Source organism: Ferroacidibacillus organovorans, assembly GCF_001642725.1.
Taxonomy (GTDB): domain Bacteria; phylum Bacillota; class Bacilli; order Alicyclobacillales; family SLC66; genus Ferroacidibacillus; species Ferroacidibacillus organovorans.
Genome location: NZ_LSUQ01000011.1, coordinates 1 through 57,203 on the forward strand (window position 1 = coordinate 1; position 57,203 = coordinate 57,203).

The following is a 57,203-nucleotide window of genomic DNA, read 5'->3' on the forward strand; positions in this document are numbered from 1 at the left end:
ATCTGCGCGAGTGCCCATGCACTCATCGCGCGCAGTTCCGGTCGCGCGTGCGCGAGATAGGTGACGAGCACAGGAATCGCCTCGACACTTCGCGCATTTCCGAGCGCCACGATTGCGTTTCTGCGCCAGATCGCAGGACCTCGCCACGCAGCCGCCGTATGTCCGATGCGCTTCATCAGCGCGCGGTTTGAGAGTGTGAGGATTTCAAGCAGATCGGGATAGGCAAGCGGTGTAACGGGTGGACCAAACGTCGACGGCGCAGCACGATCTTCGTTTCGTGGACATACGGTCTGACACGTGTCACACCCCCAGACTCGACGGCCGAGGGACGCACGAAACTCCGGCGGGACAATCCCGTGTTCCTGTGTGATGTAAGAGAGGCAGCGCTTCGCGTCAAGTGTGTATGGCGCAATCAAGGCGCCTGTGGGGCACGCTGTCAGACAGAGATCACATGTGCCACACACCTCTGTCCCCCACGGAAGGGCTCCATGCAGCGCATCCGCTCCCTCAACGCGCAGATCGGTCAACAGCACACCCAAAAACACATACGTTCCATACGTTTTCGTAATCAGCATTCCGCTTTTTCCAATGGCGCCAAGCCCTGCGGCGGTCGCGTACGCGCGATCGACCAGCGGCGATGTGTCGACACAGGGAAGAAATTGTGCAGGCCTCGCTGCGCACGTTTCCAATAGCGCAGAAAACCGCGACAATACATCCTTGAGCACGCGATGGTAGTCTGTGCGTTGCGCATAGACCGAAACGGCGCCGTGACGACGTCCGGTCGGATGCCGTAAAGACTCGGATGCGGTGTGATACGGAAGCGCGATTGCAATCGCCGTTTGCACGGCCGGCATCAGTGCGCGCGGATCGAGGCGCAGTTCCGAGAAAGGGTGCTCAAACCCCGAATCCCGCTGTTCATCATAGTATCGCCTTAAAACAGGTTCGAGTTCGTCGAGGCGGCGCGCTGACACAACACCGACAAGGTCTAGTCCGAGTGCAGCAGCCGCTAGATCGAGTTGTTCTTTCGTCACATCATAGTGATCCATCGCTCGCTCACCTAATTGCACGCCGTCACTCCGCGCGCTTTTTTCCGCCTACCGCCGCGCGCGCAAGTGCGTCACACCGCTCGTTGTATGCGTGGCCACTGTGCCCTTTGACTTTGACGAACGTAACGTGGTGTACATCAAGCAAAGGCAGCAACTGTTCCCACAAGTCACGGTTTTTGACGGCCTCCTTCTTGCTGTTCACCCAACCATTTTTTCGCCACTTTACATACCACTTCTCGTTGATGCAGTTGATAAGATAAGCTGAATCGCTGTGCAGCGCAACCTCGCACGGTTTTTTAAGCGCCTTTAGCCCTTCCACGGCGGCGAGAATCTCCATGCGCTGATTCGTCGTCTCAGCCTCCCCGCCAGATAACTCTCTCTCTTTTGCGCCGTTTACCAAAATCGCTGACCAGCCACCTGGCCCGGGATTTCCGCTGCACGCCCCATCCGTATAAAGTTCAACGTGAACTTGTGACATCTCCATCATCCTTTTCATCCCAGTACGAAAGATCGAGCCCCAAGTGACGCATACTATCTTTGCTTTTAGCGTTTTAAACAAAGGAGCATTTCCCATGCGGCGATTCGACCAATACCCTATGTTTCTCTATTGTACCACCGCGCACTGTGGCGGTCGTCTATGAATCCACTCGCGTCCCTCATAATCGCACTGTTACTCCCGTGCCTCTCTCAAATGGACACGTTAAAACCTGATATCTGGGGCGGTGGTGTCTCACGCATTCCCGCTTCCGGTCAACAACTCTGGGAAGAGCGGGCTCCCCATCAAGTCTTTTTTCACGTGAAGACCACGAAGCGCATTGTAGCCCTCACCTTTGATGACGGCCCTCACCCATCCTATACGCCAGCCATTCTCGCAGTCCTTCACGCTCATCACGCCCACGGGACCTTTTTCGTTGTCGGAAATGAGGTTAAACACTATCCGCACATCTTGCGCGAAATCATACGTGACGGAAATGAACTCGGCAATCACACATCCAATCACCCAAAACTCAGCCAGCTCACGGAAAAGGAAATTCGTTCATGTGACGAGTTGATTGAAGATGTGACAGGCTTTCGTCCTGTCTTATTGCGCCCCCCCGGCGGACACATCAGTGATCGTCTGCTCACACTCAGTCGAAAAACAGGCCATGTTTTGATCATGTGGACATGGGATGTCGACGCCAAAGACTGGATGAAGCCAGGCATTCGGACAATCGTGCAAAAAATCGTGGATCACGTCGATCCAGGGGATATCATCATTCTGCACGACGGCGGAGGTAAGCGCTCGCAGACGGTTGAGGCGTTGCCAATCATCCTGTCTGATTTGGCGCGCCGCGGCTACGCGTGCGTTTCTGTCAGTGAGTTGTTTCGCCAGACGCACATTCAACGCGAAGGTCCCCAAAAATAAAGAAACCACCCCCTTTGCCAAGGTGGAAGTCCCGTGCGTTACAACAAAACGCGCATCGTAAAGTAGCCGATGGAAAAACCCGCGCCAAGGAGCGCCAAAAGCCCACTCCCGACCGCGGCGAGTCGGTTTCGTCTCTTCCAATACCAAATCGTCACATTCACGGTATAGATCGCAATAAGAATAGGAACCGCGATGGATAAAACAAATTCAAACACACTCATCGCAAGACCCCCTTTCGAAAGCCAGAGCGTGCACGCGCTGTCCCAGATTCACGGCTCTCCTCATCACCTTTTCCACTTCCACGCTTTTTTTTCCGATGTCGGCGGGATTTGATCCACTGAATGAACCGCGCGATCAAGGCTAAGCCAACCGGAAGCGCGAGTGTCACGATCCAACTGTACTTCTCAAAATAATTTGCATAGAGCATCTGAACCGTGGGCAAGTCGGGCGGTAAAAACGCGAGAACATAAATCAAGACGATGAACATCGGAAGCAGCGGGCGGTAAAGCGGCATGCGAAACGCATGCGCATAGAGATACCCTGTAAGCCATAACCCGAATCCCAATTTGATGACCGCGGCAGAGATCCATAAAAACACAAAAACAGACTCCAAACGTTGAACGTAGCGCCCCACGTAGATGACACGCGCGAGTTGGTACATGGGAAAGGGGACCGTTCCAGTCACTGCCGACGCAAACGTGCCGATAAAAACCAGGAGAACGACTGACATGATCACGGCCGAAAAGGAGATACTCATGATGCCCACGCGCAACGTGTGCTTGTGATTGCGCAGCGTCGCCGCGAGAATCATTATAAGTAAAAGCTGCGGAAATTCCCCAGTGTTGCGAAAGCCGCTTTTCGCGAGTGCGAGCGGGCCGTTGCCAAGGATGGGAAAAAGCAGTTCGCGCCGAAACCACGTCATCGGCAAGAGCGTCAACACAATAAGCCCCACCAGCATGACACCGCCGAGCAAGATAGAGACGCGTGTAAGCCCTTCATAGCCCGCCATCGCATAGTAGAATACGGTCAGTAGCAACAAGAGAATAATGATCGAAGTCGGCGTCGCCGGAAGCACGGTCGTAATGATTGTCTCTGAGAACTCGCGCGCATTCAGCGCCGTCTGTAGCAAGAAATAGCAGGATAGCGCCAGTGCGAGTGGCATCGTAAGATAAGGGGTCAGTGTTTCATCCAGCGATTCAAGCCAGTTCCGTTTTGCGACAGAACGCTGCAATAGAAACACGACGAAAAGCGCCGCAAGCATGAGAACTGCGCTTAAAAGTGGGGTAAAAAATGCGCCTTGTGCACTGTGTTCAGCCAACCGGGATGGAAAACTGAGGAAGATATCGGTTGATCCATACACAGTGAGCAGCGCGGCCAGTTCGACAGTACCCACCCGCCCCGTTCGCAACACGACCCCTTTTCCGTCGGTTGATTGATCGCTCATTTCTTGACCCGCCCCCTCCGTCCCCACCCGCGGCGCGCACGCTTCGCTTCTTCTGAGTCGGCGACGCGCGGATCAAACCCGCGCGTAACCTCCGCCTCTTTTCTCGTGCGCAGTGGCCAGTACGCGTTCGGTCGCTGCTCCATCTTGAAGATTTTCCCGCGCAGCAGGCTGTCAGGAGATGAGGTGCGCCGCGGGGCAATCGGGCTCATGATGGGCACCCCCAGACTGCGAACCGTCACCATATGCATGAGCAGAATCATAAGCCCAAGCGCGATCCCATAGAATCCAAACGCGGCTCCGGCCACGATGAATCCAAATCTCAGGAGTCGCACGCTAAAGGAGAGGTTGTAATTTGGCATGGTGAATGATGCGAGCGCGGTAACCGCCACCACGATGATCAGAAGTGGACTGATGATCCCCGCCGCGACGGCCGCTTGTCCGAGAATCAAGGCGCCGACAATGCCGATGGTTGGACCGATAATCGTGGGGATGCGAATCCCCGCCTCGCGAATCAGCTCGATCGAAAATTCCATAAGAACCACTTCTAGCACGACGGGAAATGGGACGCGTTCACGCGATGCGGCGATGGCCAGCATGAGGTCGGTCGGAATCATCTCTGGGTGAAAGTTTGTCACTGCGATGTAAAAGGATGGCAAGAGGAGCGCTATCGTGAGCGAAATCAGTCGGATGACCCGAATAAAGGAGCCGAATGGCCAGCGCAAATACGCGTCTTCCGATGTTTGCAAAAGCGTCCAAAAGAGTACAGGCGCGAGCAGCGCAAATGTGCTGTGTCCGACAAAGATCGCCACCTGACCCTCCGACAGGCCGTACGCAACGCGATCAGGTCGCTCTGTCGATAAAAACTTCGGAAAAAAACTGATCGGCCCATCTTCCAGGAACTGCTCCAACATCCCGCTGTCTGGAAGATAGTCGATCTCAATCCCCATGATCCGTTTTTTGATCTCGGTCACGAGTTTGGGATTCGTTACGCCATCCATATACATGATCGCGACATCCGTGCTCGCAAGCGTCCCGATCTGCAACATCTCTGTGACGAGTCTTGGTGAGCGCAGTTTTGCGCGCACGAGTCCTGTATTCGCGCGAAAGCTCTCCGTAAACGCATCGTGCGGACCGCGCACCACTGCTTCTGATTGGGAGAGTCCAACGGTGCGATGCTCCCAGCCTTTGGTTTCTACCGAAAGCACCGCGCTGATTCCGTCAAAAAAGAGGACCGTACTGCCTGCGAGAATGTTTTCGGATGCTTCTTTCCATGTCTTAAACGCGACCGCTTGATTTCCCGGCACGAGCGCCTGTTTGATATGGTCGAGCCACTGCCCTCTTGGCGTCTGGTGATCGAGATTGGTCAAATACATGAGCGGTTCGAGAATATGGGTATTGATGATCGTTTTATCTGCCAATCCATCGACAAAAACGGCGATCGCTCGAAACGGATGATCCCCGCCGATGGAAAAATCGCGAATGACAATATCCGCATTTCGCGGCAAGCGAAACAGTCGCGTGAGGATTCGTCGATTGGTCGCCAAATCGTATTGAATCGCTTTTGGAATTGGACCCTGAAACGAGAGTGTTTCTCCGGTCGTCCGACGAATTGCGCGCGTCGCCAACTCTTCAAACGAGATGGGGCGAACCGCTGTCTGAAACGTTCGCTCGCTCGTGTACACATCGCGCGAAGTGAGCGCGCGATCTTCCCGTTTGTCTGAGATCTCTACGTCGCTTTCATAGTTTGCAGACTGTTGCGATTCGCGAATGTTCACCTTTGCGCGGAGCAACCGCAGCCTTGAATACGGTACGTCGCGGCGGTGGTTGCGGCGCTTTCCTGAAGTTTTTCGTTGATCTTCAGGTGTAAGTACAAACGCCTCGTCCATCACTGAGTCATCGACCGTGAGAAGTCGTGTAAAGCGGCTCCAATCCATGCGCGACCCCCCACCAGAAATCCTCGTGATCCTTCTCAACCGAGTATTTCCAAGTGGAGGTATCGTATGCGCCTGCTAGAAGAGGAGTTGCCCGAGCAGCGCCGCCGACAGCCCGATCAAGGCAAGCGCAATCGTCCACGAGATGGTCTTGCCAAACGTCCCGTTTCGATACGCCCCCATCACCGCCTCATTGCTCGTCAGACGAATGAGGAAGATGAGCGTCGGCGCAATCAAGACGCCCCCTGCGACTTGCGCGAGCACCGCCGTGAAATTGAGTGGAAGATGCGGGATCAAAATGGCGCCTGCCGCCAGCGCCAGGCTGCCGATGTACACAGCGTAAAACCGCGGGGCAGCCGCAAGTTTGTCGTTGAGACTGCGCGCCCAGCCAAGCGTCTCCGCGATCGTCCAGGAGGAGGACAGGGAGATCGTGATGGATGCGAGAAAGCCCGCATTAAAGAGGCCGAAGCCAAAGAGAATGGCGGAAAAGCGACCTGCGACGTGGGCGAGCGCTAGTATGAGAAGCGCGGGCGACGCGCTTGCGATCGATGTGACGTGCTGATAGAGCACTGCGCCGCAGATCATGATGGCCGCCGCGATGATGACCTGGATGATACTTCCAAGCGCTGTGTCGATGCGCGCCAGTTTCAGGTGACGGATCTCCACGCCTTTATCGATGACTGCGCTGCCCTGAAAAAAGATCATCCAGGGCGCGAGCGCGTTGCCAACCGTCGCGATGACAAACCACAGCACACTTGCGTGGGGCACAGGCATTGACCAGTGAAAGAGCGCATTGGCGAGCGTGGCGCCATTTGGATGGGTGAGGATGGCCACGATCAAAAACACGATGTTGAGCGCGCCAACGAGCAGAGCGAGTCGCTCTTTGGTGAAATAGCCGGTAAAGATAGCGATGGCTACGACGAGCAAAAAACTCACCCCATCCGCAAGCGTGAGTGGCCAGCCAAGCAGCGTGAGTCCCGCTGTCATTCCGATGAACTCGGTCATGAGCGTCAAGAGATTCAAAATGAGCAGTGTCACCATCTGAAACCGCCCGAACCCTTTTCCGAAGTGGATGTATACGAGTTTCGCGAATCCCTGTTTTGTCACGGCGCCAAGCCGCACGGTCATCTCCTGAATGGTATACGTGACAATCGAGAGGCATAATACGAGTGGAATAAAAAAGCTCAGTCCAAACGTGGCTCCCGTTACGGCGTAGGATACGACACCGCCCGCGTCATTGTCGCCAATCATGGCGAGAAGCCCCGGGCCCATCAAAAGCCAAAAGGCCATCGACCATGCGCGCAACCTCCGCGTCCACGTCTTGCTCTCACAAAGTGTCACTGGGTCATTTGCGATTTCTTGTTCGACGGAGGCGGAACGTGTGCGATTGTTCAAGCCGTGTTCCCCCTTCTCCATACGCAACTCAGCATATGAACAGGGGCGAGGCTTTGTGCACAGCGAACATGTGGTGACGCAGAAGGATTTTCAGGAGAACACTTGGGCAATCCTCAATGCTCGAAATGGTGTGTCGCGCACTGCAAGCTGTGATTCTGTGGTGTTCTACGTGATTGCTCCACGTTCAGTTACAGGTGAGCGTATGGACGAGATGTCAAAGACAACTTCCTCACCTGTCGGATCACCGTCTGGGCTGTTCAACTTCTTAAACACAAAACGCTGCGAAGCTAGATCGTCTGGGAGTGCAGGGGAAACCGCAAATGCGAAACTGTAGTGGTGTGCAGATCCACCGCCACCCGAATTCACGGCGGCATACGGTGCACCCACTTCCAATTCGAAGAAAGGATGGGGCAGGCGTTTATGAATTTCTACATTTGGCATCGATTCGTAGTCAAGGAGGAGTTGTACCACGCTGGCATTTTGATATTGACGGATGAATGAGAGCGTATACATCACCCCGTCGCGCTCAAGCGAGCGGAGAATGGGGATATACTTGCGGAAGTTTTCCGGCTGGATTCGCGGACGGAAACTCGACGGACGGCGCGCAACTGCAAAAATAGAGTGCAAGTAATCCTCATACAGATCGTATTTCTCGGACCACGCGGTAATCTTTTCCGGTGACGGCAACAACGCCGGTTCACCTGACAGCTCTTTTCTCTGCTTGAGCAGCGCACAGATCTGCTCGTCAATTGACGCCATGCGCTCATCATCGTAGCTTGGCCAGCGCTCGCTCGGCATGCGGTTCATCCTAAATCATCCCCCAATCCTTTGCGACTGTCACGCACCGTGCTCTGCTCACGCGCGCGTTTGCGCTTCTGTCGCTTTGCACTCTCACGAAAGGTCCTGCACGATACTGCGAGTTCGCAGCGACTGCACTGCGGTTGCCGGGCGTTGCACACGCGCCTGCCGTGGAAAATCAGCCAGTGGTGCGCTTGCGTCCACTGCGCCTTCGGAATCCGCCGCATCAGTTGCTGCTCTGTCTCATGCACATCGTCGCTGTCTGCGAGCCCCAATCGATTCGAGACGCGCTGTACGTGCGTATCAACCGCGATCGCCGGGACCCCGAAGGCGTTTGACAGCACAACATTCGCTGTTTTGCGCCCAACGCCCGGAAGTGCGACCAGCGTCTCCATCGTGTTGGGAACCTCGCCTCCGTGCTCGTCGCTGATACGCCTGCTCGTCTCGACGATGTTTTTCGCCTTCATCTTGTAGAGTCCACACTGCGCGATCAAGCGCTCCACATCTTCGAGCGACGCTTTTGCCATCGCCCCAGGTGTCGGATAGTGTTCGAACAACTCCGGCGTGATCATGTTTACGCGCTTATCCGTGCACTGCGCAGAGAGAATCGTCGCAATCAAGAGCTCGTAAGGATTGCGGTGATCGAGTTCACAATGCGCATCCGGGTAAAGATCCTCGAGTGTACGCAAGATCGTCCCCACCGGCACGCGCGGCAGCGTATTCGCCATTACACGTCCTCCTTTCCTGTCGCGCAATCAACATACACGCGGGGTACGCGCGCGGCTTCAACCGCGCTTTCTTGCGCGAATGCCCGTTCGAGGAGTTCCCGCATCATTGGACGCGTATAAACGTATCGCGCAGGATTCAGGTGCGTATAGACAGGAGAGAGCGCCAAGTACTCACAGATCGCCGCCGTTATGGTTTCATCCATTTGCAGTGCGCGGCCGTCTTTTCTTATTTCGAGAATGCGCACCCGACCACCTTCGACCGACCCATCGGATTCCGCCAAAACCTCCACACCTGACACGTGGATTCTCCCAATGTAGTAACCGCGAAACCCGAATCCGAATCCGCGTTTCGAGATCGTTTCCATTGCTAATCCCGCTTCAATGAAGGTGCACAATGTAGCGACATCCATCTCTAAAAGCACCGCGCGCATCGGCGTCCCGCAAATCGCCAGGAGATCGCGGCGCGCAATCTCGCCATCGCGCAGACTGGCCGAGATCACTCCGCCATTTAACAACGCCACATCTGTCACAAACTCGCGACGCATTTGATCACACAGCAAATTGACGATGTGGGACTCACCGAACTGGGCGTGGCATAGCGGCTCTCGCAGATACCCGACGACTTTGTCCAACTCGCGACGCGCCTCTTTTGCAAATAAAGCAGTCTCGCGAACGATTCGCGGATCTTGCAGCGTCCGACGATCCGTATAGATAAGCTGTGAGGTGACATTCACCACACGTTTGCCTTCTAGACAAACTACCGTGTGCCCATACGCGATCCCCTGTTTCCCCGCCTGGACAATCCACGTATCGCCACGCTTGACGCTCGCCTGAAGAAAATGGTGCGTGTGCCCCCCCACGATCAAATCAACGGGTAATCCTTTGTCGGCCAGAGACTGATCAACCGCCAGGCCCAAATGGGAAAGCATAATGACCACGTCAGCGCCGCGTTGACGCAATGAGGCACTGACGCGCCAGGCCGTTTCGTATGCGTCAAACGCATCCACACCAAGCGCTTCCATGATCGCGCGATAAAAAACGGTAACCCCAAAAACGCCAAATTTCATCCCATTCACGTCATACAATCGACCTTGGGGAAACGAAACGATACGGTCCGGGAATGTCATGTTTGAACAAAAAACGGGCGTCTTCGCCGCGCGCAAATACGCGTGAAGATGCTCCTTCTCAAGTGTCAGCGTCTCATTGTTCCCAAGCACCATGCCGTCATACTGAACAGCGCGCAAGATCGCCGCATTCACGCGCCCGCGTGTCGCGTCACTCAGCGGGTGGATGCGGTCGAGATGATCCCCTATCTCAAACGTGAGAACGGCGTCTCCCTGGGCGCGCAGCGCCCGGCGAAGTGACGTGAGCGATGCAGTCAAACGCGCGTACATTGCGAGATCGCTGTGCACATCGTTCGTATGAAGCACATGCAGATTCATCGCGCCTCACACCGAAACGCCACGCAGCTCCAATTCATCTGCGGCTGCTTGCAACGCGTGAATGACAAACTCGATGTGCTCATCAAGCGATCGACCAAGTTCCTCCGCCCCCTGGTACACATCCTCACGCGATACACCTTTAGCAAACGCCTTATCTTTCAGCTTCTTCTTCACACTCGCCACATCGACATCCATTACGCTCTTCGTCGGTCGAACAAGCGCGACGGCTGTCACAAATCCGGAAATCTCGTCACACGCAAAAAGCGCGTGATCAAGACGCGTCTTTCTTCGCTCGCCCGTACGATCCGCGTGACCAGCGATCGCTTCGATCACATGCTCGGGATACAAAAGCTCGCGAAGAATGGCGCCACCGACTACCGTGTGTTCCTCCAGGCTAGGATACCGCTCATAGTCAAAATCATGGAGCAGACCGACGACGCCCCACTCCTCTTCGTCTTCACCGTAGAATTTTGCGTATGCACGCATCGATGCTTCCACCGCCAACGCGTGTTTGATAAGCCCTTTATTTTCTGTATACTCACGCAACAAAGCGTATGCTTTTTCTCGATTCCGATAATCCAACACTGTGACTCCCTTTCCGTCATTTATACGCTGCCTGTGGCCGCAACAGAAGATCCCGCACGCCTTAAACTGAGATCTGCCAGTGGGTACAATCGGCAGAGTTTCTGCAGCGTCTCGTCAAACTCATCGAGAAGCGCGCTTGCCGAGAGCGATTGGACATACGCTTTCGACCATTCCCGACCGAACAGGAGATCCCCGCGTTTCACCGAAGCCGAACGCGCCACCAACTGCTCATACGCATCGTCTGTCAGCGTCTCAAGAGCAACTCCCGACGGAGTCATGTGGTCCTTATACACAAGGAAATCGGGAGGAAGAAGTGTGCGCGTCATTTCCAAGTTTTCGAGGACAAGGTTCGCAAATGCCGCCTTATATGGTGACTCATAGATAAAGCCGAATTGCAGGAAAACGTGAGATGACCACATCCCGAGCATGAAGGTCGGCCATTTTTTGTATCCGCGTCGATCTTGCGAGAAGGCAACCCACGAGTCTTTGGGTGGGTTGGTCTTTCGGCGCGCGTGCTTGGCGACATGCACAAACACGGAACGCTCAAGTTGTGTGGCTAAACGATTGGAAAAGTGTTCACCGAGTTGTTCCAGTTTCGGACGCAACTGCGTGCGCAGCGCATCCATGCGCGGTTCGAGACCCGGAATCGTAAAGACTGCAAAATCAGCCTCTTCAAACCCAAGGAACCCTACATTTTGAATATGGACGTCCTTGAATTGCGTCGCCATTACGCGTTGACCCACTCCTGCAAAATGGATTCCGTGTCCATCTTGAATTTTGAATTCGGAAACACCGCGTCACATCCGGCCGTCTTCGCGCGCGCCAGCAAATCTTTTTGAACGTGCGGTCCAAACGCCACAACATGTGCGCCGCTTCTTTTGGCGAGACTCACCATGTGTTCAAGCTCTCCCCCAACCGACGAAAGATCAAGTACGACCAACGCTGGCGCCACTTGCGTCAATTTCTGCTCATAATCTTCTTGTTGCTTCACAACTGTTACCACATCATCGTCGCGGCCTGCCGCTTCACGCAACTGCACGGAGAACATCAAGTCAGGAACAAACGCCAAAATCGCTTTTCCCGCCATCAGCCGTCCCTCCTCATCTCTACCTGTCTTCGACGAGAGATAGGGGCACGCGTTCATGCGCCCCCTATCCACCTACCATTTTCAGTAGTGTATCACACTCCTCTTTAAAGTGCGCACTCCTCAATCTCAAAACCCAAATCCTCAATCATCTTCCAATCGGCGACAGGCTCTTGGCCTCCCGTCGTCAGATAATCCCCCACAAAGATCGAGTTTGCCGCATACAAGGAAAGCGGCTGTAGGCTGCGCAGGTTGATTTCGCGACCACCCGACACGCGAATTTCTTTAGTGGGATTGACAAAGCGAAACATCGCCAGCACCTTCAGACAGTAGCGCGGATCGAGAACGCGCATTCCTTCAAGCGGTGTTCCGTCAATCGGGTTGAGGAAATTGACCGGAATGGAATCGACATCGAGATCCTGCAGTTCAAAAGCGACATCAACCACATCCTCCTCCGTTTCCCCCATGCCGACAATGATGCCAGAACACGGCGACATGCCAGCCGTCTTCACGTGTTCGATCGTATCGACACGATCCTCATACGCATGGGTCGAACAAATGCGATCGTAGTGACCTTCGCTCGTGTTCAGATTGTGGTTGAAGCGGTGCACACCCGCGTCTGCCAGCGTGTCTGCGTCTTCTTGAGTGATCAGACCCATGCAGCAGCAAATCTTCAGTTGCGTATGCGACGTAATCTCGCGAACGGCATCTGCGACTTCATTTACTTCGCGCTTTGACGGGCGGCGTCCGGACATGACAATGCAGTAGGTCCCTGCTTTGCGTCTCGCCGCTTCCTTTGCACCGTTTAGAATTTGTTCGCGATCGAGCAGCGAATACTTTTCGACAGGCGCAGAAGACACGATTGACTGCGAACAATAGCCACAGTCTTCCGGGCACATCCCGCTCTTGGCGTTGATGATCATGTTCAACTTGACTTTGTTTCCAAAGTGGTGGCGGCGAATCTCATAGGCAGCCGAGAGCAGTTCGAGCAATTGCGCGTCAGGCGTTTGCAAAAGCGTGAGCGCCTCTTCCTTGCCAATCGCCTTCCCTGCGACGACCTGCTTTGCCAAACTATGGAAATTGCGGGTCATTTCTTGAATCGACATCCTTATTACCTCCTAAAAATCGATTGGGATGGCCTAGCACGGCTGCGTGTCACACTTCTTGATTTCAAAATGAAGAGCGGTTCACGTCACGCAAAGGCGATTGCCGGATTCCACTGGCGCCGAACCATGTCGGTCGCACGCGCGAGATCCAACGGTTCAAGGCGGGGAAGCACCGCGACGACCGGGCATTTTGCATACTGTTCAATCATGGGGAGGTTTGCCCAGGCGAGATCCGCTTCATCTTCTGGCATGCCAGAAACGATAACGCCTACCACATCAATCCCCCGCGCGCGCGCGTGCGCGACCGTTAGCGCCGTGTGATTGACCGTTCCTAGCCCCGCGCGCGCCACCACCAGCGCACGCGCGTGAAGTTCGCACGCCAGATCGCAAACGGTAAACCCGTCAAGAAGCGGAGCCAAGAGTCCGCCCGCCCCTTCCACGATTGTATTCGCGTGCGTCGCAAGATAGGTTCTCGCGTGCGCCAAAAGTTCCGCTCGACTCAACTCTATACCCGCCCTTGCAAGAGCCAGTCCAGGCGCCAGAGGTTCTTCAATGGCGCGACAGCACATCACTTCAGGCAAATCGAAAACACCCGCAACCGTGCGCAGACGCATGACATCGCCTTCCGGATGCATGAGCGCGTGACCGCTTTGCAGCGGTTTGTAGAGACCAATGTCCATACCCTCTTCGCGCAGGATCCGCCCGAGGATGCCTGTTACTACCGTCTTTCCGACTTCGGTATCGGTCGCCGTCACGAGAAGAACACTCACCGCAAATGCCCTCCCATGCGCTCGCGCGTTTCCTCTTTAATCGAGCGGTACAGGATGTCGAGCATCGCGCCCGCCTGTTCCTTTGTGACAATGAGCGGTGGAATGAACAGACACACCGATCCGAGCGGTCGCATGATCATGCCATTTTCACGACAGCGATTACCCACGTGCCAGCCAATCCGCTCTTCAAACGCAAACGGCTCGCGCGTTGCGCGATCGCGAACGAGCTCGATCCCTACAAACAGACCCTTTTGGCGAATGTCTCCGACAGCTGGCAGATCCCAAAACTGCTGTAAACGCCCTGCGACATACGAGGCGACATCCTGAACGTGCTCAATCACCCGCTCTTCTTTAAACAAGCGCAAGTTTTCGAGTGCAACCGCGCATCCAAGCTGATTACCCGTAAACGTGTGCCCGTGATAGAACGTCTTGTTCGAGTCATACGTACCGAGAAACGCTTCATAGATTTCATCTGTCGCTAAAGCAGCCGCTACCGGAAGATACCCACCTGTCAGTCCTTTTCCAATCGTCATCAGATCCGGTTCCACACCATCGTGGTCGCTCGCAAACATCTCGCCTGTGCGGCCAAACCCTGTCGCGACCTCATCAACGATCAAGAGAACGTCGTTTTTCTTACACAGCGCCTCAATCTCGCGCAGATAGTCGTCAGGCATTGGAATGATCCCGCTGCTACCCTGCACTGGCTCAAGAATGACGCCTGCAATCCTATCCGCCTTTTCGGCGAGCAACGTCTTCAGTTCTTCCATGCACGCGTGTGCACAGGTCAATGGCGAGAGGCCGAGCGGACAGCGATAACAGTACGGGTACGGCACTTCGAACGTTTCAAAAAGCATGTCACGGTACGTCTCGTGAAAGCGTTCCATCGCGCCTACACTGACCGCACCGATCGTATCGCCGTGATACGCCTCGACAAACTTGACGAATCGTTTTTTCTCCGGACGTCCTTTTAATTGCCAGTACTGGTAGGCCATCTTGAGTGCGATCTCAACAGCCTCAGCGCCACTGTCGCAAAAAAAGACGTGAGAAAGCCCATCCGGTGCGATGTCAACAATTTGTTCCGCCAAAAGAATCGACGGCACATTCGCATGCCCGAGCAGAGTTGAATGCGAGACCAGCTGAGCCTGTTTGATGATCGCGTCGGTGAGCGCGGGATGCGCGTGTCCGAGCGTGTTCGTCCAGATCGACGCGACACTATCGTAATACGCACGGCCATCGACGTCGTACAGCATAACGCCCTCTCCACGCTCAACGATCAAAGGCTCGTGTTCCTGATAGTCCTGCATCTGTGTAAATGGGTGCCAAACATAGCGAAAATCTTTGTCCATTAAGGTTTGATATCGTTCTGAACGCAACGTGCAAGATCCCCCGTTTCTCCCAGTCTCACCCTATCATAGCATGCTTTGGTCTATAATTAGGACATGTTCTGCAAAGAAAGGAGCATTACGATGATCGAGCACATTGTTCTTCTCGCGTGGAAAGAAGGTACACCGCACGCTGAACAGGAGCGACTCTTACGCGAATTGTTAGCTTTGAAAGAGCAGATTCCAGGGATTGTATCTGTATCCGGCGGTGAAAATTTTTCCGCGCGCAGCCAAGGGTACCACCACGGATTTCTCGTCACATTCAAAGATCGCGCTAGCCTTGACGCATATGGCCCACACAAGGCGCATCAACGCGTCGTCGCGCAACTACAACCTGTACTTCAAAGCATCCTCGTCCTCGATTTTGAGCGTGCAACCGAGTAATTTGCCTCACACGCATCCTCTCACTCAAAAGCGACTCTCTTTTGCCTGCCAAAAAGAGAGTCGCTTTGACGTCTAGCAACATACCATATCCCATCTGATTCACACTCCATGTATCTTTCTTCCAGAATCAGGACATAAAGAGAATATCAAGCTTTGGAGGGATTCTGAATGGAATTGATGGAGAGATGGGCGTCGCGCTCCGACGCGTGGACTCCAGAGGATGATGTGACACTGGCTGAATTGGTGTTGAAGCATATCCGCGAGGGAAGTACACAACTCGTAGCGTTTGATGAAGCTGCATCACTGCTCGGTCGCACATCGGCCGCCTGTGGCTATCGCTGGAACGGCGTCGTGCGAAGACACTATGAAGACGCCATACGCGAGGCGAAACACATTCGTCGTCGCGCGCTTGAAGAGCGGCGCACGCGGAGGCCGAATCGAACGCAGATCACGCTTGGCGATGAGCACGAGTTCACGCTCGATCTTTTGATTCGCGGGTTGCGCGATTTTGAGCGACGCTACCATGAATTGCACGATGAGATCGAAAAACTCACGCGCGAAAAACAAATGCTCGAAGATCGTTTTTTAATGCAGCAACCTGTGCGCGCCGTAGAGCTTGATCGCGCGCGCGCCACACCGGAGCAAATCGAAGAAGACAGCCGCGCATTGCTTGCCATCATGGAGCGAGCGCGCCGCATACTCGACGCAGAGAGCGATGAAGCAAAACCGCGCTTTCGACTCGATTCGTTTGGCAATGTAGAGCGCATCGAAATGCAAGATTCGTTGCGCGAGGAGCATCCTTAACCACCACAACGCTTCGATGGTTCCGAGTCAGGTCAAAAGTGAAAATACGCCGCGTCGCTGCTTGACGTCCTTAATGGTTCGTTTGAGGTCGGTCTCTACTTGACGACACAATTCTAAAGGATACGAGTAGCGACGCGCATGTAGTGCAAACTCCCCACGGTCAAGTAGCTCGATGTTTCCTTCCCTATCGACAAACACGTCGAGATCCATGTCCACAAAGCTTACGATCCTAAGATCTGGGTTAATCTGCAAGTTCGTATACGCATTGCAATAGAATTGCGGTCCCTCTGGTTGCAGCAGCACCATACTTTGCACGAGTGAGCGCGTCTCAAAACAGGCGAGTACAGGGTATGGCCGCTTCCAGCTCTCTCCGTTACTCTCCACAACGCGTGTCTGCGCGGGAATAAGGAAAGTATGATCCGGCGCATCACGCACTGCACCATGCCACGGCCAGTGTGACACGCGCGACCATATCCGATGTACTGCGCCGTCATACTTTTTGCTGACAAGTTGCCACGACCCACTACGTATGTCATCAGTTTCATCAGATCCTTCGCGCGACCATACGCATGTCTCATAGAGCTCTGCATACGCTCTGCCTACAGACACGTCCATCGTCCTCCCCTCGCAGCGATACGCTACGTCCGCTCCTTTTCGGCCTCTTCTCTTGGTAGAATGCTCGCCGGGAAGAAGTCGTCAAAAATTCGTTCGCGCAAGAGTGAGCGAATCGCAATCATCAAAAGCGGACCGAGCAAGAGTCCGAGGATGCCGAGGCTCGTCAGGCCGACATACATGCCAAACATCGTTGCAAACGTGCCAATTCCCATGTTAGACGCCAACAGTTTGGGTTCAATCGTATGCCGAACCACGGAGGCAACCGCTTGCAGCAGCAAGATTTTGATCGCCAAAATCACTTTCCCCGTCACAAGCGCCCCGACTACCCAAGGAATCGTAATGATGCCTGAACCAACGATTGGAACCCACCCTGTAAGCCCGATCCCGACACCGAGCAGAAGAGCGTATTGAACCCCCATGACAGCAAGACCAATGACACAAATCACGCTGGTTACGCCGATCAGCACCAATTGCGCGCGAAACAGTCCGATGACTGCGCGCCACACATCACCTGCAATCTCTTCTACTTTCGGCCCCCACCCAGGCGGAAGCCATCTTCTCATCCCCTGCAACAGCATCTCGCGCTGCGCCAGGAAAAAATAGGCGGCGACGACGGAAATGACGATGATGACAATCAAATCGGGCAGAAGAGCCACCTCACCGACAAACCCGCTGAGAAGGGTTAACGCGAACTGGCGCGCCTGATCGACCATCGTGTTGACGGTCGTCTGTACAGCTTCCACCATCTTTAGGGGAAGGTGCGCGTATACGGCCATGCCCTGCTCAATCGCGTATTGAGAAACTTGCTTCCACATTCCGAAATAGCGGGGAATTGCAATGGCGAGACTGGTCGCTTCGCCTGCGCCCTGCACGAGCAGAAAAACGATCACGGCGAGCAAGCCGCCGAGCGAAACGACGAGCGCCCCGCTGATCGCGATAGCGCGCGGGAGGAAGGATTCAAAAAATGCCGCAACCGGAAGCAAGACGGCCGCGATGAGAAAGCCAATGACAAACGGCATGATGTAGTTGAGCACATGCGCAAAGACGGAAAGCGCAATGACGAGAAAGAGGAGGGACACGCCTACCTCTGTCAGCTTCATGACATACCTGCGCATCGGTTCTTTCATTTCTTGCACAGCACACCCACTCGCTCTCTGTACAAATCCTATGCTTGTATACCGCATGAAGTCCACGCGATCTATGGAAGCTCAATGGTAAATTTTGCGCCGCCCATACTGCCATTTTCAGCTGTGATCTTCCCGCGATGTTTTTCAACGATGGCGCGAACAATCGAGAGGCCAAGCCCCGTCTCGCCTTTATCTCCGTGAAAGAACCGCTCAAACACCCGTTCGACATCTTTAGTGACAAACCCTTCTCCGTCATCCTCAACAACGATCTTCGCAAACTCTTCTTTGCGCAGTGTGACGATCACGCGCGAGTGCGCATGGCGAATCGCATTTCCGATCAGATTGAGCAGCGCCTGAACAATCTTGTCCGAATCGATGTACGCAAGCACGATGCCTTCTGGCAAGTCTGGAACAATCTGAATCTGTCGCTCGCGAGCGAGTGGATAGGCGCGCTCAATCGTTTTGGTAATGATTTTGGTGAGATTATCATGTGTGAACGTGTATACATCATCCAGTGTTTCCAATTTTGAGAGATAGATAAGCTCATCCACCAACCGCTTCAAGCGCACGCTCTCTGCCGCAATGATATCGAGAATGTGCATCGATTCACTCGGTTCAAAGACGCCATCGCGCAACCCTTCTGCGTAGCCGCGAATCCCTATGAGCGGCGTCTTCAATTCGTGTGACGCATTCTGGAGAAAACGCTTTTGCCCCTCATCAAACGCTTTAAGCGCGTCCACCATGTTATTAAACGCATAGGCAAAGTCCTCCCACTCGTCCCCTGTGTGCACCACTGGGACATGCGTAAAGTCACGCTCCTGAACGCGCATGATCGCTTGTTTCAAGAGGCCCGCTGGCTGCATCAGCGATCTCGCGAGCACGATGCCAACAATTGCCGTGATCAGTGTCGCAATCATCAACCCTTGGGCCACTGCCACCCAAATCTCATAGGTGATCCGCTTCATATCACTGAGCTTCGTAAAAAGCACAAGCACTTTTGTGTTTCGATGTTCAATCGTAAGGTTTGGCATCATGATGCTTGGCGGGAAACCTGGGTGAAGCGACGTGACGGGGACGAGATACGCATAGGAAAATGGTATTGCCACAAACTCAAAGATTGGATTTTGTTGAGGATAAACGCCTGACGCCGTGTGACGGCCCTTTAGCGCCATCGCGACGAGCGTGCTCACGTGTTGAAGCAGTGGGAGATCCGCTGCCGTGAACGTATTCCATACAATGTTCCCATTAGGATCGACGATGATATACTCGCGCTGAACACTTTGAGCAGCGATCGTCACGAGCGCGCGGCTTGTAGGGGGGGTCGCGTGACGATCCTCAAGCGTTTGCCCATATGCGCGAAACTGCTTGATGATCACCTGTCCATCACCGATCAGGTTATTGCGCGTCGAATCGATCACATACTGGGAGATCGAACGATTCGTCAGATAACCTGCGAGCGCAAGAGAGATCATCACAATCACCAGATAGACGACCACCACTTTAATTGCAATCGGCATGCGCATTCGAAGGGAAAACCCGATGCTGCGTCGCCCGCTTAGCTTACCCTTCAAGTTTGTAGCCGTACCCCCAGACCGTGACGATCTCAGCGATCGATTGCGCCTGCGTCAGTTTTCGCCGAAGACGTTTGACCAAATCGTCGATGGCGCGCTCATCACCGATAAAATCGTAGCCCCAAACCTGTGTGAGCAACTGTTCGCGCGTAAATGCGCGGCTTTTATTTTTAATAAAGTAGGCGAGCAGTTCAAATTCTTTGGTAGTAAGGACGAGGTCGCTTCCCGCCGCGATAATACGACGTTCATCATCCCGCAGTTCGAGATCCGCACAAGCGGGATACGTCGCCGTCGCACCGTCTTGCACAGATGCGGCGCGCGCTCCATTCAATCTGCGCAAGACGGTGCGGACGCGCGCGACGAGTTCTCGCGGCGAGAACGGTTTAGAAAGATAATCGTCGGAGCCAAGCTCAAGGCCAAGGACGCGATCCACCTCTTCATCCCGCGCGGAAACCATGATGATCGGAACTTCTGTGCGTGCGCGCAGCCACCGGCAGAGATCGTATCCGCTGGTGCCTGGAAGCATGATGTCAAGGATCACCATATCAGGGAGATTCTCAACAAGAGCTGGCATCGCCGAATCAGCGTTTGCAAAGCAGGTGACCGAAAACCCTTCGCGCAAAAGGTAGCGCTCCATCACGGTTCGCACACTCTCGTCATCGTCTATGACAAAAATTCGCTGTGCGGTCTCCATCGACGCTCACCTCCATAAATCGATCTGTTGCACCAACGGAATCTCTGCGCTTCGTCTTTTACAACAAGCCGCGCTTGCGAAACGCCGCTTTAAGTACAAACCCCATTGCCGCAACGGCAAGTCCAATTCCTAAAAGGACCATGGCCAGCGTAAAATGAGCGTCAATTTGAACAGAGCCCACAGCGAGCAACGTCATCGCACACAGCGAGATGAAAAAAAAGAGAAGTTTTTTCGATTTTGTCAAAATACAGATCACCCTTTCATTTCGCGTTGCGCATCGCATCCATGGCGCGCCTGCGATAAAGTTGAATATGACGTTTTGCCGACTCACCGTCTTGCACGGCGATCGAGTCATAGAGCGCGCGATGAAGCGTAATCATCTCATCGCGAAAGTCTTCATCCATCAACAAGAGGTTCATCACGCCTGTGAGCGGTTGGTAAAGGATGCGCAAAAGGTTCACCGCAACCTCATTTCCCGCACACTCCGAGAGCGTAACGTGAAACTGCCGCTCGCACTCCATCATTCTTCCTGCGTCTTCACGACTCGCCTCCATCATAAAAAGCGTCTCCGAAAGAAATTCGCAGTCTTGACGCCGTCTGCGCTGTGTCGCTTGTTCAACGATGCCGCCTTCAAGCCACATCCCTACTTCAAGCAGCGCGCGTGCGTCAGACGCAGCCAATAGAATTGCGGCGTGAATCGGTCGCAAAAAGGAATCCAGAGAAAACGATTTAACGTAGATTCCATCACCGTGCCGGACCTCGATCAACCCCGCGCCGACGAGGACACTGCACGCTTCGCGAACCACCGCACGCGACACCGCAAACATCGTCGCGAGTTCTTCGAGCGTCGGCAACCGCTGCCCCGGCTGCCACTCACCTCTCATGATCATCGACTCGATCTGGTCTGCTACGCGTACATAGCGCGTTTTAGATAAATTTTGCACATTTGCCATATGCGTATTGTATCGCGTTTGTAGACAAACGGGTATGGTGAACTTTGCTTTGAATGCGCACGTTTAGCACAGATCTCCCTCATAACCGGTAAAGGCGACACGAAATGAATCCTCCACATCATCGTAATACACCGTAATCGGTTCGCGAAGGAGTGCCGCAGTAAATGGATCAAACACAAATGGAATTCCTTTGACCTGAATCTCTTTGTCTCGTTTCATACGCTCATCCAGAGCGATGCGAAGCCGCATCCCACCTCAGCCAGGCGACGCAGAAATGCGTACACACAAACCCTCTTCCTGCTCCTCTGCAAGCACGGATTGCAAACGCAAAGCACCCTGTTCAGATAGCTCAATCGAAAGTAAGCTCAAAACTGTTCTCCTCCAGATCGTGCAGCATACGTACAAAAAGGCGCGCAAAAGGGAGCGGCGCTCGATCTTCACTCGACATCATTCTACACGAAGTAACGCATTCATCCGATGAAATGTGAACCTCAATCAAGCGCGCGCGCCACTTTTGATGTGAAAAAACATGCTCGTATACGCCGCGATCGCGCAGTTCAAGCGGTTTTTTTACGCCCCGCGCGGACAGTGCGTCCTGAATCCACGCATCCTGCACAGCCACTTGTTCATAGGCATGCTCAACTAGTGGGAGTTGCCACAGGTTGGCAAGCAATCCAATGGCTGGTCGTTTCTCGATGGCCAGGCGGCCACCTTGCCGAATGGCCAGCGCCACAAACTCCCTTGTCGGGATCGCCCCTTTGGGACGTTTAATCGGCAATTTGAGGTGGATGCCCTCTCGCAGCCCTGCGCATTCAACCGCGATCGGACACGCGTCACACTGTGGATTTTTCGGCAAGCAAAGGGTTGCGCCAAGCTCCATCAGCGCTTGATTGAACTCTCCTGGGTCTGCCAGATGGACAAGCGTTTGGGCACGCTCTTTCATATAATTTCTAGCTTGCGCCGTCGCGAGATCCTCCTGAAACCCATCAACCCGCGACAAGACACGCATCACGTTTCCATCAACCGCCGGAAGCGCCTGGCCATATGCAATAGACATCACTGCGCCTAGTGTGTACTCACCCACACCCGGGAGACTGGCAAACGTTTTTGCGTCGCGCGGAACGTGGTTTCCATAGTGTTCCTGAAGCTCGCGCGTTGCTGAGACGAGATGGCGTAGTCTGCGATAGTAACCAAGCCCCTCCCAATACTTGAGCGCTTCCTCATCTGGCGCTTGCGCAAGCGCCTCAACCGTCGGAAACCGCTCAATAAATCGATTGTAATAGGGAATGACCGTCTCCACGCGTGTTTGCTGTAACATTACTTCAGAAACCCAAATGAGATACGGGTCCTTTGTCTTGCGCCACGGAAGATCGCGCGCCACACTCCGAAACCAGACTGAGAGGGCGTCCGCGATACGCTGATCGCGCATTGCATCTTCGTCGATTTGTTTCCCTTCCATCGTCTATGCCATCCTTCACAAAATCCATTCATGTCATGTACGTATGAACTCGTCTTTCCAACTTCATACTAGAAATACGAATGCAAGCAAGATGTCGATCATGGAACGCATCACCCGACAGAAAGCAGGTTATCGATGAGCGAATTTAAAGCAGCTCCACTTGAATCAAGTGATCTCTTTGCACTTCATCAAATGGAACAGGCATTAAGCGAAAAACTTGGAACCCCGATTGTGCTCGTCGCCTATTCCTCCAGCGAGGCAAAAGGAGACCGTTTCCATCTCCAAGCAGACTACGTCAAGCAAAGCGCGTATGCGCAGCATGATTTGTAGACCATCTTATCGCTCAAGTTTACCATAGCTGCCCACACGCCGCGCAGTGTCTTCAAGGCAAACGGAGTGGCAAAAGATACCTCATTAACGCATGCCGGTTTTGGGAAACCTACGACCGACAGGAGGTGTTCGCCATGTGGGGGATCGTAGATCGCGTTTACAATCCACGGCGTAACGTTCACAAGGGACTTGGCATGATGCCCACCCTTTTGTTGGGGGCAGGCGTCGGTATCGCTGCATGGGAGTTCGCCAAACGGCGTGCCACGCCCGAGATGACCACGACCAAAAGCATGATGAGCGCATCAAATGTCGACGAAGATCTGTTTTGATGTGTTTACTTTGCAAAGGGGCCTTGCTGAGCAAGGCCCCTTTACTCGAAAACAAAATTGGACTTCGCAGATTACCATTCAGCAGAAAAATGTGTATACTATCCTCATACATTATAATGTTACTACAAATTCAATCGGATGCGAGGCGATCACGATGCCATCCATGCGATCCGTCCACCCTCTCTACGTCCAACTGAAGGCGTCGCTGCTGGAGCGAATCGAGTCAGGCGAATGGCCGTCTGGCCAAATGATTCCAACAGAGCAGGAGTTAACAACTCTTCACAATGTGTCGCGCACGACCGTGCGCCAAGCCATTCGCGATCTCGTTGATGCAGGTTATTTGATTCGCCAACAAGGCAGAGGCACCTTCGTTCAGCGAAAAGTGCACACGCAATCCACGCACTTATATGGTTTCATGGAAGAGTTGGAGCAGGCGAATCAGCCCATTTCCATACGCGAGTTTCAGGCCACCGTGATTCCGGTGAGCGAGCGCATCGCCTCTTTGCTGCGAATCACGCCACGGCAGAATGTGCTTTTCGTATCGCGGGTCATCTGTACGGATGGCGAGCCCCTCTTTTATGACGAGAGCTACCTCCCAGAAGACCTTCTGGCGCGAATCCGCACACAAGGCGCCACGCGCTCTCTCTACAAACTGCTTGAGGCTGAAGGAATCTCCATCGCATCCGGTGAACAAACTGTAACCGCCGCCTTGGCAGGCCCCTTGCGCGCGACGCGGCTCGCGTGCCGGGCCGATGATCCTGTCCTGCACGTGGAGCGCATCACCGAAGATGGCGCGGGTCGCCCAGTCGAATACTCCTCCGTTTCTTATCGGGCCGACCGCTATGCGTTTGCGGTCAAGTTAACTCGCCAAGAGACGATTTAAGTGAGCGTCAAAGAAAGAATGAGTAAAATTCGCACACCTATCCGATTCCAGCGTCACGCCGAAAGGAGACAGGGCATGTCCCGCTCACGATGAAAGTTCGAGAAAACATCACTGCCAATCTCCCCCTCGCTGGAATCTGCGCGAAAACCAATTACCACTGGTATGTCGTTGCCACGGTCTGTATCGGGGCGTTTATGGCGGCGCTTGACGGCAGCATCATTACCGTTGCCCTGCCAACGATCACCCGACAGTTTCACGTCACCTTGAGTGCGACAGCGTGGGTTGCACTCGCCTATCTCTTAACCTTGACGGCGCTGCTCACCGTGTTTGGGCGGATTGCCGATCTCGTCGGAAGAAGACCGCTTTATACGATGGGCTTTGGAATCTTTATCGTGGGCTCCGCGCTCTGTGGCGCCGCCCAATCCCTCCCGTTTCTCATTGGCGCGCGCGTCTTACAAGCCGTCGGCGCCGTAATGCTTCAGGCGAACAGCGTCGCGATCATCACAGCGGCAGTTCCCTCGTCAGTGCGCGGAAAAGCGATCGGCATTCAGGGGTCGGCACTTGCTGTCGGATTGTCACTGGGGCCTGCGATCGGAGGGCTTCTGATCAGTGCATTCGGCTGGCGCTCCATCTTCTACGTCAACGTTCCTGTCGGCTTGATCGGCACGACGCTCGCCGCGCTCATTCTCCCGCTCGACCAGGAAAAGGATCAAGCAACAAGAGGCGTTTCTTTTGACTATCTCGGTTCGCTATTGCTCGCAGTCTCGATCGTGTCCGTGATTCTTGGACTCAACCAAGGAAATGAGAAGGGTTTCGGTTCTCCTTACATTCTCTCACTCTTTGCGTGCGGCGTTTTGAGTAGCGCTCTCTTTATTTGGCAAGAAAAACGTCACCGCGCGCCGTTGGTGGATCTGTCCCTTTTTAAAATCCCGACGCTAACGTGGGGAAACGTAAGCGGCTCACTCTCCTACGCACTCATGTACGGTATTCTTTACATCATCCCGTTTTATTTTGAAGAAGTTCGAAAAAATCCATCTTCACTCTCAGGACTTCTCACCACGCCGCTTCCGATCGGCATGATGCTGCTCGCGCCAATGGCCGGACGCATCGCCGATCGACTGGGCTCTCGCATTCCAACGGTGGCAGGCATGACACTCGCCACACTTGGCGGTCTCTCTTTATTACTGTTATCTTCAACTGAGCCACTCGTATGGATCATTATCGCACTGCTCATTATCGGCATGGGCATGGGGGTCTTTACGCCACCCAATAACAGTTCCGTCATGGGCAGTTCGCCGCGCAACCGATTGGGCGTAACCTCTGGACTTCTCAATATGTCGCGCTCCCTTGGTCAAAGCTTCGGAATTGCGTTTGCGTTCGCGCTGTATCAAGGTGTAGTTTTAGCGGAAGGTTACTCTCCATTGAGTGCGCCAGCGCGCATCCTTTTGCCCGGTTTTCACATCGCATTCGCCGGTGTCACGGCGCTCGGACTCATGGCGGCGCTAATTTCCATGTTTCGCGGCAAGGTTCAACCACTTGCAGATGCGGATCGCGAACACACCATCGAACTCTGATTGATGAAAAAAGCAATAAACGTCGACCTGAGTATCCCCGCACAGGCGAGCATTCAGGCCGACGCTTTTATCATCGATTCATTGCGTGAGTTTATGCTTTGAGTGAAGAAAAGAAAACGTACGCGACGAGGGGAAGCGCGAGAAAGACATAAATGCGCAATGCCCACATCAGGGTGAGCACGCCTCGACCCAACTTCTTTTTCCCATACGGCACGGCGCGATATTGGCTCAATTGAGAGGGTTCAAGCACAGCAGATAACTTCTTCAGTTCTGCCTGATCCTGACTTGATGGGTTTTGCACGCCAGACCCAAGCTCTTCTACCGTGAAAGACATTTTCCTCACCCCACTGTTTCACCAATTTTGCTGTCTTTAGAATACCACCACTTTTAACTGAAGGCAAAACTTTTTCCTAAGCACAACATTGTTGTATGCAGGAAAGCGACAAAATGTGTTGAATCTTCGATTCAACACATTTTGACACCTCACGTGCAATACGCTAGGATTTGTACGCACTACGATGCTTGAATGGAAGGGAGGCTTACTATGAGTTATCGAGAACTCGAGGATGGTTTCCTTGTCACACTCGCGCTCATCGTTTCTTCACAGCTCCTCGTCATTCTCATTTCTCTGATCAGCAATCAGTTTCGCCGACAACGAAAGCTCTCCATTACGAATCAACCACCTGTCGAATCGGTGATTGACGGCAATCAGATCACAATCTACACATACGGAATGGACTTCTATCATGCCCTTCTACGTGACATCACGCAGGCGAAGGATATTATTTGCATTGAATCCTTTATCTGGAAAGATGATGCGGTTGGACAACAAATCAAAGAACTTCTGGCCAAAAAAGCGCGCGAGGGCGTAACTGTTTATGTTGTTTTTGACGCGTTTGCAAACCTCGTCGTACCGCGTCCCTTTAAACAGTTTTCTGCTGACATTCACCTTTACCGCTATCGCGCCTGGCAAAGATTTCTCGATCTGTTCGATCCACGCCGGCTCGCGCGCGACCACCGTAAACTCGCCATCATTGACCGCACAATCAGTTATGTCGGTGGTTTTAACATCGGCGAGTTGTATGGACGAAAGTGGCGCGATACGCATGTACGTATAGAGGGGAGCTCCTCTCACAACCTTTTTGCGGCATTCGCTGATTTTTGGAATGCGCAAGCGCATAAACTTCCGAAGCTGAAAACTGAGCGCGCATCCCTTTCGCCCTATATCCGTCCCTATGTAAATAATCCGCAACGCATCCTCTTTCCGATTCGTTCCATGTACATTGAAGCGATTGATCTGGCTAAAGAGCACATCTTTTTGACGACCCCTTATTTCGTGCCAGACCGCGTTGTTCTATCCGCACTTATCGATGCGGCTGATCGAGGCGTACAAGTCTCTCTGCTCGTCCCCGAACGCTCCAACCATCTTCTGGCGGATTGGCTGGCGCGAACGTATTTTACTGATTGTCTGAAACGGGGCATTCGCATCTATTTGTACCAAGGGGCAATGATTCACGCCAAAACGGCGACCGTCGATGGAAAATGGACCACAATCGGAACGGCAAATCTTGATCGGTTGAGCCTCTTTGGAAATCACGAGATTAACGTGGAGTTTTTTAGTGAAGAGGTTGCGACGCACATGGAGGGGATGTTCGAATACGATCTCAAGGCGTGCCGCGAATTGAGTCTCGATGAGTGGAACCGCCGACCAATGACTCAGAAACTCGGTGAACTCGTGCTATCCCCTCTCTGGCCCTTTCTATAGTCACAGGAATTTTAATTCTATTAAATGGAGTCTTGATGTCCAGATACTTTACAACTATACTTAACCCGAAATATACCCGTAAGGGTATAAGAAAGAGGTGTATGAAATGTTTGTATGTAGCGGAAAAGGTTCTACAATTCGGTTACTAGCAGGAATTTTCTTTTGGGTCTCTATTTTACTGGGGTTATTTGTGAATAAATATTTAATGATCATTGGAGGGCTACCCGCGACGATGCTAATTGTATCGTATTTAACTGGATGGTGTCCTACAGAAATGCTTCTAAAATTGTTTGGAGCAAAAGAACAAAAAAGAATCTTAAAATAAACGAAAAGTAATACACGATGGAGTAGGTACCTACTCCATCGTGTATTACTCATCATTGAGTATGCTTTTGGCAACCATTGGTTGTTAATACACTGGGTCAGCGAATTCCTCGAGTTTCTTAAAGGAGTGATCATCCACGTCCGCATGCAGACTGTTGCCGTGACTGTCCATCGTTACAATGGCCGGAAACCCATCCACCTGAAGGTGCCACATCGCCTCTGGAATTCCAAACTCTTCGAGATAATCCACACCGTCTACCGCCTCAACGCTTTTCGCGTAATACTGCGCCGCGCCGCCGATCGCATTGAGATAGACCGCGCCTGACGCTTTCAGTCCGGCGAGCGTTTTTGCACCCATGCCGCCTTTGCCCATGACGACGCGCAGGCCAAATTTTTGGATGATCTCCGCTTGATATGGCTCTTCGCGCGCGCTAGTGGTGGGCCCTGCCGCCTTTACGTGCCACTTGCCTTCGTCATCCTTCATCATGACGGGTCCACAGTGGTAGAGCACACCGCCTTCAAGTGACACTGGCGCATCGTGATCCATCAAATACTTGTGGATTGCATCACGCCCCGTATGCATTTCTCCGCTGATCAAAACCACATCACCGACGTGGAGCGCGCGAATCTCTTCTTCTGAAATGGGCGCTCGCAACACCTTTACCTTATCTGAAAAACCCGCAAATTCTTTGCGTTTGAGGTCGGATGTGCCCTGTTTGTAAATCCAGTTGAGAATCTCTCCGGTGCGCGGGTCAATGCGCACGCCCTGCCGACGAAAAGCCCAGCAGTTGTACGCAACGGAAACGAAGAAACTCGCAGGAAGTCGATTTTGAACGCCGATCTTACAACCGAGCAAAGAGATGCGGCCGCCGAATCCCATCGTTCCCACACCCAATTCATTGGCGTGTTCCATGATGTACGATTCGAGTTCAGCAAGCTCTTTAATCGGGTTATGATCGTCAAGATGGCGGAATAACTGCTCTTTGGCGTGCTGATAACCGGACGTTCGATCGCCACCGATCGAGACCCCAATAAATCCTGCACTACAGCCTTGCCCCTGCGCCTGGTACACCGCGTGCATGATGCATTTGCGGATGCCGTCGAGATCACGCCCCGTTTTTCCAAGTCCAGGAAGCTCCATCGGCAGACTGTACTGGATGTTCTTGTTTTCACACCCACCGCCTTTGAGAATCAGTCGGACATCAATCTCATCGTTTTCCCATTGGTGAAAGTGGATGACCGGTGTCCCAGGGCCCAGATTATCACCCGTATTTTTCCCCGTCAGAGAGTCAACCGAGTTTGTGCGCAGTTTGCCAAGGCGCGTCGCCTCGGCAACCGCCGCTTTGATCTGACGCTCCATCACGATCTGGTTCGCGCCGACTGGCGTATGCACTTCAAACGTAGGCATTCCTGTATCCTGACAGATTGGTCCCTGTTCCTCTTCGGCCAGTAAAACATTCTCAACGATCGTCTCTAAAGCAAGCGCCGCGCGCGACCCGATCTCTTCCCGAATCTGCGCCTGTTCAACCGCCCGGCGCACGTCAGGAGGAAGATTGGTCGACGTGTCAATAATCAATTTCAGTAGGCTCTCTTCAAAATGTTCCACGCTTATTCACTCGTTTCATAAGTGAGGTAGATACGTTTAACCAACGTGAACGGGTGTCGGAGGGATCGGTTTTTTGCCAGCCAGCTCATTCAGGTAGGCGTCGATCAATTTGCGTGCGACCGATCCTGATGAGAGATAGCCTTCACCAGCACCTGGGACAATGACTGCAACGGCGATCTTTGGATTCTTGTACGGCGCCCAACCAATAAAGAGCGCGATATCGTGACCGACGACACCCGTTTGCGCCGTACCCGTTTTCCCCGCCACAGAGTAAGGGTCGCCGAGAAATACGGACCACGATGTTCCCATTCGCTTCGTGGTCACCCAGTGCATGCCTTGACGAATCATACTCAAATTCGCAGGACTGACAGGCACTTTGTTGAGGACGACCGGCTGAATCGTTTTGATCACCTCGCCTGTCGGCGAAAGGATTTGATGCAGCACTTCTGGCTTCATGCGTTTACCTGTCGCAATGGCGCTCACGTACTGAGCAAGCCCGATCGCTGAGTACACCTGATCCTGTCCAATCGCCATATACGCGAGATCCGAGAGATAGCCATTATCGTGGAAATAGCCCACGCGCTCATTAGGCAGGTCGATCTGGGTCGGCGAAGTCAAGCCAAAGTACTTACCAAAACTGGCAAGTTGATTAAACGCTTTGACGCGCTCACCTGTCATCCACGTGTTGATATTATAAGACGGCGGATAATGTCCCATCCAAAGTCCGGTTTGATACAGAAAGACGTCAGATGAATACTCTAGCGCCTCTGGAACAGTGACCATTCCGAATCCGCCAGGCACCCACTCGTGCAGGACCGTATTGCCCACCAGCAGATAGCCTGGATCCCAAACGGTCGTCGTCGGTTTAATCGCGCCCAGATTCAAAGCATCCATAAGCGTCAGCGGTTTTTCCGTCGATCCTGGCATAAAGAGACCCGACACCGCCATATTGAGCGCTGCATTTTGATACTGTGCATAGTGCTGATTCGAGATCCCGCCGACAAACCACTGCGGGTTATAATCCGGATAACTGCCCATTGCAAGCACCGCGCCCGTTTGCGGGTTCATCGCAACCGCCACACCCGAGTCAACCCACGAATATCCCTGCGAGCGAAGGCTCGCCACTTGGGTTTGAAGCGCCTGTTGCAAAACATTCTGCAGATGTCCGTCAATGTTCAGGACAAGGTTGTCACCCGGCATCGGCGCGGGATACATGCCAAGCTCTTTCATCGGCACATTCGCCGCATTCACCTGCACACGCATGACACCCGGTACGCCTTGCAGGAGGGAATCGTATTGCTGCTCAATTCCGTCCAACCCAACCAGTGCATTGGCTGGGTACTTGCTATACTGAGGCATCGCGTTATTCGGCGGAATAGGCCCGATATACCCAACCACGTGATCAGCGAGTGCGCCATACGGGTAGTAGCGAAGCGGCGTCGTGATCACCCGCACGCCGATCAGCGAGTTTTCGTGTTCCTCCACGTATGACACTGCGCGTGGAGAGGCATTCTGTAGAATAGTGACCTGTGGGTTCGCGTAATTGTATGCGTTCATCGCCTGTAAAAGATTTTTTACTGATTCACCAAACGCAGGCGCCAGACGCTTTGCGATCGCATTTGTATTTTGAAGCGGTGTCGCCAAACGCGTGTAGACAACCGTGAACGTTGGTTTATCCGCGGCCAGCAATACGTGGTTTCGATCATAAATCCAGCCTCTTGGCGCAGGCACCGCATACGTATCGTACTCGTTCGTATGCTCTTGCGCGACAAACTGGGAACTCGTCTTGATCTGGAGATACCCCAGGCGAACGATAAGTAGGGACATCGACAAAAAAACCGTGGTAAACGCAAACGCGAGACGCGCCTCAACAGGGCGGCGCCGCGGTTTGTCTGCCTTTTTCATAGATTCCTAAATCGCCCTCTTCTCCGTAACCGATTCGCAAAAGCCACCATCGTATTATAAATCTATGAACCTACGAATAACAGGGAAAAACGAGACTAGACAGGAAATGTTTACACTTTTGCGCAGAGCATAAAGCAGGACGAATTGACTCACGCTAGTTCTGCAATGAATCCGTTCGAGAGGGGGATGGACATGACCAAACTGGCACTTGTCCTCGTGATCATCGGGGCGTTGAACTGGTTGCTCGTCGGTCTGTTCCAATTTGATATCGTTGCCGCCATTTTCGGCGGTCACGGCACACTTCTTAGCCGCGTCGTCTATACACTGGTTGGCCTCGCCGGAATCTACACCATCGGCCTACTGTTTCGCGATGCAGATCATCGCGACGTGGTCTAATCGCAAGACAATAGACAGACCCGCGCATGAGCGATCTCTTCGCCTTTGCGTGGGTCTGTCAGCTTTCATTTGAGGCTAACGCCTTAAGACAATCAACCTCTGCGAATGAGCGTTTTTGTCTTAAAAATACTCGGCCGTCCATCTTTTCGATACAAAGGTGCACGAATCAATACGCCTTTGATGCCCTCCCAGTCAAACGGCAAGAAGGGCCACAGATAAGGAACACCAAACGACTTTGTCGTCGCTAGCAGCACGATAAGTCCGATGATGCCAAGGATGAAGCCAATCCAACCACCGACCGATGTAACGATGATTAAGATGAAGCGAACGAAGCGATTGGCAGTAGACAGCTCATGTGAAGATGTGGCAAACTGCGCCACCATTGCAGAGCCCATGAAGACGAGCACCTCAGGCGAAACGAGGTTCATCGAGACGGCAAACGGTCCAAAGACGAGACCGGCAACGATACCTGTCGCCGTGGCAAGCGCCGTCGGGGTATTGATCACCGCACGCTCAAAGAGGTCTACGGCAAGCTGCGCCAAGAGAAACTGAACGGCGAGCGGAAGTGAGAGCGGCGCCGGATCGACCAAACGCGCCAACCAGCGCGGCTCGACCTTTCCAAGTTGCGCCGCAACAATAAAAAAGGATGGCGAGAACACCGAAATGAGCGCACCAAGAATCGACACCACGCGCATATACGTCCCATTCGTCGGGTATACGTGATAGTCTTCCGGGTGATGGATGTGATTAAACAGCGTGCTCGGCGCAATGATCACTTCTGGCGTCGTATCGACGACGATAACGATCTGTCCTTCCATCAGACATGTCGCCGCGACATCAGGCCGCTCCGTGTACCGAACGATCGGGTACGGATTCCACTTAACCTTTGCGATAAACTCCGTCACCGCTTGCTCACCCATCGCGACAACATCCGTATTGATGGATTTGAGTTCCTTTTTTACATTGTCGACGAGCGCGTCATTTGTCACATCTTGGAGATACATGACACTCACGTCCGTCTGTGAACGCGTCCCCACTTGAATGAGCTCAACGCGCAACCGTGGATCGCGCAGTCGCCTGCGAATCAGCGCGACATTCATAAGCATCGTCTCGACAAACCCGTCACGCGGGCCGCGCACGACCCGCTCAACTTCCGGTTCAGCAATGGAGCGCATCGGGTAGATCCGGGTGTCGATCATGAGCGTCTCGTTATACCCGTCGAGGAATATGACAAGCGGACCCGACAGGATGTAGCGAACTGCGTCTTTCATGTTGTTCACTTTTTGCACTTGAACAAAACTGATCGTGACATTCAAATAGTTTACAAGCTCATCAATCGTAAAATCGCGCGCAGGGTGGCGCGCTACAAACTCTTTCAAGGACATCTCAACGTTTTCAAGGATCAGCACCATGTTCATCGTCAAGAAAAAGCCGTTTGCCGTGTATCCCGTCATGCTGATTTGTTCGTAGACAAACGGTTTGGCGATGAGATCCCAACTGACCCCTATTCCCAGCAGTTGCTTGAGAAATGCGTCATTCTGTTGAAGATTTGTTGAAATGGAAACTTGTTCAAGCGACTCCATCTCCGTCGTCAATGCGGCTCACTCCTCCACACCCAGTATGTGGAACGACGCATCTTCATATACGTGAGTCTCGCAAACTCACAAGCCACCCAGTTAGCATGTTTGATTATCACTGAAAGCTTAGGTACACTATATATAGGTAAGTCGACTTCTCATCCTAACTTCGCGATGAATCGACCGCAGCAAAGGGGGGGATACGCATATGATGAAGACGATACAAACGGCGGAATACGATAAACTTGTCGGATCCTCCACAAAACCCGTCATTCTTGACTTCTCAGCGGATTGGTGACCGGGCTGTCGAATGTTGAGACCGGTGGTCTCTAAAATTGCAGGAGAAGATGCAACCGTTGACTATTACTATGTGGATGTCGATCAGTCGCCTGAACTCGCCATGAAATTTGGCGTTCAGAGCATCCCGACCATGATCTTGATTAAAGACGGAAAAGAAGCGGGTCGCAAGATCGGCGCCGCGCGGGAAGCAGACGTCCTGAAATTCGCTCACTCTTAATTCGCGTACACTCCGTAACCATTGCAAGGGCGCTCGCCTGGAGAAATCCGACGGGCGCTCTTTTTCATCATCGTGTAAGCTAGAGGTACGTTCATATTTACACGTTTGGGAGGTATTCAATCGATGATTCGAGTGGCTATGATGAGCAAGTGGCACGTTCACGCGACCGATTATCTACGCGAGGCGAACGCCCATCCTGAAGTTGAAGTCGCCGCCGTGTGGGACGAAGACCCTGCCCGCGGGCGCGCCTTTGCGCGCGAGATCGGTGTACCTTTTTATGATTCTACGTCTTCACTCTACCGCGAGGCAGCTATTGACGGAGTCATCGTCGATACGCCGACAAACATGCACCCTCAGATCATCGCGGAAGCGATCCAGAATAAGAAGCACGTTTTTAGCGAGAAGGTGCTCGCGCTCAACGCGAGTGACGCGATTCATTTGACTGACCTTGCCCATACGTCAGGTGTTCATCTGATGCTTTCCCTGTCTCGTCTCTGCGCGCCATACACCGTGTATGCCGAGTCCCTACTGCAGGAAGAAGCGCTCGGACGCGTCACGTCGTTTCGCTGCCGCGTCGCGCATGATGGCTCTGTGCCAACCGATGAACATGCACAAGGCTGGCTGCCCGCCCACTTCTACGATCCGATCACGTGTGGAGGCGGCGCACTGATTGACCTTGGCGCACATCCCATCTATCTCTCAAACCGCCTCGCAGGTCCTGTACGCGCACTCTCGGCGCGTCTTGAAGCGACGCTTGGTCACGAGGTCGATGACAATGCGACCGTAATGATTGAGTACGCGTCAGGCGCGCTCGGTCTCCTTGAGAGCAGCTTCGTCTCGGGAGGCAGCCCCTTTCTTATGGAAATTCACGGGACGAAGGGTTCCCTGCTGATCGAGAATGAGTCAGCGCGCGTGCGCTTTGGGCGTGGGCCACTTGTTGCAGTGAACCTTCCTCCTGAGCGACGCAGCGCGATGACGCAGTGGGTGGATGCGATTCTGCGCGACACGGCTCCCGAGATCACGCCAGACGACATGATCGAACTGACACGTGTCAATGAACTGGCGCAGCAAGCGCATCGCGAAGGACGGCGTGTCACACGCTAAATCGGTGCCCGCGGTGTCATTAAGTTGTCATCTTTTAATGTAACACTCAAGGTATAGTAGACACTTTTTGTCTATGTACCGTATCGACGGGAAGGTGTTCGTAGATGAAGATCCTCATTGTCGAAGATGATCTTCGCATTGCAGCCCTCTTACAACGCGGACTGGAGCGAAAAGCACACGTTGTGGACGTTACGCACACGATGCACACCGGTTATCAGGCGGCAATTGACGGTCTTTTTGATGTGTTAATCCTTGACATCAAACTTCCTGACGGCGACGGGATGTCCCTTTGCGAAAAACTACGAAATGTAGGCGTTACGATTCCTATCCTCATGCTGACCGCAAGGGACAGCACCGAAGACAAAATTGCAGGGTTTCATCACGGCGCGGATGACTACCTCACGAAACCATTCTCTTTTGAGGAACTCCACGTGAGGTTGATCGCGTTGGCGCGACGTCCTGCTGCGTACGTTGAAAATCAGGTCTTGCGCTGTGGCCCTCTTGAATTGAACACAGGGAGTGCTGAAGTGCGCAAAGATGGCGTGTTACTTGAACTATCACGAAAAGAATTTTCACTTTTGGAACTCCTCATGCGAAACGCGGGACAAGTCATGAGCCGCCAACTCATCCTCGAAAAACTCTGGGGATCCGATTTTGAACCGGAGGCCAATGTCGTGGAGGCCATCGTCGCGCGTTTGCGCGCAAAGTTGGATGCGCCAAAGTCCGCACCGCTCATACGCACTGTGCGCGGGATCGGTTATAAAGTCGATCGATGAAAAATCAATTTACACAGTCTGAGCGTCGCATCTTGTCCCGCATTCTATTCAATGTTTCAGCCTGGCATCTCGTCGCGTTTCTTGTCTTTGAATTCGTTTTGATCATTGGAACCTATTACTATGTACAAAATCGAACGATGTCCTACGCGTACCAAGCGGTGCGTGAAGAATGGGAACAAAAGTTACACGGAATGGTCGAAACGGCAAACGCTTCGACTCCTTCCTTTCGCAACGCAAAAGTGGACATCGAGCCCGAACCTGTCGCAACGTGGATTTTTTCTAAAGAAGGGTTTCCTTTATCTGAAGACCTTACCTTGATTGGCGTCACGGGAAACATTGCGCCGCTCATGGAGGTTTATGCGCGCGCCTACACACCGCACACCTTCACACAGTGGAGCACCACAACGCTGAATAAGCAGCCCCTGCTCATTGGCACGCGCGACATAGGGAAAGCAGGCGCATTTCTCGTCAGCGCATACTCCCTCTCAGAAATTGTGCACACCCTTCACGCCCTCGTCGCAGTCGATTTTACACTCGCGCTCGCCAGTTTGTTGATCATCCTGCCGATCACGTACGGTTTGGCAACGCATTCCCTCAAACCGATTCGCCTCGCCATGCTGCGCCAACGCCATTTCGTCAATGACGCGGCGCATGAACTGAGGACTCCAATGACGCTATTACGCGGTATCCTCGAACTTGAAAAAGAGAGCAACGATCCCGAAGCGATGCGCACCGCGATTGAAGAAGGATTGCGCGAAGTCGACTATCTCTCACGAATCATCGGCGATCTCTCCACACTCGCGCGCGTTGGTTCAAATCAACCGACACTAAAATTCGAACCGTTGGAGCTTGGTAAACTTGTTGACGAAGTCGTCTACGCATTGAGCGTTTTTGCCGAAGAGAATCACGTCAGCGTTTTGGTCGACGCCGGAGGGGAGGCGTGGACGCTCTATAGCGACCGCGTCCAGTTGCGACAACTGCTTACCATTTTGATTGAAAATGCGATTAAATACAGCCGTCACGATGGTCGCGTCAAGATTCGAATCGGAAGAAAGCGAAATGATCTCTTCATCGACGTGATGGACGACGGCATCGGTATCCCTAAAGAAGACTTGCCCCGCGTGTTCGACCGATTCTACCGTTCAAAAGGCGCGGAACAGCACGCAATCGGAAGCGGCATCGGCCTCTCCATCGCAGCGTGGATCGTCAGCCTTCTAAAAGGAACCATTGCGGTTTCTAGCATTGAGGGAAAAGGTACAACGTTTCATGTCACACTTCCCTGGCGGTCGATTCGGCGCGGCTTTCACTCTACCTGAACGACGTGGAGTGTCGCTGCTCCGCGATTCGACGTGTATAGAATGTGAAAAAGTGGACCATCCTGTCATGATATGATCATAGAAACCCTCTACGATACAGCTATACCAAGATTCAAGGAGGAACATGAACCATGACAAACATGATGACACGCATGAATCGCGGCATGATCGCCTTGCTGATTGCTATTCTATCGTTTGTAGCTGGACAGCAATTCACTTCGTCACACGCAGCCTATCAATATGAAGCACGCGAAGTTTCCACCACAGGATCGAGCACGTCAACCGCACCGAGCACGCCGGTCCCCGTGATTACGACAAAAACGTCAACCTACAAACCGCCTTTGGCGGAGCGCATCAATCTCGCTGACACCGCCGCTCTTGACGCAGTACCAGGCGCAAAAGTCCACTCGATCACAGCGACTACGCTGAATGGTCAGCCTGTGTGGCAAGTCGTTCTCACAAAGGCAAAGACACAGCAGGTCGAAGTGACATTGACACGTCCTGGCAATCACATTTTGCAGATCAAACCGATTGCGTAGTACCCTATAGAGCCCGCCCATGTCGGGTGCACCACCCCAAGAGCCCCTATTCTAGAATAGGGGCTCTTTCATTCGTCTCAGCAGATTAAATTTGTTCAATCAGCGCGGCTGCCAGCAGCTCAAACGAGCGCACCCGGTGTTCGAACTCTGCCGTTGTCGTCACGGCCATCACCTCATCGACGCCATAGTCCGCCGCGAGTTGATGGAACTGCTGTTTCACTGTGGCCTGACTCCCCACGATCATGCGTTTACGGTTCTCACGAAGCAGCGCTTGTTCGTACATCGTATAAGGATACGCCAGTGCATCTTTGACCGCTGGCGTCGCGTCCGCCCGCTTGCCACTCGCGAGCAACACGAGCGCAAGATCAAGGCTCGCCGCAATCCGCTCTGCCTCTGCGTCTGTATCCGCGCATACCGTGAAAATCGCCACTCCTGCTCTTGGCGTGAGGAGCGCGGCGGAAGGTTTGAATTCAGCCCGATACGCCTGAACTGCCTCCACGCCCCCCTCACCGTTTATGAAGTGGGCAAACATAAACGCCGTTCCTTTCGCAGCGGCCGTGCGCGCGCTCACGTCGCTTGAACCGAGTAGCCACATCTCAGGCGCCGTTTTGATTCGCGGTGTCGCGCGAAGTCCCGCAAAGCGATGTCCCTCTGGCAGAGCGTCGGTCAGATACGCGCGCAGGTCATCCACTTGCTGGCTATACGAGGGTTCTCGTGTCCGCCCCTCTTGGAGCGCCCGTGTAGAGATTGGCATGCCACCTGGCGCACGCCCGAGTCCGATGTCGATGCGTTCTGGATAGAGCGCCTCAAGCATGCGGAAATTTTCCGCTACCTTATACGCACTGTAGTGAGGAAGCATGACACCACCAGAGCCGAGCCGGATCGTCGATGTTCTTGCACCGAGATGAGCGAGAAGAACCTCCGGCGTTGAGCCTGCCAAGGATGACGCGTCGTGGTGCTCCGACACCCAGAATCGAGTGTATCCGAGCCGCTCTGCCAACTCAGCGATCTTCGCAGTTTGCGCGAGCGCAGTGTGCGCGTCACTTCCTTGCGCGATCGGCGATTGATCCAGGATGCTAAGCCGCACTTCAATCACTCCTAAAAATCTTAGCCAATGCGCCACCTAGGCGCATCATGACACCTATTTGGCCTGTTCAATCGCTTGAATCAGCGTGCTTTCCACACCCTGCGCGATTTCGTTCAAGGACGCCACTCCGACAACATCCATCAATGCAGTCGGTTTAGGCAATCCGATCTGCGTTTTTCCATCCACTTCATAAACAACAATTTTACACGGAAGAAAATAACCTACAAGCGGCGTTTCAGAAAGCACTTTCTTCGCTTCGTGCGGGTTGCATACCTCAAGCACTCGATACGGCATGTCAAGCGGAACGCCTTTTTCTTCAAGCTTCGCGCGAAGGTCGAGCTTCCAGAGCACGCCAAATTTATGTTCCTTTAAAGCGGCTTCCAATGCTTCAACCGCTTCGTCCACCGACTTATTCGTGGTTACAGAATAGTGAAATGACGTCATCATTCTTCCCCCTATCGTAGATACCGCCTGCTAACCTCTACATTTTACCAAAAACCCGTACGCGTGATACGTCTTTTGATAGACGCGTCACGAGCACGGGTTTTTTTACCCCTGTACGTGTATTATCCGTGAACAGCGCAGCGGTTTGGACCAATCTCCATCTCACGCTGCTCATCTTCACCTGGCTGCAATTTGCCCATGTTTGTCAGCCGAATTTCTTGATAGGCATTCGGTTGCGGTGGAAGATTTTCCGTCACCAGTTTATGGAAAATTTTCTCATCCGACACGAGAAGTCCCGAGTTTGTCGCGTACAATTGTCCAAGATTGGCGCAGACGCATCCATTCTCATTCATTTCATCACCGTGTGCATAATGCGCCGGAAGCAACGTCAAGTTTGCAGATAGCCCTTGGTACGTTTCATAGAGGGATTTCCGCAAATCGGCTGCCCAATCACCCGCCGCACCCGCGAGATCCGGTCTGCCAATCGATTGGACAAACAGGATATCCCCGGAGAGTAGATAAGCGTCGTCAACGATCAGCGATGTACTGCCGATCGTGTGTCCTGGCGAATAAAGTGCAGAAATTTTAACTTCTGTCAAACCGACGGTGATGACCTCGCCATCTTCCAGCGGATGATAAGAAAATTGTGCATCCGTCGCATCTTTTGGAGGAAGCCAATACGTCGCGCCGAGTTTCTCAGCGAGCACTCTGCCGCCAGAAATGTGATCCGCGTGCAAGTGAGTGTCGAGCGTATGCTTGATCGTGACGCCGAGTTCTTTTGCAAACGACTCATACACATCGGTCATGCGTGCTGTGTCCACAATCGCCGCTTCCCCATCCGATACGATCATGTAAGAGAGGCAGCCTTTGCCAACGCGCACGAATTGGTACAAAGCGCCATTTTCCGCGAGATTCCCAACTTTTACGGGGCGCAGATACTCGCTCCACGTTTTCATACCGCCCGCGAGGTATGTGACATTGTCACGCCCTGCCTCAATAAGTTGTTCTGCCACAAATTGAGAAGAACCCTCTTTGGCACAAACGACGAGAACAGGTTGGTCGCTTGGCAGTTGCTCAAGCGCAGCCTCGACACCGTCGAGCAGATCAAAATATGGAATGTTGACGCTCGTCACGGCTGGACCTTCAATCTTCCAATCCGCGAATGCATCTTCGTTGCGAACGTCCAGAATCCATAGCGGCTCTTTGCGAAGCACTTTTTCAAATACTTCAGCCGAGGTCTGTGTTGACGCGTTCGTCTCTACTGTCATTTCCGACACACTGTTCCCCCCTATCATATACGGTATGGGGTATATATTAATCGGAAGGAGTCGTCGAGTCAATACCCTTAGGCGTATCTCTAAATCGATGCGCGATGCGGATTCATCGCCGTATCCTTCATCATAACCAGTGCAAAACCGGTGACTAATGAGGTAAATGCCATGAAAGAACCTGCCCAAAATCCGATCGTTCGCGCCGGAACTACGACGAGCAAAAATCCGGTCGCCAGCATGGAAAGAGAAATCACGACACTCGAGATTGTCCCGAGCAGCGAAAAAATTCTCCCGTGAAACACAGTCGGCGCCTCTCTCATCAAAAGCGTGGTCGTCACGGCGTTGCCAATCCCTGCGCTCATCGTCGCAAAAGACAAAAAGAGGGCTGCTCCCCACAGCACAGGCGACAGACTAACCGCGACATGGCAAATTCCCTCGAAGAGATACGCTGCGGCCGTGATGATCCGAAGCCTCTTTACAAGGCGCGATGCGATGAACCCACTTGCCAAAAACCCTATACCGAGCGCGCCATAGAGAACTCCGACACCCCAGTTTCCACTGCGAAAACCTGATATCCGTAGACACTGAGAAGCGTATTGACGGCACCCCCGCCAATTGCCCAGAGAATCGCTTGCACGCTGACGAGTTGAATGAGCCTCGACTGACGAAAGACAAACCAAAACGAGTGCGAGGATGCTTGAGAATGGGTTCGCTGCCGTTTTTTCTCTAGCCCCTCAAAACTACCGCGACCACGGTTGGGTGAGCTTGGCAGGTTGATAGACCCGCAGATGAATCCTGATGCTAAAAACGAAACAGCGTTGATGGCAAACGCCGTGTCAAAACCGAAGCGCGCGCTGATGAGTCCGCCGAGTCCCGCACCGAACGCCATGACAAGGCCGCCGAGCGATTGTTCGAGCGCATTGGCGACTGCGAGATGCTGCGGGTGTACCAGTTGTGGAATCACGGCGGTTCGCGCTGGAGAAAAAAGCGCCGAGAAGACGACGAGACCCGCGGTCGCCACATAGGCGATCCAGACTTGTGACACAGAGTTTACAAGTAGCAAGGACAGCGCAATAAAAAAACGGGAAAAGTCTGCGAATACAAGGATCGTTTTACGATGCAACCGGTCAGCCAAAATTCCGCCAAGTGGTCCCATGACAAGGTATGGAAACGTGCGCACTGCCAAAGCAACGCCAACGGACAGACTCGATCCTGTAAGATGAAGGAGGAGGCTGAGAAGTGCCACACTGTTGAACCAGTCACCGATTCCGCTCAACAGACTCGCAAAAAGCAACCGCCGATATGCAGGCTCGGCGCGAAGGAGGTTCATCATCTTCCTTATGATCCATCACACCCTCAAGTCGATTCGAGCCGACACACATCATTTCTATATTGCGTGAAATATTAGTATAATAGTGGTTGTCGAGGAGGGAAGAAGTGTGAGCAAGCCTGTGTACTGCAACCGATGCACCAACACCATTGAGTACCGAGAGGATTTAATCATTTGCTTCAACTTCATTAAGTTGTCCGTGTATCACAATGAATGCTATTCTGAAGAGCTAAAAGGCGTATCAGGATTGTTTTTAAACAATCCCATAAACTCGCTTTCATGGACGCTTGCCGCTTTTATCTTGTTGCCTCTCACCCTATTCTTCAGCTTCATATCTCATCAATGGATTTTAATGGCACTCCCTCTCATCGTACTCTTTATCAGGTATCTTTCATGGTACCTATTTGAAAAAAACCTTTCATAGTTTGTCATATCCATACGCACACGCACGCCTCGAAAGATCGCGCAGATTGCAGTAGAATGGTTGAAGGATCCATTCCTTTAACCCGGCAGGAGACGCGCAATGAAAAAACTTTTTCGTTTTTTGCGGCCATACAGGGTGTCGATTCTCGGCATTCTGGTGCTGATTTTTCTGCAATCCCTATCCAGCTTATATCTGCCAAACCTAATGTCAAAGATCGTTGATATCGGCGTCATGACGGGCAACGTGGGCTACATCCTGAAAATTGGGTTGCTCATGCTCTTGGTCGCGCTCGCGGGTGTCTTTTGTTCTGTCTTTGCAGGACTGCTTTCGGCGATTGCCTCCGCCGGTTTTGGAAGGAACTTGCGGCAGGCAATGTTTGCCCACATCGAGGAGTTCATGCTTCACGAGTTTGACGAGATCGGTACCTCCTCCCTGACCGTGCGCGCTACAAACGACATCATGCAAGTCCAGCAATTTATCAATATGCTGCTGCGCATGATGGTGATGGCGCCACTCATGGCGATCGGCGGCATCTTGATGGCCGTCTATACGAATGCGCAACTCTCCTTGATCCTCGTTTTCATCATGCCTGCGCTGGCCCTTGCGATCTATCTCATTCTGCGAAGAGGGTTCTTCCTTTTTGGCGAAATTCAAGACAAGGTGGATCAGCTCAACCGCGTGGTGCGCGAAAACCTAATCGGCGTTCGCGTCGTGCGCGCCTTTGACCGAACGGCAGACGAGTTAAAACGCTTCCAGCTTGCGAACCTCGACCTAACCGATGTTTCCGCGCGGGCCTTTCAAGTCATGTCTACACTGATGCCTCTCTTGATGCTAATCATCAATCTCTCCACGATCGCCATCCTCTGGTTTGGCGGCATCCGCGTCAACAACGGCAGCCTGCAGATCGGAAGCCTGATGGCGTTCATCCAATACGTTACACAGATCATGTTCTCCGTCATGATGGTTTCGGCCATGCTGTTCATGGTTCCACGCGCGCAGGCTTCCGCCAAGCGCATTCAAGAGGTTTTCGACATTCAGCCGCGAATCGGCGACCCGGTGTCCCCGAACCCCACACCTCTGCCGCCTGCGTCGACGCCAAAAGGGCTTGTGTCGTTTGAGGGCGTCCGCTTTCGCTATCCTGGCGCGGAGAAAGACGTGCTCGAAGACCTGAGCTTCCAGGCATTCCCGGGGGAGATCACTGCCATTATCGGCGGAACTGGTGCGGGAAAGTCCACGCTTCTCAGTTTGATTCCACGCTTCTTTGATGTGACAGACGGTTGCATCCGAGTCGATGGCATCGATCTGAGAGAGATGAGCCAGCAGGCCTTGCGTAAAAAGATCGGCATGGTGCCGCAAAAGGCGGTTTTGTTCTCTGGAACGATCGCCGAGAACCTGCGCTTTGGACGTGAGGATGCGACAGATGAGGAGATCCGCCACGCGGCAAACGTCGCGCAGGCCAGCGCGTTTATTGACAGCCTCGAGAGCGGTTACGAAACCATTCTCGCCCAAGGCGGCGCAAACCTGTCGGGCGGTCAAAAGCAGCGGCTCACCATCGCCCGTGCGCTTGTGCGAAGCCCGGAGATCTACCTTTTTGACGACAGTTTCTCGGCGCTTGACTTCAAGACAGACCTCATGCTGCAAAGGGCGCTGCGCACGGAAGCCAGGCATGCGACGGTCATTCTAGTCGCCCAACGCGTGATGTCTGTCAAAGACGCCGACCGCATCCTCGTGCTTGATGAGGGGCGCAAGGTAGGCGAAGGAACGCATCGCGAGCTCATGGAGACGTGCACCGTGTATCAGGAGATTGTCCATTCGCAACTGGCTGAGGGGGAAATTGCGTGAATCAGCGTGTCGGCAATCACCAGGAGGCGCGACCTGGACCGGGCAACGGCTTCGGCGGTCCAGCAGGCATGCTTATGCCTGTGCAAAAGCCCAAAGACATGAAAGGGACGCTATCGCGCCTGATCCGCTATTTTCGTCCGTATACCCTGCGTCTTCTGCTCGTCGTGTCAGCCACCCTCTTTGGCACCGCATTCAGCATCTTCAGCCCAAAAATCATGGGCAACGTGACGACCGACCTCTTTGCGGGTGTTGTCCAAAAGTTCAGAGGCGTGCCGGGCGGAGGCGTCGATTTTCAACAGATCGCAAAGTTGCTTTTGCTTTTGGGTGGACTGTACATCTTCAGTTCGCTGCTCAGTTATGTCCAGCAGTATGTCATGGCGGGCGTCGCACAAAAGGCGGTCTCCGACCTGCGCGGCCAAGTCAACGAGAAATTGTCCCGACTGCCGATCAGCTACTTTGACGCACATCCGCACGGCGAAATCCTCAGCCGATTCATCAACGACTTTGACAACATCAGCAGCACGCTCCAACAAAGCCTCACCCAGGTCATCTCTGCCGTGGTCACGTTTATCGGAGTTTTTGTCATGATGCTGACCATCAGCCCACTCATGACGCTGGCGGTGGTTTTGACTCTGCCGCTCAGTTTCGTCGTCACCAAGGCCATCGCAAAGCGTTCGCAAAACCAGTTCAAGCTCCGTCAGCGCTCACTCGGCGCATTAAATGGACACATTGAGGAAATGTTCGCGGGCCACCAGGTGGTCAAAGCGTTTGGCTATGAGACAATCGCCAAAGAGAAGCTTGCCACGATCAATGAAGCGTATTACGAGGCGGCATGGAAGGCGCAGTTTGTGACAGGGATCATCATGCCGATCATGAATTTTATCGGCAACCTCAGCTATGTCTTGGTCTGTGTCATCGGCGGGATACTCGTCACTTACAAGCGCCTGCAAATCGGCGACATTCTCGCGTTCATTCAGTACTCCCGGCAATTCTCCCAACCGATCAACCAATTGTCGAGCATCTCAAACGTCATTCAATCCACACTGGCGTCTTCCGAGCGCGTGTTTGAGATGCTCGACGAACAGGATGAGGAGGATCCGCGCGAACAAACTGCAAAAAACGCGGCACGGGCCCGTGATGATCACGGTCAAGGGCACGATGAACCTGGGCGATCCGAGGAAGCGGTGCGGTTCGAAGGTACGGATCAGGTTTTCGTCGCGGAGCGTTCGACGGAATCTGTCACAACAAAGCGCGGCAGGGTCGTGTTTGAGAACGTCTCGTTTCGCTATAAAGCGGGCGCACCGCTCATTGAAAATCTGAACCTGTGTGCCGAGCCGGGACAGATGATCGCGATTGTCGGTCCGACAGGCGCCGGAAAAACCACGCTGATCAATCTGCTGCTACGGTTTTACGAGCGGGATGCCGGGACCATTTTGCTCGATGGCGTGGATATAAAGACGATCCCCCGCGCGGCGCTGCGGCAAAAATTCGGCATGGTGTTACAGGATACCTGGCTGTTTCACGGCACGATCTTTGAAAATATCGCATACGGACGCAAAGGCGCGACCGAGGCGGAAGTGATTGCAGCGGCAAAAATGTCTTATGCCGACTCGTTTATTCGAAAACTTCCGGATGGCTACGCCACACGCTTAAACGAGGAAACTTCCAATCTATCGCAGGGGCAAAAACAGTTGTTGACGATTGCCCGCGCATTCTTGGCCAATCCGACGATCCTCATTCTTGATGAGGCCACAAGCAGTGTCGACACACGCACAGAGATCCACATCCAGCACGCGATGAAACGCCTGATGGACGGGCGCACTAGCTTTGTCATCGCTCACCGATTGTCCACCGTGCGCGACGCAGACTGCATTCTCGTGATGAATCACGGCCATGTCGTCGAGCAGGGATCTCACGACGCACTGATCGAGCGGGACGAATTCTACGCAGAGATCTATAAAAGCCAGTTTGCCAGCGCGTTGCCGGAATTCGCGGCACGTTAACATTTGAACCGCACACCGTCTGTGAACCGACTCCACATGAGAGAGGGCTTCTATCATGAGACTTCGTTCTAAACTTGGATTGGCGGCCATCGTGGCGGTCGCCGCCCTTTTTTTTGCCGAGATAAACCAGCAAAAGAAGCCGCCGACTCAAGTTACACCCGAACTTTTCATGCCTCAAAACAACGTGGTCATCAATACAGAGATGAACCGCGCTTCTTACCTTCAACTCCCTGTGTACATTGTGCCGAAGCAAAAAAACGGTGCGGGGAATATCTCCAGAATCTCTCTTGACAAGATGCCCGGCGTTCAGCTTAAGAACGCCTACTTTGGCTCTGGTACAAACGTTCAGGGGCAACTCACAAGTCTTCCACTCATTTTGGAAATGTCCACGACTCATCTCGTCCATTCGATCACGGCAAATCCTGCATTCACAATTCATTTTTCAAACGGGCAGACCATTTCGCTCCAAGCAGGCCATTGGCAAATCAATATCTGGCCAGATCACACACCCGCATTTCGCGTTAACCGTCTAGCGATCGGAAATGAATTTTTAAATCCCGTGAAACAAACCACGTATTCACTCACCGTGACGAATCAAACAAATTCCAAAGTTACGCTGACTGGGCTCACCACGGCGAGTCCACTCGCCACCTTCCGCGACGTCACGGTGCATGCGTCAGACTCACACGCCAAACCGGCTCGTTTGACACCAACCGCAGACGTGAACGTATACCCGAAGCAAACTGTGACACTGCGCGCCACACTGGACTTTGGAAACTCCTTTCGCGGATACGGTCTGTTTACACCGCTCCTTGAATACGTCGATTCAAACGGCAAGGCAGTACAGCCACTCATGCCCGCCATCTTTCAACTTACACCCAATCTCTCGCGCATTCAAAAAACCATTCCAGGCGTACGCTATTCTATAAATTAGGATCCATTTCAAAAAAGAAATGGGATCGCCGAGCGCCACTCAAGTCTCTTCCACATACAGTCTGCTGACAGCCGTCCAAACGGCATTTGGCTCGAGAATCACAATCCTTGTTTCATCACTTGAAAGATTCACATTCGGCGCATTGACCATGTTCGTTTGCGGCTCAGGACAAATGTATTCACCGCGTCCGAAATTGTTAAAGACCATCCAGTATCGATACTGCGTGTCAACTTCATACACCAACCGCACGCCAAGCCGCGTGTCTGTCAGCGTAGCGTAATTTCTCCCATCCTGAGGCAGCGCTTTGTAGTGATGATCAAGCGCCGCATAAAATGGCTGCACACCGCTTGTTTGAAGGCGCTCTTCCTCAGGTGTAAGCGGCTGAAGTCGCCCTGTCGGAAGCATGCGCGGCGATAGCTCAAAATGATCTCCGATCGTCGCCTTGATTCTGTAATCATCGACTTGACTGTCCTTGGCAAACGGAACACGCAGTGCCGTGTGAAACCCGAGCATGAGCGGCATCGCCGTAGTTCCGCAGTTTTCCACCCGCACATCTTGCTGTAAACCCTCTTTTGTCAGCGTATAGCGAAGAGCGATCGTAAATTCGTGAGGGAAGTAGCGATGCGCGGCATGTTGTTCATCCACGCGCTGTGTCAACTCGACGTAGGCCGCATCTTCCGTTTCACCCGTTTCCGATACATCCCACGGTATGTCAGTCAAGAATCCGTGGATGTGATTGTGCGTTTTTGTCTCCGTGACGGGAAAATGGTACGCGTGACCGTTTACGGTGAACACGCCATCTTCGTATCGATTGGGTGGGAACAATACGGGGAATCCATAGAGAAGCGGTTTCTCAGCGATTGCGGCGAGACTTTCAGGCTTGCGCAAAAAACTCAACTGGCGTATATCATCTTCAAAAGAAACGAGGTTGCCGCCCTGCGCTGGCAACACCATCGCAGAATACGGCCCCGCCTTCAGAGTAATCGCATTCGCCCCGTCAAAAAGATGTCGCTTCACATTTGCCTGCACGTCGACCATCTCCATCCCGCCATGTCGTTGTAGCCCCATCAGGTATTGATGCACTATGCCATCCGAACCGCGAACCCTCGCCCGCCTCACGAACGAACTGGGGAATCCTCATCCTCATACCCGTTCGGATGCGCCTGATGCCACGTCCAGGCACTCGCTACCATGGAAGAAAGGTCCGTATACTTCGGCTGCCACCCGAGCATCTCCCGCGCGTGCTTAGAAGACGCGACAAGCGCTGCCGGATCGCCCGCGCGGCGCGCCACCTTCACAGCCGGGATCGGATGCCCCGTCACCTTGCGCGCCACCTCAATGACTTGATTTACGGAAAAGCCCTGCGCATTGCCGAGATTGAAGGACTCCGCCCCGCCTTCGCGACTGCGCAACCGCAAAACAGCGAGTCGGTGGGCGCTCGCCAAATCCGACACGTGAATGTAGTCGCGGATGCACGTTCCGTCCGGCGTAGGATAGTCATCGCCAAACACGGACACCGCCTCTCGCTGACCGAGCGCGACCTGCAGCACGAGCGGGATGAGATGCGACTCTGGACGATGGTCCTCGCCGATCGGAAGCGTCGCGTGGGCACCCGCCGCATTGAAGTAGCGCAGGCGGACAGACTTTAGCCCGTACGCCTGATAACACCAGTCCAGCATCTTTTCAATCGCCAGTTTCGTCTCGCCGTATGGATTCGTGGGCTCCTTCTTGGCAGACTCCTCAATCGGCATCCGCTCAGGCTCTCCGTACACGGCGGCGGTCGATGAGAACACGATCCGCGAAACGCCCGCCTCCACCATGGCAGAGAGCAGCTTGGCGGTCGCGGCAACGTTGTTTTCGTAGTATTTCAGCGGACTTTTTACACTCTCTCCGACGAGCGAATAGGCGGCAAAATGAACGACGGCATCCACATTGTGCTTTTTTAGCACCGCGATCATCTGCTCCGAATCGCGCAAGTCCATCGCATAAAATGGCGTGTCAAGCACCGCGCCCCTGTGCCCTGTGGTGAGGTTGTCAACCACCACCACCTCTTCCCCGTGTTCCTTGAGTTCCGCCACCGTGTGACTGCCGATGTACCCGGCCCCGCCCGTCACTAAAATCGCCATCCTCTAACCCCCCGCCTCGACTTTTACTTGCCGCCGCACGAACCGTCACGCTCCATCTCGCGCGTGACCTCTTTGACTCCATCGCCGAGATCCGTGATGTAAAACGACGGCTCGTAACCGATGATCCTTGTGTACTCTGCTCGCACTTCCGCGACAAACGCCTGCACGTAGTCATCCTGCACGAGATTCACGGTGCATCCACCAAACCCCGCGCCTGTCATGCGCGCACCCATACAGCCCGGCGCGCGCCACGCGACCTCAGCCAAAGTGTCAAGCTCAAACCCCGTCACCTCATAATCATCCCGCAAAGAAACGTGCGACGCATTCATCATCTGGCCAAACCATGCGATCTCGTTGCGGCGCAATACGTCCACCGCCTGCTTTGCCCGCTGGTTCTCCGTCACCACGTGGCGGGCGCGCTTGCGCAAAACCTCGCTTTCAAGTGTCGCCTCGAGCGTGGCATATTCCGCCTCGTCAAGATCAGCCAGATAGCGAATCCCTGGGCGCACGCGCTGCAGTTGACGAAGCGCCTGCTCGCACTCGCCTCTGCGCTCGTTGTACTTCGAATCGGTCAAGCCGCGGCGCTTGTTTGTGTTGATGATCACTAAACGCACGCCCGCAATCTGCATCGGAACTCGCTGGTAATCAAGCGTGTCACAATTCAGCGAGATGGCGTGGTCCGCCTTGCCAAGCGCCACCGCAAACTGGTCCATGATGCCACAGTTGACCCCGACAAACTGGTTCTCAGCCGCCTGCGACATAAGCGCGAGGCGTTCCGGCGCAAGATCGGCCCCGAGCATTTCATTCAACATGAAAGCTGTGACAACCTCGATCGAGGCGGAACTCGAAAGACCCGCGCCACTCGGCAGGTTGCCAACGTAGAGCAGGTCAAGACCCGGAATGTCAAAACCTAGCTTCTGGAACTCACGGAGCACCCCTTTGGGGTAATTCGCATAGTCATCCTGCGCGCTGTAGTGAATCTCATCACTTGCGACCTCCACGACTTGCGAAAAGGAGGTCGACGCGATGCGCACCAGCTTGTCACGGCGTACCCGAACGAAGACCCATGTGCCTAGATCAAGGGCTGCGGGCAAAACGTGACCGCCGTTGTAGTCCGTATGCTCACCAATCAGATTCACGCGCCCCGGCGCAAAGAACACGCGAACAGGCGCATCGCCTGTAATGTCTGGCTCAGGCGAAAAATCGAGAAACGTTTGCATAGCCTGCGCCAACTCATTTTGCAGCACTTCACTTGCTGTCTGACCCGCGAGACCGTTAGCATCCGTCATGGTCGAATTCCTCCCCTCGTTTGAGAATGGCTGCGCGAAGCTGTGGCGCAGTGTCTTCCACTGCGAGCGGGTTGCATGGCGCCCACGCTCCAGACTCGGATGAGGCGAGATACTTTACCCTGTCTTTTGAACGCAGCGGCGGGTAAAACTCGATGTGAAAATGATAGAATTCACGAGCATCCGGGAAATGCCCCGTCGGCGCGGTCGCGTTTGCCACATCCTGGTTCACAGGGCTTTGATGCAGCACCATCATGTAGGGGAATTCGCGGTCGAACAGCGCATCCATGCCCGCCGTCACACGTTTTAACATCTTGGCGAGATCGTCCCGCTCTTCACTTGTGAATTGAAGGAGATTCGACGTGTGCGACTTGCTGGAGATGAACGCGCCATACGGATAATCCGTAAAAAAGGGGATATAGCTCACAAACGAATCCGTTTCCAAAAGCATTCTCTGCTGAAATGACGTCTCTTCTCGGTTGATATCGCAGATCAGGCAGGATCCTGTCGCAGTGTGATGGTCGCGGCAAGCTTCCAGCTCAACGCGAATCTTTTGCGGCACGTAAGGGTACGCATAGATTTGTCCGTGTGGGTGCGGCATGGTGACGCCAACCTCCGGCCCGCGATTCTCGAAAATCAGGATGTATTGATGAGCAGGATCTTGTGCTAATGCCGCAAACCGCTCCGCCCACAAATCGACCAGTTTGCGCAGATGGGAAACGGAAAGCTGTGCGAGCGACGCGTGATGATCTGGAGAATAGAGGATGACTTCACATTTCCCGTACGCCTCTGCCGTTTGATAAAGCCCTGTGGCTACATCGTCCGGTTGTGGCGGGTGCTGCGACAATGCGGGGAAGTCATTGTCATACTGGTAAACGTCATAGTCTTCTGGAACCTTGCCCGAGCCGGGACAAAACGGGCAATCGTCCTTTGGCATCTGCGGACGTCCCTGCCGATTGGATGCCACCATGGTCCAGTCTTTTAGCAATGGATTGTAGCGCAGTTCGGCCACGGTAGCCCCTCCTTTCTAAATAACGTGGGAGAACCGATCCCCCCACCTCAGCGCGCAAATTTACGTGTCATCCGTCTCTGCACGCGCGATGATGACTTCTGGCCCGCGTCGGCGAAGTTCCGCAATCTCCGCTGCGTGCGGATCTGAGTCCCCGTCTTTTTCAGCAGATGCGTCTGTAATCACCACATCCACCTCATCCAGCATGGCGAGATGGGCGAATCCGCGCACCCCCCACTTGGTGTGATCAAACAGCAATACGGACGTCTCCGCCCTCTCCATTAAAACGCGATGGACAGACGCTTCTTGCAGATTGGGCGAACTAACGCCGAATTCCAGATCCACGCCGTGCGCGCCAAGAAAGAGCAGGTCTGCGTGCAATTGGCGAGCGCTCTGCTCGGCAAGCGGCCCAACCAGCGCATCAGACGGCGTGCGAAATTGTCCCCCCGTCAAGTGAATGTCACGCCAGCCATTGGCCTGAAGCGCGATGGCGATGTTGGTCGAATTCGTCACGAACGTGAGGGACTCCCGTTTCATGCGCGCCTGGCTGCGACGTTCTTTCACCTCACGCTGTGCGACCGGTGTGCCCGAACCTGTCGCCAACGACTCGGGCTTGATCCACTTGGCGAGCGTCCAAGTCGTGGTTCCCGCCGACATGCTAATCGTCATGCCAGGCTCGATCAAGGATAATGCCTGCTTGGCAATGGCGGTCTTTTCGGCTTGTTGGAGCACGCGCTTGTTCATAAACGCCAGCTCGCTCGTGCTTTTCGCGGCGCGTCCCCCACCCGCCACTTTTTCCACCATGCCTTGCCGCTGCAACATCGTGAGATCGCGGCGGATTGTGATCTCCGAGACGTTGAGTTGCGCCGCCAGATCCTGAATCGATACAAAGCCTTTTTGACTCAACACGCGGAGAAGCGCGTCGTGACGCTCTGTCGGATACATCGACGACCCCCTCCTCTCCATCTGCGCACGCTAATCTATGGCGCACGACCAAACGGCGAACTCGGCGCGGCGTATGGCGAATCGGCGCAGCGTGGCCCCACGTTTCGCGAAAACAAACTTTGCGCTCGATGGCTCAATCATTGAATGATCTTATATTATCATTTTTTGATCAACACATTCGATCGTTTTTGAAAATATTTTGCACGCTCCCTGCCAGTTCCCATTCCAGTCCCAGTTCTCTCTTGAAAGCCTCGAATCCTTTGCGTGTCACGCTTACAGCGCGCCCGCCTGGGACCCGTTCGATCCACAGAAGCTCAAACAACCGATGGGCCATCGCGGCTCCGAGCGCCCCCGCAATGTGGTGCCGCCGCTCACTCCAGTCCAGACACTGCCGGGCAAAATGGCGTCTGCCACTTCGAAGCTGCTCTGTGTCAACGCCGAATGATTGAAACCACGTTTCACCTTCGGATGACACCGTGAAATCTCGATGATTCTCAAGCAAAAACCCCAGTTCCACCATCCGTTCAGTAAGCGCGACACCAACCTCCCCCGCCAGGTGGTCATAGCACGTGCGAGCAAAGTGCAGAGTCTTGGTTTGATCCGACTCGCGAAGCGAGCGGACAGGCTTGGACGGAGAGATCGCGCAAAGCGCCTCCAAGGCATGACCTATCTCTTGGTTTGCGAGTCGATAATAACGGTGGCGGCCATGTGATTCTTGAAGCAAAAGACCACCCTCTACCATTTTCGCGAGATGTGAACTCGCCGTTTGTGGTGTAATGCCTGCGGCGCGCGCCAGTTCACTGGCAGGCATCGCCTTGCCCCCGAGGAGGCGCATCAACATCTCTGCCCTAGAGGCATCTCCGATCAAAGAGGCAATTTCAACGACGTTTGGGGTCATCCCCGTTTGCACCCCTTCTTTTTATCTCATCCTATCCGAATCATACATCCACGATTCGATGATAATCGAATGCTTATCGCTTTACAATGAAGGGGACAGACAAACACGCACAGGAGGCGGACCGTTATGCACGTTCAAGAAGAAATGACGAAGACGAGAACGATTCACCCAAAGATCTTGTATTTTGGGACACCTGTGGTGCTCCTCACGACCCTTCAAGAAGACGGGACAAGCAACATCACACCGATGTCCTCCGCGTGGGCGCTTGGCAATCGCATCATTCTGGGGCTCGGTGAAGGAGGCCAAGGGCTTGTCAATCTGCGACGGCATAAAGAGTGTGTCGTCAACATCCCCAGCCCCGATCTGTGGCCTCAAGTCGAGGTGTTGGCGCCCCTGACCGGGGCAAATCCAGTCCCCGCGCATAAAAAGGGGGTCTTTCGATATGAAAAGGACAAATTTGCGGCGTCCGGTCTGTCTGCCATCCCCTCCCATCGTGTGGCGCCCAGCCGAATCGCCGAATGTCCGCTGCAAATCGAGGCAAGCGTGGTGAATCTTCGCGTGACAGGAGAAGATACCCGATTTGCAATCATTGAAACAGAAGCGGTATTGATTCACGCGCACGAGCGCATCATCATCGATGACACGCACATTGACCCATTAAAGTGGAGTCCACTGATCTACAATTTTCGTCACTATTTTGGTCTTGGCGAACAAAGAGGTAAGACGTTTCGCGCAGAGGTTTGAGAATGCAGCTTGCAAATCCATGGTTCCGCCATGGCGTCTCCTGCTGGCTCACGCTAACTGCTGAACCCAATTGCGTGTCCTTCGATACCACAGAAAGAGTCCTGCACGCAACGCGTTATCTGCAGCAATGCTGACCCACACGGCTGGCAAGCCAAAGCCGAGGCGCCAGGCAAAGAGGTACACACCCAGTGTCCGAACACCCCAAATGCCAATCATCGTAGTGATCATGGGAAACTTGCTGTTGCCTCCGGCTTGAATGGCGGATGTGTCTACCAAGACGGCCGCCAAAAAAGGCTGGGAAAAGACATCGATGGCAAGGATGATGAACAGCAGGTGTATGACATGTGGGTTGTGTGTGAATAAAAGGCCGATCCAAGGACTTAACACACACAAAAGAACGGCAACCGCTGTCATGGATACTGCCGACTCCATGTAGCTAAAGCGTCGATACATCCTCACATCAGATTCATTGCCGCTTCCAATGGCTTGTCCGATCGTGGCTGTGGTTGCGACAGCAAATCCGTTTCCAATTGCCGATCCGAATGTCGTGATGGTTCCTGCAATATTGTGTGTTGCATACACATCAATACCCATCCGCACGATGAGTCCAAAATATACGACTTGCCCAAGGCGCATGGAAAGGCGTTCCAATGCGGCAGGAATCGCAAATTGTGTCATACTCCAGCCGAGCGAGGTTGACAACTTCAAGTCTGAAACGCGCAAGGTGAGTGAGTCCACGCTACGGGATTTTTGCCAAAGGCGAATCAGAGCGTAAAGACGCGCGAGCACCATGGCGATGGCCGCGCCCTTGATGCCGAATCCGTGAAACGGTCCCACCCCGAAAATCAGCACATAATCAAATACAACGTGCAGACCGTTCATTTCAAGTCCCACACGAAATGGGGTCTTGGTGTCGCCAATAGCCCGAAATGCCGCCGACTGCGCAGTAAACAACGCGATAAATGGAGAGATTCCAAGTACAACTGAAAAATACGGGAGTGCCGTACTCTGCAGAGTCCCTTGAGCGCCCATGACATGCAGCAGCGGTACCGCGAAAAAGAGGGAGATAAGCGAAGCGAAGAGGCCGATGATGAATGCAATGACAAAACCATGCCAAATCACTGAATGACTTCGTTCTTTGTTTTTCGCGCCAACCGCGCGGGACAAAAAGACCGAAAGCGCCGCCGACACCGCCGTAAACACACCAATGTAGGTCATACTGTAGACATTGGTCACACCCACTGCATCAATCGCGATAAGTCCCAGCTTCGCAATAAAGAAGGTGTCAACAACACCCAATAAATTCTGCAGATACGCCTCTCCAATGGCAGGCAATGCAATATTGAACACCTGTTTAGCTTGAGTTGGGATTCGAGTGGCCAAACCCATACGCATCTTCCTTTCCGCGCCCCTCTTGAACTAGTTCAAGACATTTTTCCACGTCTGTCACGGATGGATGATCCGAAGCCGCTGCCATTTTTCACACCAATCCTTTGTCGCTACCCGGTCATCATAAATCTTTTGTTTATTCCCCGATATGAAAAAAGGAGTTGGACGAACAATTAAGTTTACCAAATCATCAACTCCATACGGCGCAACCAACTCCACCTGACCATCGTTGTCCAAATAAGCTCCGATGTATAGTTCCCAGCACCACAAACCACATCTAAAACTTGATCTTGATTACGTACCTGTAGATGTTGTCTGAGCCTATGTACAATCTCTGAATCGGCTTTGCGCGGGTATCGTAGATCTTACCGATCTCGTCGAATAGCTCACTCAACATACTTCCCCCCAACTTCATAACCCTGCAACCCACTCAATGACCATCACATTCTAAGCGAGGTCAATGTCCTCAAATAGTATATACGTGTTCTTTTCGATTTCCTGAAAGACACGAATGAAATCAACTGAGAAAGTCGGGAATGGAAAAAGAGTTATCGACGCAAATGACCTCATTTCGCTGATTTCCTCTGAACTCATACCCCAATGGGTTTGTCCTAACGTTAGATGCGGGATGAATCGTTCCATCTCCATATACTGTTTCATAACTTCTGGTGGCGGTGAAACAGCTTCAACAAGCCGCTCGTGGAAGTCGTGAATTTCAGAGGATTCCACACTTAAATAGGCAACAGCCTCACCAAAAGTTTTAGGTTGATCAATCGATACTGTGAATCGCGGAAATGATGCACAGGTACGTTTAATTGACTCCAGCCAGCGCAAATCGTCACCCAATCCGCTCTGCGCTTTGACGGTAATGTGGGGTTCGGCGACTTCCCATGTCCGATTGCTTTGCCACCTCTTCTGAAACTCGACAATCCTTTCTTTATAATCCGTTGGTGGAACGATTCCGACAAAATACTGCACCGTCATACCCCCGTCTATTTTTAACCGCCGAATAGAAATCAAGGAGGGATGTGACGCCCTCCCCTCCTTGAGCAAATGGCATTTACGACTTGCTGGCCACCATCATCATTTCAAAGTCGTCAATGGTAAGTGGCTTACGTTCAAATTTCCTTGTTGCGCAACCAAAACCAGCATCGACTTCAAAGCAAGAATGCTCCTTCACATAAACAAATTGCCGCATCGAACTCAGGCTCGAACTGCATCCGTTTGGCATCTTGAACATGAAATTCCGCACTGAGATTTTCCACGTCAGACGTTTTATTTGCAATGACGACAAAGCATTCCGAGATGTCTATGCAACGGTGCAAAATCCACGACGAGCCAATTCCAAACTGTGCCGTCCTGCACCACAGCCAACATCCAAAATTCTGGAACCGACGGGTAAGTTCAACAACTTCATCAGAAAATCAACTTCTTGAACGCTTCCCTTCGCAAACCCATACTCAAGATAGTTTCCGCCTAAAAAATCTCCTATCGAACGGTAAAATGTGCCATATACCCCTAATCATAGTGATCTATACCGGAATATACATCAACACATCGGATTACTTCCTGACGAACACGATCCCAGTTGAGATCATTGTTATCTATGACTTTCTTTCGTAACGGAAGTTGTCTCAAAACTTTTCGCTCTATATGGGTACGCACTACGAGAAATTCCACAAGCCCATCAAAACCTGTCAGCCCGTGACTTAACCCGTAACCCTGTTTTGTAAAATACTGAGTTACACCCTCTTTCCACTCCGATGAACGTTTCTCAAACGCCCTGTTTAGCGTGACGCGTACATCG

General features: G+C 53.3%; 60 protein-coding genes (1 of these 60 running past the window's edge). 18 read left to right on the forward strand and 42 right to left on the reverse strand.

What is annotated here, in order from left to right:
• A partial coding sequence (gene queG / locus AYW79_RS05575) for a tRNA epoxyqueuosine(34) reductase QueG (protein ID WP_067562877.1) occupies positions 1-1,046 on the reverse strand: 1,046 nt, incomplete at its 3' end.
• Positions 1,047-1,071: 25 nt separating this feature from the next.
• On the reverse strand, positions 1,072-1,524 hold the full coding sequence (gene rnhA / locus AYW79_RS05580) for a ribonuclease HI (protein WP_067562881.1): 453 nt from the start codon (positions 1,522-1,524) through the stop codon (positions 1,072-1,074).
• Between the two features lie 159 nt (positions 1,525-1,683).
• Here rnhA and AYW79_RS05585 point away from each other — a divergent pair, with 159 nt between their 5' ends.
• Positions 1,684-2,451 carry a polysaccharide deacetylase family protein gene (locus tag AYW79_RS05585; protein ID WP_067562884.1) on the forward strand — a complete coding sequence of 256 codons (768 nt, stop codon included), beginning with the start codon at positions 1,684-1,686 and terminating at the stop codon, positions 2,449-2,451.
• Positions 2,452-2,489: 38 nt separating this feature from the next.
• Here the strand turns inward: AYW79_RS05585 and AYW79_RS05590 are convergent, their stop codons facing one another.
• The 13 genes from AYW79_RS05590 to bioA form a co-directional block, all read right to left on the reverse strand.
• Positions 2,490-2,672: a hypothetical protein gene (locus AYW79_RS05590; RefSeq protein WP_067562888.1), complete on the reverse strand. Its 183-nt coding sequence runs from the start codon at positions 2,670-2,672 to the stop codon at positions 2,490-2,492.
• The gene (locus AYW79_RS05595) at positions 2,669-3,895 is read right to left on the reverse strand and encodes a GerAB/ArcD/ProY family transporter (RefSeq protein ID WP_067562891.1); all 1,227 of its coding nucleotides are present in this window, start codon (positions 3,893-3,895) and stop codon (positions 2,669-2,671) included. Before AYW79_RS05595 ends, AYW79_RS05590 begins: the two co-directional genes overlap by 4 nt.
• A complete protein-coding gene (locus AYW79_RS05600; RefSeq protein ID WP_067562893.1) occupies positions 3,892-5,829 on the reverse strand; it encodes a spore germination protein in 1,938 nt (645 codons plus the stop codon). Before AYW79_RS05600 ends, AYW79_RS05595 begins: the two co-directional genes overlap by 4 nt.
• A gap of 75 nt (positions 5,830-5,904) precedes the next feature.
• Positions 5,905-7,221: an NRAMP family divalent metal transporter gene (locus AYW79_RS05605; RefSeq protein WP_231877712.1), complete on the reverse strand. Its 1,317-nt coding sequence runs from the start codon at positions 7,219-7,221 to the stop codon at positions 5,905-5,907.
• A gap of 165 nt (positions 7,222-7,386) precedes the next feature.
• The gene (locus tag AYW79_RS05610) at positions 7,387-8,028 is read right to left on the reverse strand and encodes a hypothetical protein (RefSeq protein ID WP_067562900.1); all 642 of its coding nucleotides are present in this window, start codon (positions 8,026-8,028) and stop codon (positions 7,387-7,389) included.
• Positions 8,025-8,747 carry an endonuclease III gene (gene nth, locus AYW79_RS05615; RefSeq protein WP_067562903.1) on the reverse strand — a complete coding sequence of 241 codons (723 nt, stop codon included), beginning with the start codon at positions 8,745-8,747 and terminating at the stop codon, positions 8,025-8,027. Before nth ends, AYW79_RS05610 begins: the two co-directional genes overlap by 4 nt.
• Positions 8,747-10,189: a bifunctional metallophosphatase/5'-nucleotidase gene (locus tag AYW79_RS05620; protein WP_067562906.1), complete on the reverse strand. Its 1,443-nt coding sequence runs from the start codon at positions 10,187-10,189 to the stop codon at positions 8,747-8,749. Before AYW79_RS05620 ends, nth begins: the two co-directional genes overlap by 1 nt.
• A 6-nt stretch (positions 10,190-10,195) precedes the next feature.
• Positions 10,196-10,771, reverse strand: coding sequence for an HDIG domain-containing metalloprotein (locus AYW79_RS05625; RefSeq protein WP_079291543.1), 576 nt, complete (start codon positions 10,769-10,771; stop codon positions 10,196-10,198).
• 23 nt (positions 10,772-10,794) lie between these two features.
• A complete protein-coding gene (locus AYW79_RS05630; RefSeq protein WP_067952486.1) occupies positions 10,795-11,502 on the reverse strand; it encodes a DUF1054 family protein in 708 nt (235 codons plus the stop codon).
• Complete coding sequence (locus AYW79_RS05635; RefSeq protein WP_067562913.1) at positions 11,502-11,861, reverse strand: hypothetical protein; 360 nt, start codon at positions 11,859-11,861, stop codon at positions 11,502-11,504. The genes AYW79_RS05630 and AYW79_RS05635 overlap by 1 nt, the downstream gene beginning before the upstream one ends.
• A gap of 104 nt (positions 11,862-11,965) precedes the next feature.
• A complete protein-coding gene (bioB, locus tag AYW79_RS05640) occupies positions 11,966-12,964 on the reverse strand; it encodes a biotin synthase BioB (RefSeq protein ID WP_067562917.1) in 999 nt (332 codons plus the stop codon).
• Positions 12,965-13,050: 86 nt separating this feature from the next.
• Positions 13,051-13,734 carry a dethiobiotin synthase gene (gene bioD / locus AYW79_RS05645; RefSeq protein ID WP_067562921.1) on the reverse strand — a complete coding sequence of 228 codons (684 nt, stop codon included), beginning with the start codon at positions 13,732-13,734 and terminating at the stop codon, positions 13,051-13,053.
• On the reverse strand, positions 13,731-15,080 hold the full coding sequence (gene bioA, locus AYW79_RS05650) for an adenosylmethionine--8-amino-7-oxononanoate transaminase (protein ID WP_067563084.1): 1,350 nt from the start codon (positions 15,078-15,080) through the stop codon (positions 13,731-13,733). The genes bioD and bioA overlap by 4 nt, the downstream gene beginning before the upstream one ends.
• 120 nt (positions 15,081-15,200) lie before the next feature.
• On the opposite strand from bioA, the gene AYW79_RS05655 reads away from it, so the two are divergent.
• Complete coding sequence (locus tag AYW79_RS05655; protein WP_067562924.1) at positions 15,201-15,500, forward strand: Dabb family protein; 300 nt, start codon at positions 15,201-15,203, stop codon at positions 15,498-15,500.
• A gap of 168 nt (positions 15,501-15,668) precedes the next feature.
• A complete protein-coding gene (locus AYW79_RS05660) occupies positions 15,669-16,304 on the forward strand; it encodes an RsfA family transcriptional regulator (protein ID WP_067952488.1) in 636 nt (211 codons plus the stop codon).
• Positions 16,305-16,331: 27 nt separating this feature from the next.
• Here the strand turns inward: AYW79_RS05660 and AYW79_RS05665 are convergent, their stop codons facing one another.
• The 8 genes from AYW79_RS05665 to mutY form a co-directional block, all read right to left on the reverse strand.
• Positions 16,332-16,913, reverse strand: a complete 582-nt coding sequence (locus AYW79_RS05665; RefSeq protein WP_179123157.1) for a DUF402 domain-containing protein — start codon at positions 16,911-16,913, stop codon at positions 16,332-16,334.
• Positions 16,914-16,942: 29 nt separating this feature from the next.
• Positions 16,943-18,046 (reverse strand): sporulation integral membrane protein YtvI, encoded by a 1,104-nt coding sequence (gene ytvI, locus AYW79_RS05670; RefSeq protein WP_231877714.1) that lies wholly within the window; start codon positions 18,044-18,046, stop codon positions 16,943-16,945.
• 71 nt (positions 18,047-18,117) lie between these two features.
• The gene (locus tag AYW79_RS05675; RefSeq protein WP_067562934.1) at positions 18,118-19,617 is read right to left on the reverse strand and encodes a sensor histidine kinase; all 1,500 of its coding nucleotides are present in this window, start codon (positions 19,615-19,617) and stop codon (positions 18,118-18,120) included.
• Entirely contained in the window at positions 19,607-20,311 is a 705-nt protein-coding gene (locus AYW79_RS05680) for a response regulator transcription factor (RefSeq protein ID WP_067562937.1), read from the reverse strand. Before AYW79_RS05680 ends, AYW79_RS05675 begins: the two co-directional genes overlap by 11 nt.
• A 58-nt stretch (positions 20,312-20,369) precedes the next feature.
• Entirely contained in the window at positions 20,370-20,555 is a 186-nt protein-coding gene (locus AYW79_RS05685; protein ID WP_067952490.1) for a hypothetical protein, read from the reverse strand.
• A gap of 16 nt (positions 20,556-20,571) precedes the next feature.
• Positions 20,572-21,264, reverse strand: a complete 693-nt coding sequence (locus tag AYW79_RS05690; protein WP_067562964.1) for a FadR/GntR family transcriptional regulator — start codon at positions 21,262-21,264, stop codon at positions 20,572-20,574.
• Between the two features lie 63 nt (positions 21,265-21,327).
• Positions 21,328-21,513 carry a hypothetical protein gene (locus AYW79_RS05695; RefSeq protein ID WP_067562967.1) on the reverse strand — a complete coding sequence of 62 codons (186 nt, stop codon included), beginning with the start codon at positions 21,511-21,513 and terminating at the stop codon, positions 21,328-21,330.
• A 100-nt stretch (positions 21,514-21,613) separates the two neighbouring features.
• Entirely contained in the window at positions 21,614-22,723 is a 1,110-nt protein-coding gene (gene mutY, locus AYW79_RS05700) for an A/G-specific adenine glycosylase (protein ID WP_067562971.1), read from the reverse strand.
• 135 nt (positions 22,724-22,858) lie between these two features.
• Between mutY and AYW79_RS05705 the strand changes: the two genes are divergently transcribed.
• The 4 genes from AYW79_RS05705 (at position 22,859) to AYW79_RS05720 (ending at position 25,839) form a co-directional block, all read left to right on the forward strand.
• A complete protein-coding gene (locus AYW79_RS05705; protein ID WP_067562974.1) occupies positions 22,859-23,053 on the forward strand; it encodes a hypothetical protein in 195 nt (64 codons plus the stop codon).
• A 134-nt stretch (positions 23,054-23,187) separates the two neighbouring features.
• A complete protein-coding gene (locus AYW79_RS05710; RefSeq protein ID WP_067562978.1) occupies positions 23,188-23,382 on the forward strand; it encodes a hypothetical protein in 195 nt (64 codons plus the stop codon).
• A gap of 154 nt (positions 23,383-23,536) precedes the next feature.
• Entirely contained in the window at positions 23,537-24,265 is a 729-nt protein-coding gene (locus AYW79_RS05715; protein ID WP_179123154.1) for a GntR family transcriptional regulator, read from the forward strand.
• Positions 24,266-24,354: 89 nt separating this feature from the next.
• The gene (locus AYW79_RS05720) at positions 24,355-25,839 is read left to right on the forward strand and encodes a DHA2 family efflux MFS transporter permease subunit (RefSeq protein WP_067562981.1); all 1,485 of its coding nucleotides are present in this window, start codon (positions 24,355-24,357) and stop codon (positions 25,837-25,839) included.
• Between the two features lie 91 nt (positions 25,840-25,930).
• Here AYW79_RS05720 and AYW79_RS05725 read toward each other — a convergent pair whose 3' ends face one another.
• Positions 25,931-26,173, reverse strand: a complete 243-nt coding sequence (locus tag AYW79_RS05725; RefSeq protein WP_067562985.1) for a hypothetical protein — start codon at positions 26,171-26,173, stop codon at positions 25,931-25,933.
• A 210-nt stretch (positions 26,174-26,383) separates the two neighbouring features.
• On the opposite strand from AYW79_RS05725, the gene AYW79_RS05730 reads away from it, so the two are divergent.
• Positions 26,384-27,604, forward strand: a complete 1,221-nt coding sequence (locus AYW79_RS05730; protein ID WP_067562988.1) for a phospholipase D-like domain-containing protein — start codon at positions 26,384-26,386, stop codon at positions 27,602-27,604.
• 409 nt (positions 27,605-28,013) lie between these two features.
• Here the strand turns inward: AYW79_RS05730 and AYW79_RS05740 are convergent, their stop codons facing one another.
• Entirely contained in the window at positions 28,014-29,534 is a 1,521-nt protein-coding gene (locus tag AYW79_RS05740) for a FumA C-terminus/TtdB family hydratase beta subunit (protein WP_067562995.1), read from the reverse strand.
• Between the two features lie 36 nt (positions 29,535-29,570).
• Complete coding sequence (locus tag AYW79_RS05745) at positions 29,571-31,439, reverse strand: peptidoglycan D,D-transpeptidase FtsI family protein (protein ID WP_067562999.1); 1,869 nt, start codon at positions 31,437-31,439, stop codon at positions 29,571-29,573.
• Positions 31,440-31,631: 192 nt separating this feature from the next.
• Here AYW79_RS05745 and AYW79_RS05750 point away from each other — a divergent pair, with 192 nt between their 5' ends.
• Entirely contained in the window at positions 31,632-31,835 is a 204-nt protein-coding gene (locus AYW79_RS05750; protein ID WP_143216237.1) for a DUF378 domain-containing protein, read from the forward strand.
• 92 nt (positions 31,836-31,927) lie between these two features.
• On the opposite strand, the gene AYW79_RS05755 is transcribed toward AYW79_RS05750, so the two are convergent.
• Positions 31,928-33,430 (reverse strand): spore germination protein, encoded by a 1,503-nt coding sequence (locus AYW79_RS05755; protein ID WP_231877713.1) that lies wholly within the window; start codon positions 33,428-33,430, stop codon positions 31,928-31,930.
• Between the two features lie 292 nt (positions 33,431-33,722).
• On the opposite strand from AYW79_RS05755, the gene AYW79_RS05760 reads away from it, so the two are divergent.
• The 5 genes from AYW79_RS05760 (at position 33,723) to AYW79_RS05780 (ending at position 37,664) form a co-directional block, all read left to right on the forward strand.
• On the forward strand, positions 33,723-33,929 hold the full coding sequence (locus AYW79_RS05760) for a thioredoxin family protein (protein ID WP_067952494.1): 207 nt from the start codon (positions 33,723-33,725) through the stop codon (positions 33,927-33,929).
• Between the two features lie 123 nt (positions 33,930-34,052).
• Positions 34,053-35,033, forward strand: coding sequence for a Gfo/Idh/MocA family protein (locus AYW79_RS05765; protein WP_067563005.1), 981 nt, complete (start codon positions 34,053-34,055; stop codon positions 35,031-35,033).
• 104 nt (positions 35,034-35,137) lie between these two features.
• A complete protein-coding gene (locus tag AYW79_RS05770) occupies positions 35,138-35,809 on the forward strand; it encodes a response regulator transcription factor (protein ID WP_067563008.1) in 672 nt (223 codons plus the stop codon).
• Complete coding sequence (locus AYW79_RS05775; protein ID WP_067563011.1) at positions 35,806-37,125, forward strand: sensor histidine kinase; 1,320 nt, start codon at positions 35,806-35,808, stop codon at positions 37,123-37,125. The genes AYW79_RS05770 and AYW79_RS05775 overlap by 4 nt, the downstream gene beginning before the upstream one ends.
• Before the next feature lie 131 nt (positions 37,126-37,256).
• A complete protein-coding gene (locus AYW79_RS05780; protein WP_067563015.1) occupies positions 37,257-37,664 on the forward strand; it encodes a PepSY domain-containing protein in 408 nt (135 codons plus the stop codon).
• An 85-nt stretch (positions 37,665-37,749) separates the two neighbouring features.
• Here the strand turns inward: AYW79_RS05780 and AYW79_RS05785 are convergent, their stop codons facing one another.
• The 5 genes from AYW79_RS05785 to AYW79_RS05805 all read right to left on the reverse strand — a co-directional run bounded on the left by AYW79_RS05785 (position 37,750) and on the right by AYW79_RS05805 (position 41,796).
• Positions 37,750-38,757 carry an LLM class flavin-dependent oxidoreductase gene (locus AYW79_RS05785; RefSeq protein WP_067563097.1) on the reverse strand — a complete coding sequence of 336 codons (1,008 nt, stop codon included), beginning with the start codon at positions 38,755-38,757 and terminating at the stop codon, positions 37,750-37,752.
• 48 nt (positions 38,758-38,805) lie between these two features.
• A complete protein-coding gene (locus AYW79_RS05790) occupies positions 38,806-39,195 on the reverse strand; it encodes a DUF302 domain-containing protein (protein ID WP_067563018.1) in 390 nt (129 codons plus the stop codon).
• Positions 39,196-39,317: 122 nt separating this feature from the next.
• A complete protein-coding gene (locus AYW79_RS05795; RefSeq protein WP_067563101.1) occupies positions 39,318-40,463 on the reverse strand; it encodes an MBL fold metallo-hydrolase in 1,146 nt (381 codons plus the stop codon).
• Positions 40,464-40,552: 89 nt separating this feature from the next.
• Entirely contained in the window at positions 40,553-40,975 is a 423-nt protein-coding gene (locus tag AYW79_RS05800) for an MFS transporter (protein WP_067563022.1), read from the reverse strand.
• 5 nt (positions 40,976-40,980) lie between these two features.
• Entirely contained in the window at positions 40,981-41,796 is an 816-nt protein-coding gene (locus AYW79_RS05805) for an MFS transporter (protein WP_067563025.1), read from the reverse strand.
• Between the two features lie 523 nt (positions 41,797-42,319).
• Here AYW79_RS05805 and AYW79_RS05815 point away from each other — a divergent pair.
• The 3 genes from AYW79_RS05815 to AYW79_RS05825 all read left to right on the forward strand — a co-directional run bounded on the left by AYW79_RS05815 (position 42,320) and on the right by AYW79_RS05825 (position 46,999).
• Positions 42,320-44,062, forward strand: coding sequence for an ABC transporter ATP-binding protein (locus tag AYW79_RS05815; protein WP_067563032.1), 1,743 nt, complete (start codon positions 42,320-42,322; stop codon positions 44,060-44,062).
• Between the two features lie 68 nt (positions 44,063-44,130).
• On the forward strand, positions 44,131-46,065 hold the full coding sequence (locus AYW79_RS05820; RefSeq protein WP_231877716.1) for an ABC transporter ATP-binding protein: 1,935 nt from the start codon (positions 44,131-44,133) through the stop codon (positions 46,063-46,065).
• Positions 46,066-46,120: 55 nt separating this feature from the next.
• On the forward strand, positions 46,121-46,999 hold the full coding sequence (locus AYW79_RS05825; RefSeq protein ID WP_067563038.1) for a hypothetical protein: 879 nt from the start codon (positions 46,121-46,123) through the stop codon (positions 46,997-46,999).
• Positions 47,000-47,038: 39 nt separating this feature from the next.
• Here AYW79_RS05825 and AYW79_RS05830 read toward each other — a convergent pair whose 3' ends face one another.
• From AYW79_RS05830 to AYW79_RS05855, 6 genes are all read right to left on the reverse strand, one after another.
• Complete coding sequence (locus AYW79_RS05830) at positions 47,039-48,037, reverse strand: aldose 1-epimerase (RefSeq protein WP_067563104.1); 999 nt, start codon at positions 48,035-48,037, stop codon at positions 47,039-47,041.
• Positions 48,038-48,114: 77 nt separating this feature from the next.
• Positions 48,115-49,125 (reverse strand): UDP-glucose 4-epimerase GalE, encoded by a 1,011-nt coding sequence (gene galE, locus AYW79_RS05835; RefSeq protein WP_067563041.1) that lies wholly within the window; start codon positions 49,123-49,125, stop codon positions 48,115-48,117.
• Positions 49,126-49,148: 23 nt separating this feature from the next.
• The gene (locus AYW79_RS05840; protein ID WP_335339601.1) at positions 49,149-50,414 is read right to left on the reverse strand and encodes a galactokinase; all 1,266 of its coding nucleotides are present in this window, start codon (positions 50,412-50,414) and stop codon (positions 49,149-49,151) included.
• Positions 50,401-51,423, reverse strand: a complete 1,023-nt coding sequence (gene galT / locus AYW79_RS05845) for a galactose-1-phosphate uridylyltransferase (protein ID WP_067563044.1) — start codon at positions 51,421-51,423, stop codon at positions 50,401-50,403. Before galT ends, AYW79_RS05840 begins: the two co-directional genes overlap by 14 nt.
• A 60-nt stretch (positions 51,424-51,483) precedes the next feature.
• The gene (locus AYW79_RS05850) at positions 51,484-52,365 is read right to left on the reverse strand and encodes a DeoR/GlpR family DNA-binding transcription regulator (RefSeq protein WP_067563047.1); all 882 of its coding nucleotides are present in this window, start codon (positions 52,363-52,365) and stop codon (positions 51,484-51,486) included.
• Between the two features lie 169 nt (positions 52,366-52,534).
• Positions 52,535-53,263 carry an ArsR/SmtB family transcription factor gene (locus tag AYW79_RS05855; RefSeq protein ID WP_067563050.1) on the reverse strand — a complete coding sequence of 243 codons (729 nt, stop codon included), beginning with the start codon at positions 53,261-53,263 and terminating at the stop codon, positions 52,535-52,537.
• A 126-nt stretch (positions 53,264-53,389) separates the two neighbouring features.
• On the opposite strand from AYW79_RS05855, the gene AYW79_RS05860 reads away from it, so the two are divergent.
• On the forward strand, positions 53,390-54,007 hold the full coding sequence (locus AYW79_RS05860; RefSeq protein ID WP_067563052.1) for a flavin reductase family protein: 618 nt from the start codon (positions 53,390-53,392) through the stop codon (positions 54,005-54,007).
• A gap of 48 nt (positions 54,008-54,055) precedes the next feature.
• On the opposite strand, the gene AYW79_RS05865 is transcribed toward AYW79_RS05860, so the two are convergent.
• From AYW79_RS05865 to AYW79_RS05880, 4 genes are all read right to left on the reverse strand, one after another.
• Complete coding sequence (locus AYW79_RS05865; protein WP_179123193.1) at positions 54,056-55,396, reverse strand: MATE family efflux transporter; 1,341 nt, start codon at positions 55,394-55,396, stop codon at positions 54,056-54,058.
• Between the two features lie 57 nt (positions 55,397-55,453).
• Positions 55,454-55,666, reverse strand: coding sequence for a nucleotidyltransferase family protein (locus AYW79_RS16370; RefSeq protein WP_079291742.1), 213 nt, complete (start codon positions 55,664-55,666; stop codon positions 55,454-55,456).
• Between the two features lie 177 nt (positions 55,667-55,843).
• Positions 55,844-56,374 carry a 2'-5' RNA ligase family protein gene (locus AYW79_RS05870; RefSeq protein ID WP_079291811.1) on the reverse strand — a complete coding sequence of 177 codons (531 nt, stop codon included), beginning with the start codon at positions 56,372-56,374 and terminating at the stop codon, positions 55,844-55,846.
• A gap of 540 nt (positions 56,375-56,914) precedes the next feature.
• Positions 56,915-57,203, reverse strand: partial view of a P-loop NTPase family protein gene (locus tag AYW79_RS05880; RefSeq protein ID WP_067563058.1) — the final stretch only. The gene runs 581 nt beyond the window's last position; the window shows 289 of its 870 coding nt (coding positions 582-870); its start codon lies beyond the right edge, outside the window; the stop codon is at positions 56,915-56,917.

What these genes read in the sequence shown, in the direction of transcription:
- AYW79_RS05840 (WP_335339601.1), bottom strand. Translation starts at nt 50,414, where the DNA reads ATGACGGATGCTAACGGTCTCGCGGGTCAGACAGCAAGTGAAGTGCTG.
- rnhA (WP_067562881.1), bottom strand. Translation starts at nt 1,524, where the DNA reads ATGTCACAAGTTCACGTTGAACTTTATACGGATGGGGCGTGCAGCGGA.
- AYW79_RS05710 (WP_067562978.1), top strand. Translation starts at nt 23,188, where the DNA reads ATGTGGGGGATCGTAGATCGCGTTTACAATCCACGGCGTAACGTTCAC.
- AYW79_RS05775 (WP_067563011.1), top strand. Translation starts at nt 35,806, where the DNA reads ATGAAAAATCAATTTACACAGTCTGAGCGTCGCATCTTGTCCCGCATT.
- AYW79_RS05585 (WP_067562884.1), top strand. Translation starts at nt 1,684, where the DNA reads ATGAATCCACTCGCGTCCCTCATAATCGCACTGTTACTCCCGTGCCTC.
- AYW79_RS05745 (WP_067562999.1), bottom strand. Translation starts at nt 31,439, where the DNA reads ATGAAAAAGGCAGACAAACCGCGGCGCCGCCCTGTTGAGGCGCGTCTC.
- AYW79_RS05815 (WP_067563032.1), top strand. Translation starts at nt 42,320, where the DNA reads ATGAAAAAACTTTTTCGTTTTTTGCGGCCATACAGGGTGTCGATTCTC.
- AYW79_RS05595 (WP_067562891.1), bottom strand. Translation starts at nt 3,895, where the DNA reads ATGAGCGATCAATCAACCGACGGAAAAGGGGTCGTGTTGCGAACGGGG.
- AYW79_RS05795 (WP_067563101.1), bottom strand. Translation starts at nt 40,463, where the DNA reads ATGACAGTAGAGACGAACGCGTCAACACAGACCTCGGCTGAAGTATTT.
- AYW79_RS05780 (WP_067563015.1), top strand. Translation starts at nt 37,257, where the DNA reads ATGACAAACATGATGACACGCATGAATCGCGGCATGATCGCCTTGCTG.
- AYW79_RS05725 (WP_067562985.1), bottom strand. Translation starts at nt 26,173, where the DNA reads ATGTCTTTCACGGTAGAAGAGCTTGGGTCTGGCGTGCAAAACCCATCA.
- AYW79_RS05715 (WP_179123154.1), top strand. Translation starts at nt 23,537, where the DNA reads ATGCCATCCATGCGATCCGTCCACCCTCTCTACGTCCAACTGAAGGCG.
- AYW79_RS05620 (WP_067562906.1), bottom strand. Translation starts at nt 10,189, where the DNA reads ATGAATCTGCATGTGCTTCATACGAACGATGTGCACAGCGATCTCGCA.
- AYW79_RS05865 (WP_179123193.1), bottom strand. Translation starts at nt 55,396, where the DNA reads ATGGGTTTGGCCACTCGAATCCCAACTCAAGCTAAACAGGTGTTCAAT.
- AYW79_RS05705 (WP_067562974.1), top strand. Translation starts at nt 22,859, where the DNA reads ATGAGCGAATTTAAAGCAGCTCCACTTGAATCAAGTGATCTCTTTGCA.
- AYW79_RS05600 (WP_067562893.1), bottom strand. Translation starts at nt 5,829, where the DNA reads ATGGATTGGAGCCGCTTTACACGACTTCTCACGGTCGATGACTCAGTG.
- AYW79_RS05590 (WP_067562888.1), bottom strand. Translation starts at nt 2,672, where the DNA reads ATGAGTGTGTTTGAATTTGTTTTATCCATCGCGGTTCCTATTCTTATT.
- AYW79_RS05760 (WP_067952494.1), top strand. Translation starts at nt 33,723, where the DNA reads ATGTTGAGACCGGTGGTCTCTAAAATTGCAGGAGAAGATGCAACCGTT.
- AYW79_RS05680 (WP_067562937.1), bottom strand. Translation starts at nt 20,311, where the DNA reads ATGGAGACCGCACAGCGAATTTTTGTCATAGACGATGACGAGAGTGTG.
- AYW79_RS05825 (WP_067563038.1), top strand. Translation starts at nt 46,121, where the DNA reads ATGAGACTTCGTTCTAAACTTGGATTGGCGGCCATCGTGGCGGTCGCC.
- AYW79_RS05720 (WP_067562981.1), top strand. Translation starts at nt 24,355, where the DNA reads ATGAAAGTTCGAGAAAACATCACTGCCAATCTCCCCCTCGCTGGAATC.
- AYW79_RS05695 (WP_067562967.1), bottom strand. Translation starts at nt 21,513, where the DNA reads ATGCGGCTTCGCATCGCTCTGGATGAGCGTATGAAACGAGACAAAGAG.
- mutY (WP_067562971.1), bottom strand. Translation starts at nt 22,723, where the DNA reads ATGGAAGGGAAACAAATCGACGAAGATGCAATGCGCGATCAGCGTATC.
- AYW79_RS05750 (WP_143216237.1), top strand. Translation starts at nt 31,632, where the DNA reads ATGACCAAACTGGCACTTGTCCTCGTGATCATCGGGGCGTTGAACTGG.
- AYW79_RS05610 (WP_067562900.1), bottom strand. Translation starts at nt 8,028, where the DNA reads ATGAACCGCATGCCGAGCGAGCGCTGGCCAAGCTACGATGATGAGCGC.
- AYW79_RS05630 (WP_067952486.1), bottom strand. Translation starts at nt 11,502, where the DNA reads ATGGCGACGCAATTCAAGGACGTCCATATTCAAAATGTAGGGTTCCTT.
- ytvI (WP_231877714.1), bottom strand. Translation starts at nt 18,046, where the DNA reads ATGAAAGAACCGATGCGCAGGTATGTCATGAAGCTGACAGAGGTAGGC.
- AYW79_RS05765 (WP_067563005.1), top strand. Translation starts at nt 34,053, where the DNA reads ATGATTCGAGTGGCTATGATGAGCAAGTGGCACGTTCACGCGACCGAT.
- bioB (WP_067562917.1), bottom strand. Translation starts at nt 12,964, where the DNA reads ATGTCGATTCAAGAAATGACCCGCAATTTCCATAGTTTGGCAAAGCAG.
- nth (WP_067562903.1), bottom strand. Translation starts at nt 8,747, where the DNA reads ATGGCGAATACGCTGCCGCGCGTGCCGGTGGGGACGATCTTGCGTACA.
- AYW79_RS05660 (WP_067952488.1), top strand. Translation starts at nt 15,669, where the DNA reads ATGGAATTGATGGAGAGATGGGCGTCGCGCTCCGACGCGTGGACTCCA.
- AYW79_RS05790 (WP_067563018.1), bottom strand. Translation starts at nt 39,195, where the DNA reads ATGACGTCATTTCACTATTCTGTAACCACGAATAAGTCGGTGGACGAA.
- AYW79_RS05805 (WP_067563025.1), bottom strand. Translation starts at nt 41,796, where the DNA reads ATGAACCTCCTTCGCGCCGAGCCTGCATATCGGCGGTTGCTTTTTGCG.
- galE (WP_067563041.1), bottom strand. Translation starts at nt 49,125, where the DNA reads ATGGCGATTTTAGTGACGGGCGGGGCCGGGTACATCGGCAGTCACACG.
- AYW79_RS05855 (WP_067563050.1), bottom strand. Translation starts at nt 53,263, where the DNA reads ATGACCCCAAACGTCGTTGAAATTGCCTCTTTGATCGGAGATGCCTCT.
- bioA (WP_067563084.1), bottom strand. Translation starts at nt 15,080, where the DNA reads ATGGACAAAGATTTTCGCTATGTTTGGCACCCATTTACACAGATGCAG.
- AYW79_RS05860 (WP_067563052.1), top strand. Translation starts at nt 53,390, where the DNA reads ATGCACGTTCAAGAAGAAATGACGAAGACGAGAACGATTCACCCAAAG.
- AYW79_RS05830 (WP_067563104.1), bottom strand. Translation starts at nt 48,037, where the DNA reads ATGGTCGACGTGCAGGCAAATGTGAAGCGACATCTTTTTGACGGGGCG.
- AYW79_RS05770 (WP_067563008.1), top strand. Translation starts at nt 35,138, where the DNA reads ATGAAGATCCTCATTGTCGAAGATGATCTTCGCATTGCAGCCCTCTTA.
- AYW79_RS05655 (WP_067562924.1), top strand. Translation starts at nt 15,201, where the DNA reads ATGATCGAGCACATTGTTCTTCTCGCGTGGAAAGAAGGTACACCGCAC.
- AYW79_RS05850 (WP_067563047.1), bottom strand. Translation starts at nt 52,365, where the DNA reads ATGTATCCGACAGAGCGTCACGACGCGCTTCTCCGCGTGTTGAGTCAA.
- AYW79_RS05820 (WP_231877716.1), top strand. Translation starts at nt 44,131, where the DNA reads ATGCTTATGCCTGTGCAAAAGCCCAAAGACATGAAAGGGACGCTATCG.
- AYW79_RS05690 (WP_067562964.1), bottom strand. Translation starts at nt 21,264, where the DNA reads ATGGCAAATGTGCAAAATTTATCTAAAACGCGCTATGTACGCGTAGCA.
- AYW79_RS05635 (WP_067562913.1), bottom strand. Translation starts at nt 11,861, where the DNA reads ATGGCGGGAAAAGCGATTTTGGCGTTTGTTCCTGACTTGATGTTCTCC.
- AYW79_RS05730 (WP_067562988.1), top strand. Translation starts at nt 26,384, where the DNA reads ATGAGTTATCGAGAACTCGAGGATGGTTTCCTTGTCACACTCGCGCTC.